At 60.4% G+C, this 57,671-nt stretch carries 48 protein-coding genes, 2 pseudogenes and 1 riboswitch (1 of these 51 only partly in view); of the genes and pseudogenes, 30 read left to right on the forward strand and 20 right to left on the reverse strand.

The features are described 5' to 3' along the window. A protein-coding gene (choV, locus tag PS14A_RS23360) for a choline ABC transporter ATP-binding protein (RefSeq protein ID WP_016772804.1) crosses the window boundary here: on the forward strand, nt 1-104 show its end. It extends 1,075 nt beyond the left edge of the window; 104 of the gene's 1,179 nt are visible here — the last part of the coding sequence; its start codon lies off the left edge, out of view; its stop codon occupies nt 102-104. Nucleotides 105-392: 288 nt separating this feature from the next. Here the strand turns inward: choV and PS14A_RS23365 are convergent, their stop codons facing one another. Continuing rightward, nucleotides 393-2,333, reverse strand: a complete 1,941-nt coding sequence (locus PS14A_RS23365) for a BCCT family transporter (RefSeq protein WP_223630511.1) — start codon at nt 2,331-2,333, stop codon at nt 393-395. A 486-nt stretch (nt 2,334-2,819) separates the two neighbouring features. Here PS14A_RS23365 and betI point away from each other — a divergent pair, with 486 nt between their 5' ends. The 10 genes and pseudogenes from betI (at nt 2,820) to yccS (ending at nt 16,987) form a co-directional block, all read left to right on the forward strand. Then, entirely contained in the window at nt 2,820-3,413 is a 594-nt protein-coding gene (gene betI / locus PS14A_RS23370; protein WP_008085771.1) for a transcriptional regulator BetI, read from the forward strand. Nucleotides 3,414-3,501: 88 nt separating this feature from the next. Then, entirely contained in the window at nt 3,502-4,974 is a 1,473-nt protein-coding gene (gene betB / locus PS14A_RS23375) for a betaine-aldehyde dehydrogenase (RefSeq protein ID WP_212617325.1), read from the forward strand. Between the two features lie 207 nt (nt 4,975-5,181). Further along, complete coding sequence (betA, locus tag PS14A_RS23380; RefSeq protein WP_212617326.1) at nt 5,182-6,885, forward strand: choline dehydrogenase; 1,704 nt, start codon at nt 5,182-5,184, stop codon at nt 6,883-6,885. A 252-nt stretch (nt 6,886-7,137) separates the two neighbouring features. Further along, entirely contained in the window at nt 7,138-8,580 is a 1,443-nt protein-coding gene (locus PS14A_RS23385; RefSeq protein WP_130911670.1) for a TldD/PmbA family protein, read from the forward strand. After that, the gene (locus tag PS14A_RS23390) at nt 8,580-9,917 is read left to right on the forward strand and encodes a TldD/PmbA family protein (RefSeq protein WP_024014611.1); all 1,338 of its coding nucleotides are present in this window, start codon (nt 8,580-8,582) and stop codon (nt 9,915-9,917) included. Before PS14A_RS23385 ends, PS14A_RS23390 begins: the two co-directional genes overlap by 1 nt. A gap of 190 nt (nt 9,918-10,107) precedes the next feature. Continuing rightward, nucleotides 10,108-11,535: a multidrug transporter subunit MdtD gene (mdtD, locus tag PS14A_RS23395; protein ID WP_126367196.1), complete on the forward strand. Its 1,428-nt coding sequence runs from the start codon at nt 10,108-10,110 to the stop codon at nt 11,533-11,535. A 311-nt stretch (nt 11,536-11,846) separates the two neighbouring features. Continuing rightward, nucleotides 11,847-13,232, forward strand: coding sequence for an ATP-dependent RNA helicase DbpA (dbpA, locus tag PS14A_RS23400; protein ID WP_024014613.1), 1,386 nt, complete (start codon nt 11,847-11,849; stop codon nt 13,230-13,232). Between the two features lie 153 nt (nt 13,233-13,385). Continuing rightward, complete coding sequence (locus tag PS14A_RS23405) at nt 13,386-14,564, forward strand: NAD(P)/FAD-dependent oxidoreductase (protein ID WP_212617327.1); 1,179 nt, start codon at nt 13,386-13,388, stop codon at nt 14,562-14,564. Between the two features lie 11 nt (nt 14,565-14,575). Beyond that, a pseudogene (locus PS14A_RS26855) lies at nt 14,576-14,677 on the forward strand (metal ABC transporter ATP-binding protein); the annotation flags it as partial. Between the two features lie 117 nt (nt 14,678-14,794). Next, complete coding sequence (gene yccS, locus PS14A_RS23410) at nt 14,795-16,987, forward strand: YccS family putative transporter (protein WP_110603548.1); 2,193 nt, start codon at nt 14,795-14,797, stop codon at nt 16,985-16,987. Nucleotides 16,988-17,098: 111 nt separating this feature from the next. Here yccS and PS14A_RS23415 read toward each other — a convergent pair whose 3' ends face one another. After that, on the reverse strand, nt 17,099-17,836 hold the full coding sequence (locus PS14A_RS23415; RefSeq protein ID WP_071173870.1) for a transporter substrate-binding domain-containing protein: 738 nt from the start codon (nt 17,834-17,836) through the stop codon (nt 17,099-17,101). Between the two features lie 255 nt (nt 17,837-18,091). Here PS14A_RS23415 and PS14A_RS23420 point away from each other — a divergent pair, with 255 nt between their 5' ends. Next, nucleotides 18,092-18,544: a GNAT family N-acetyltransferase gene (locus PS14A_RS23420; protein ID WP_212617328.1), complete on the forward strand. Its 453-nt coding sequence runs from the start codon at nt 18,092-18,094 to the stop codon at nt 18,542-18,544. A gap of 187 nt (nt 18,545-18,731) precedes the next feature. On the opposite strand, the gene PS14A_RS23425 is transcribed toward PS14A_RS23420, so the two are convergent. The 3 genes from PS14A_RS23425 to PS14A_RS23435 are packed head-to-tail and all read right to left on the reverse strand — an operon-like array spanning nt 18,732 to nt 21,710. Then, nucleotides 18,732-19,028, reverse strand: coding sequence for a winged helix-turn-helix domain-containing protein (locus tag PS14A_RS23425; protein ID WP_137214277.1), 297 nt, complete (start codon nt 19,026-19,028; stop codon nt 18,732-18,734). A gap of 18 nt (nt 19,029-19,046) precedes the next feature. Then, the gene (locus tag PS14A_RS23430; protein ID WP_130911665.1) at nt 19,047-19,541 is read right to left on the reverse strand and encodes a M48 family metallopeptidase; all 495 of its coding nucleotides are present in this window, start codon (nt 19,539-19,541) and stop codon (nt 19,047-19,049) included. Nucleotides 19,542-19,586: 45 nt separating this feature from the next. Then, a complete protein-coding gene (locus PS14A_RS23435; RefSeq protein WP_130911664.1) occupies nt 19,587-21,710 on the reverse strand; it encodes an EAL domain-containing protein in 2,124 nt (707 codons plus the stop codon). 312 nt (nt 21,711-22,022) lie between these two features. Here PS14A_RS23435 and PS14A_RS23440 point away from each other — a divergent pair, with 312 nt between their 5' ends. Together PS14A_RS23440 and PS14A_RS23450 are read left to right on the forward strand one after the other, a co-directional pair. Further along, entirely contained in the window at nt 22,023-22,691 is a 669-nt protein-coding gene (locus tag PS14A_RS23440) for a polysaccharide lyase family 7 protein (protein ID WP_016772792.1), read from the forward strand. Nucleotides 22,692-23,354: 663 nt separating this feature from the next. Further along, entirely contained in the window at nt 23,355-23,702 is a 348-nt protein-coding gene (locus tag PS14A_RS23450) for a hypothetical protein (RefSeq protein ID WP_212617329.1), read from the forward strand. A 213-nt stretch (nt 23,703-23,915) separates the two neighbouring features. Here PS14A_RS23450 and fba read toward each other — a convergent pair whose 3' ends face one another. The 6 genes from fba to tkt form a co-directional block, all read right to left on the reverse strand. Beyond that, nucleotides 23,916-24,980, reverse strand: coding sequence for a class II fructose-bisphosphate aldolase (fba, locus tag PS14A_RS23455; RefSeq protein ID WP_008081027.1), 1,065 nt, complete (start codon nt 24,978-24,980; stop codon nt 23,916-23,918). A gap of 263 nt (nt 24,981-25,243) precedes the next feature. Next, nucleotides 25,244-25,576, reverse strand: a complete 333-nt coding sequence (locus tag PS14A_RS23460) for an MliC family protein (protein ID WP_071173874.1) — start codon at nt 25,574-25,576, stop codon at nt 25,244-25,246. A gap of 57 nt (nt 25,577-25,633) precedes the next feature. Next, nucleotides 25,634-25,855, reverse strand: coding sequence for a hypothetical protein (locus PS14A_RS23465; RefSeq protein ID WP_016772786.1), 222 nt, complete (start codon nt 25,853-25,855; stop codon nt 25,634-25,636). Nucleotides 25,856-25,889: 34 nt separating this feature from the next. Beyond that, nucleotides 25,890-27,053 carry a phosphoglycerate kinase gene (locus PS14A_RS23470; protein ID WP_016772785.1) on the reverse strand — a complete coding sequence of 388 codons (1,164 nt, stop codon included), beginning with the start codon at nt 27,051-27,053 and terminating at the stop codon, nt 25,890-25,892. Nucleotides 27,054-27,065: 12 nt separating this feature from the next. After that, complete coding sequence (epd, locus tag PS14A_RS23475) at nt 27,066-28,118, reverse strand: erythrose-4-phosphate dehydrogenase (RefSeq protein WP_130911661.1); 1,053 nt, start codon at nt 28,116-28,118, stop codon at nt 27,066-27,068. A 151-nt stretch (nt 28,119-28,269) separates the two neighbouring features. Next, entirely contained in the window at nt 28,270-30,267 is a 1,998-nt protein-coding gene (tkt, locus tag PS14A_RS23480; protein ID WP_212617330.1) for a transketolase, read from the reverse strand. Nucleotides 30,268-30,526: 259 nt separating this feature from the next. On the opposite strand from tkt, the gene PS14A_RS23485 reads away from it, so the two are divergent. From PS14A_RS23485 to PS14A_RS23500, 4 genes are all read left to right on the forward strand, one after another. After that, nucleotides 30,527-31,522: a metalloregulator ArsR/SmtB family transcription factor gene (locus PS14A_RS23485; RefSeq protein WP_212617331.1), complete on the forward strand. Its 996-nt coding sequence runs from the start codon at nt 30,527-30,529 to the stop codon at nt 31,520-31,522. A gap of 18 nt (nt 31,523-31,540) precedes the next feature. Further along, complete coding sequence (gene metK / locus PS14A_RS23490) at nt 31,541-32,731, forward strand: methionine adenosyltransferase (protein ID WP_024014624.1); 1,191 nt, start codon at nt 31,541-31,543, stop codon at nt 32,729-32,731. Between the two features lie 221 nt (nt 32,732-32,952). After that, complete coding sequence (ligB, locus tag PS14A_RS23495; RefSeq protein ID WP_212617332.1) at nt 32,953-34,629, forward strand: NAD-dependent DNA ligase LigB; 1,677 nt, start codon at nt 32,953-32,955, stop codon at nt 34,627-34,629. Nucleotides 34,630-34,726: 97 nt separating this feature from the next. Beyond that, a complete protein-coding gene (locus PS14A_RS23500; protein ID WP_016772779.1) occupies nt 34,727-35,122 on the forward strand; it encodes a DUF1090 domain-containing protein in 396 nt (131 codons plus the stop codon). A gap of 119 nt (nt 35,123-35,241) precedes the next feature. On the opposite strand, the gene PS14A_RS23505 is transcribed toward PS14A_RS23500, so the two are convergent. Beyond that, the gene (locus PS14A_RS23505; protein WP_212617333.1) at nt 35,242-35,691 is read right to left on the reverse strand and encodes a cytochrome c; all 450 of its coding nucleotides are present in this window, start codon (nt 35,689-35,691) and stop codon (nt 35,242-35,244) included. Nucleotides 35,692-35,819: 128 nt separating this feature from the next. Here PS14A_RS23505 and PS14A_RS23510 point away from each other — a divergent pair, with 128 nt between their 5' ends. Further along, complete coding sequence (locus PS14A_RS23510; protein ID WP_212617334.1) at nt 35,820-36,992, forward strand: murein transglycosylase A; 1,173 nt, start codon at nt 35,820-35,822, stop codon at nt 36,990-36,992. A gap of 90 nt (nt 36,993-37,082) precedes the next feature. Here PS14A_RS23510 and PS14A_RS23515 read toward each other — a convergent pair whose 3' ends face one another. Further along, nucleotides 37,083-37,466, reverse strand: coding sequence for an MAPEG family protein (locus tag PS14A_RS23515; RefSeq protein ID WP_039757593.1), 384 nt, complete (start codon nt 37,464-37,466; stop codon nt 37,083-37,085). 332 nt (nt 37,467-37,798) lie between these two features. Here PS14A_RS23515 and PS14A_RS23520 point away from each other — a divergent pair, with 332 nt between their 5' ends. Further along, nucleotides 37,799-38,968: an MFS transporter gene (locus PS14A_RS23520; protein ID WP_212617335.1), complete on the forward strand. Its 1,170-nt coding sequence runs from the start codon at nt 37,799-37,801 to the stop codon at nt 38,966-38,968. Between the two features lie 309 nt (nt 38,969-39,277). Continuing rightward, the gene (locus PS14A_RS23525) at nt 39,278-40,543 is read left to right on the forward strand and encodes a sodium:proton antiporter (RefSeq protein WP_016772774.1); all 1,266 of its coding nucleotides are present in this window, start codon (nt 39,278-39,280) and stop codon (nt 40,541-40,543) included. Here PS14A_RS23525 and PS14A_RS23530 read toward each other — a convergent pair whose 3' ends face one another. Then, nucleotides 40,544-41,431 (reverse strand): formate/nitrite transporter family protein, encoded by an 888-nt coding sequence (locus PS14A_RS23530; RefSeq protein WP_212617336.1) that lies wholly within the window; start codon nt 41,429-41,431, stop codon nt 40,544-40,546. 238 nt (nt 41,432-41,669) lie between these two features. Beyond that, nucleotides 41,670-42,074 carry a hotdog domain-containing protein gene (locus PS14A_RS23535; RefSeq protein ID WP_016772772.1) on the reverse strand — a complete coding sequence of 135 codons (405 nt, stop codon included), beginning with the start codon at nt 42,072-42,074 and terminating at the stop codon, nt 41,670-41,672. A gap of 198 nt (nt 42,075-42,272) precedes the next feature. Continuing rightward, a riboswitch (S-adenosyl-L-homocysteine riboswitch) is annotated at nt 42,273-42,371 on the forward strand. Nucleotides 42,372-42,394: 23 nt separating this feature from the next. Between PS14A_RS23535 and ahcY the strand changes: the two genes are divergently transcribed. From ahcY to PS14A_RS23560, 5 genes are all read left to right on the forward strand, one after another. Then, nucleotides 42,395-43,804, forward strand: a complete 1,410-nt coding sequence (gene ahcY, locus PS14A_RS23540; RefSeq protein ID WP_039757587.1) for an adenosylhomocysteinase — start codon at nt 42,395-42,397, stop codon at nt 43,802-43,804. Nucleotides 43,805-43,963: 159 nt separating this feature from the next. Beyond that, nucleotides 43,964-44,809: a methylenetetrahydrofolate reductase [NAD(P)H] gene (metF, locus tag PS14A_RS23545; RefSeq protein WP_056786871.1), complete on the forward strand. Its 846-nt coding sequence runs from the start codon at nt 43,964-43,966 to the stop codon at nt 44,807-44,809. 77 nt (nt 44,810-44,886) lie between these two features. Further along, nucleotides 44,887-45,969 carry a hypothetical protein gene (locus PS14A_RS23550; RefSeq protein WP_212617337.1) on the forward strand — a complete coding sequence of 361 codons (1,083 nt, stop codon included), beginning with the start codon at nt 44,887-44,889 and terminating at the stop codon, nt 45,967-45,969. Between the two features lie 87 nt (nt 45,970-46,056). Continuing rightward, a complete protein-coding gene (locus PS14A_RS23555; protein WP_212617338.1) occupies nt 46,057-46,869 on the forward strand; it encodes a transporter substrate-binding domain-containing protein in 813 nt (270 codons plus the stop codon). 221 nt (nt 46,870-47,090) lie between these two features. Beyond that, nucleotides 47,091-48,959, forward strand: coding sequence for a DEAD/DEAH box helicase (locus PS14A_RS23560; RefSeq protein ID WP_212617339.1), 1,869 nt, complete (start codon nt 47,091-47,093; stop codon nt 48,957-48,959). A gap of 239 nt (nt 48,960-49,198) precedes the next feature. Here the strand turns inward: PS14A_RS23560 and PS14A_RS23565 are convergent, their stop codons facing one another. Together PS14A_RS23565 and PS14A_RS23570 are read right to left on the reverse strand one after the other, a co-directional pair. After that, on the reverse strand, nt 49,199-49,777 hold the full coding sequence (locus PS14A_RS23565; protein WP_039757580.1) for a YceI family protein: 579 nt from the start codon (nt 49,775-49,777) through the stop codon (nt 49,199-49,201). Between the two features lie 31 nt (nt 49,778-49,808). Beyond that, nucleotides 49,809-50,360 carry a cytochrome b gene (locus tag PS14A_RS23570; RefSeq protein WP_212617340.1) on the reverse strand — a complete coding sequence of 184 codons (552 nt, stop codon included), beginning with the start codon at nt 50,358-50,360 and terminating at the stop codon, nt 49,809-49,811. Between the two features lie 286 nt (nt 50,361-50,646). On the opposite strand from PS14A_RS23570, the gene PS14A_RS23575 reads away from it, so the two are divergent. Continuing rightward, a complete protein-coding gene (locus tag PS14A_RS23575; RefSeq protein ID WP_212617341.1) occupies nt 50,647-51,144 on the forward strand; it encodes a hypothetical protein in 498 nt (165 codons plus the stop codon). A 363-nt stretch (nt 51,145-51,507) separates the two neighbouring features. Here the strand turns inward: PS14A_RS23575 and PS14A_RS23580 are convergent, their stop codons facing one another. Further along, nucleotides 51,508-53,277: a flavin monoamine oxidase family protein gene (locus PS14A_RS23580; RefSeq protein WP_212617342.1), complete on the reverse strand. Its 1,770-nt coding sequence runs from the start codon at nt 53,275-53,277 to the stop codon at nt 51,508-51,510. A 223-nt stretch (nt 53,278-53,500) separates the two neighbouring features. Here PS14A_RS23580 and PS14A_RS23585 point away from each other — a divergent pair, with 223 nt between their 5' ends. Beyond that, nucleotides 53,501-54,907 carry an adenosylmethionine--8-amino-7-oxononanoate transaminase gene (locus PS14A_RS23585; RefSeq protein WP_056786442.1) on the forward strand — a complete coding sequence of 469 codons (1,407 nt, stop codon included), beginning with the start codon at nt 53,501-53,503 and terminating at the stop codon, nt 54,905-54,907. Between the two features lie 152 nt (nt 54,908-55,059). After that, on the forward strand, nt 55,060-55,779 hold the full coding sequence (locus tag PS14A_RS23590; RefSeq protein ID WP_212617343.1) for a 16S rRNA (uracil(1498)-N(3))-methyltransferase: 720 nt from the start codon (nt 55,060-55,062) through the stop codon (nt 55,777-55,779). A 74-nt stretch (nt 55,780-55,853) separates the two neighbouring features. Here PS14A_RS23590 and PS14A_RS26860 read toward each other — a convergent pair. After that, nucleotides 55,854-55,949 (reverse strand): annotated as a pseudogene (locus PS14A_RS26860) (metal ABC transporter ATP-binding protein); the annotation flags it as partial. A gap of 5 nt (nt 55,950-55,954) precedes the next feature. Continuing rightward, nucleotides 55,955-56,572, reverse strand: a complete 618-nt coding sequence (locus PS14A_RS23595; protein WP_039757573.1) for a hemolysin III family protein — start codon at nt 56,570-56,572, stop codon at nt 55,955-55,957. Between the two features lie 141 nt (nt 56,573-56,713). Between PS14A_RS23595 and PS14A_RS23600 the strand changes: the two genes are divergently transcribed. Beyond that, nucleotides 56,714-57,634 (forward strand): LysR substrate-binding domain-containing protein, encoded by a 921-nt coding sequence (locus PS14A_RS23600; RefSeq protein ID WP_056786436.1) that lies wholly within the window; start codon nt 56,714-56,716, stop codon nt 57,632-57,634. The last annotated feature ends 37 nt before the right edge of the window (nt 57,635-57,671 follow it).

A 57,671-nucleotide genomic window follows, 5' to 3' on the forward strand; every position in this document is an offset into this window, starting at 1 on the left:
ATCAGACCGGCAACAAGCTGGTGCTGCACGATAACAATCATGTGGTGGGGATTCTCGGCGACAGCGAGTTGTATCACGCGTTGTTGGGCAAGAATCTGGGGTAATGCGCCAGGTGGGATAAAAAAAGGGATCGCGGTGAGCGATCCCTTTTTGTTGGGTCAGGAATAGCCCCTCACCCTAGCCCTCTCCCAGAGGGAGAGGGGACTGACCCAGTTGAACTTTCGAGCTACATCGACCTGAGAAATCGAGTCGAACTCAGGCTTGGAGAAGCTTCCGGTCGGGTTCCAAACCCATAATCGACTCGGTCTTCCAGGTCGGCGTATAGCGCAAGACACCTCGGTCAGCTCCCTCTCCCTCCGGGAGAGGGCTGGGGTGAGGGCAGGCTTTTGACTTTAGCTATAAACCCGCCCCAACAACTGCCGATGGCTTTCAAACTGGTCCAACACATCCCGGGTGATCTGCTCAGGAGTGAAGCCCATCAAGTCGTAATCCTGACTGCCATTGTGCAAATACACCTCAGCACGGTAGTAACGCTGACGCGCTTCATCCGATTGCGCCGATTCGGTCGGGGTCGCCAGATAACCATCCAGGCTCACTTCGTAAACGAAAGGGTTGCCCTCTTCCATCTCGACCCGCACACCCATGCAGCGCTTGGCCTTGCCCAGCAGCGTCTGCACTTCAATGCCCTGATTGCGCAATTGCGCCGCTGCATCTTCCAGCGCCGGGGTGACGTGTTTGTCCATGAAGCGCTGCACCACCGATTGGCTCGGCTGCAGATCCAGTTGCGTCAGGCGCTCGCTGAAACCACGGCGCCCGCGCTCGGCCAGTTGCGCTTGCTCCTGTTCGATCTGCACGTCCTGGCGCATCGCCTTGTGCAGGCCGAACATGAAGCAGATCAGCACCACCGAGAACGGCAGGCCGGCCAACACCACCATGGTCTGCATGGCTTCGAAGTTGCCGGCGAACAGCAGGCCGATGGTCACCAGCGTGATCACCACCGACCAGAAGATCCGCAGCCAGTGCGGCGCGTCTTCGTCGACGTTGCCGCCCTTGCAGGAAAGATTCGCCATCATCACCGCGCCGGAGTCGGCCGGGGTCAGGAACAGCACGAAGCCGACAAAGATCGACACCCCGATGACGACTTTCGACGCCGGGTAATGCTCAAGCAACTGATAGATCGCCATCGACGGCTGTTCCAGCGCCGTCTTGCCCAGCTCCACCGCGCCCTGATTCATCACCAGATCCAGCGCCGAGTTGCCGAAGATCGACAGCCACGCCAAAGTGAAGCCCAGCGGAATCAGCAGCACGCCAGCGACCAGTTCACGCACGCTGCGGCCACGGGAAATCCGTGCGATGAACATGCCCACGAATGGCGCCCAGGAAATCCACCAGGCCCAGTAGAACAGGGTCCACAGGCCCAGCCAGCGATCGGACTTGGCGCTGTCGCCTTCATAGACGTACAGGTCGAAGGTCTTCAGCACCACGCCGTTGAGGTAGTCACCGATGTTCTGCACGAAGCCGTTGAGCAGGTGCAGGGTCGGGCCGAACAGCAGGACGAAAATCAGCAGGCCGCTGAACAGCACGATGTTCAGGTTGGACAGACGACGGATGCCGTTTTCCACACCGGACACTGCGGCGATGGTCGCCACGGTGCTCATGACGATGATAACGATCAGCAGGTTGGTGTTGCTGTGCTCCATGCCGAACAGGTTTTCCAGCCCGGACGACACTTGCAGCGAGCCAATCCCCAGGTTGGTCACCAGACCCAGCAGGGTCACGAACATGCCGAAGCCGTCCACCGCGTGCCCGGCCGCGCCTTTGACCCAACGCTCGCCGACCAGCGGATACAGCGCCGAACGCAGCGCCAGCGGCTGGTTATGCCGATAGGCGAAATACGCCACGGCCAGACCGACCAGTGCGTAGATCGCCCAGCCGTGCAGGCCCCAGTGCAGGAAAGTCAGTTGCACCGCCTGGCGCGCGGCCATGTTTGTGGCCGAGGTGCCTTCCGGCGGATTGAAGTAGTGATCCAGTGGCTCGGACGCGCCGAAGTACAGCAGCGAAATGCCGATGCCCGACGAGAACAGCATCCCCGCCCAGGCGCCGTAACTGAAGTCCGGGGTGTCGTCCTTGCTGCCCAGTTTGAGTTTGCCGTACGAGGAAAACGCCAGACCGACCACGAACACCAGATAAGCGGCGATCACCACCATGTAGTACCAGCCGAAGCTGCGCGACAACCAGGCCTGGGCCATCCCTAACATTCTGCCGGCCTCTTGCGGGGCGATGATCAGAATGGCGGTCAACAACAGAATCAGCGCGGTCGAGGTGTAGAACACCCAACCGTTGACCGTCACCTTCTCGGGCGGGGTCTTTATTAGCGAGGCAGAACTCATGGCACAAATGCTCCAGGCAGTGCGAGAGAAGAACACAAGGCATCACGGAACCCGACCAATCGGTTAGTTGGCAGCCGACCGGCGGGTGATATAAAGACACTCCGAAAAAAGCCCGAACCTGCCGAAATGGCGTTGCGTATTCGCTTTCGTGGCCAGAGGCGACGGACGTTCATCCGAAACCTGGCCCCGAGCGTCTTGCCCTTTCAACACGTCCATCGAATCGCGAACCGCGCCATGCCCCACGCAGGTTTCGAGCCGTTTCAGGTGTCGGTTTTTATCGTCATCACACGTAGGAATTTTCTGTAGGCAGCGACGAATTGTCGCAGATCTTATTCTTTGTTGATTGAACGTTCAATCAAAACAAAATAGACTGGCCCTCAATCCGATCGGCGTCATTCGCCCCTCGGAAGGCCTAAGGAGATGTGCAAGATGCCCAAGGTCGGTATGCAACCCATCCGCCGCCAACAATTGATCGAAGCCACTTTGCAAGCGGTCGATCAGGTCGGAATGGGGGACGCCAGCATTGCGCTGATCGCCCGTTTGGCCGGTGTCTCGAATGGCATCATCAGTCATTACTTTCAGGACAAGAACGGCCTGATCGCCGCCACGATGCGGTACCTGATGACCGCCCTCAGCGAGAGCGTCACCGCGCGCCGTCAGGCGCTGGCAGATGACAGCCCACGGGCGCATCTGCAGGTGATCATCGAAGGCAACTTCGACGCCAGCCAGGTCAATGGCCCGGCAATGAAAACCTGGCTGGCCTTCTGGGCCACCAGCATGCACCAGCCGTCTTTGCACAGGTTGCAGCGGATCAACGATCACCGTCTGTATTCCAACCTGTGCTGCCAGTTCCGCCGCGTGCTGCCGCTCGAAGATGCGCGCAGCGCCGCCCGGGGTCTGGCAGCGTTGATTGACGGCTTGTGGTTGCGCGGCGCGCTGTCCGGAGACGCTTTCGACACCGCTCAGGCGCAACAGATCGCTTACGAATACATGGATTTCCAATTGGCCAAGAAGGTGAGCTAGAGCACAGAGAAAATGCTCGGCCCCTGAACTCCACCGCAGCGTGATCGCGGTGGGCAACGCCAACCACCAATGCACTTGCGAGGACACTATGGCCCGTTTCGAACTGCAAAAACTCTACATCGATGGCGCGTATACTGACGCCGGCAGCGACGCCACCTTCGAAGCCATCAACCCGGCGAACGGTGAAGTCCTCGCACTGGTGCAACGTGCGACCAAGGAAGATGTCGAGCGCGCCGTGGTCAGCGCCGAAAAAGGCCAGAAAGTCTGGGCCGCGATGACCGCCATGGAGCGTTCGCGCATCCTGCGCCGCGCCGTCGACATCCTGCGCGAGCGCAACGATGAGCTGGCCGCACTGGAAACCCTGGACACCGGCAAATCCTTCTCCGAAACCAAGTACGTCGACATCGTCACCGGCGCCGACGTGCTGGAATACTACGCAGGCCTGGTGCCCGCCATCGAAGGCGAGCAGATCCCGCTGCGTGACACCTCGTTCGTTTACACCCGTCGCGAGCCGCTGGGCGTGGTCGCCGGTATCGGCGCGTGGAACTACCCGATCCAGATCGCCCTGTGGAAATCCGCTCCAGCCCTGGCGGCCGGTAACGCGATGATCTTCAAGCCAAGCGAAGTCACCTCGCTGACCACCCTGAAACTGGCTGAGATCTACACCGAAGCCGGCGTACCGAACGGCGTGTTCAACGTCCTGACCGGCAGCGGCCGCGAAGTCGGCACCTGGCTGACCGAGCACCCGCGCATCGAGAAAATCTCCTTCACCGGCGGCACCGACACCGGCAAGAAAGTCATGGCCAGCGCTTCGGCTTCGTCGCTCAAAGACGTGACCATGGAACTGGGCGGCAAGTCGCCGCTGATCATCTGTGACGACGCCGATCTCGATCGCGCCGCCGACACCGCGATGATGGCCAACTTCTACAGCTCCGGTCAGGTCTGCACCAACGGCACCCGCGTGTTCGTACCGGCGCACCTGAAAGCGGCGTTCGAGGCCAAGATCGTTGAGCGCGTTGCCCGCATCCGCGTTGGCAACCCGGAAGACGAAAACACCAACTTCGGCCCGCTGGTCAGCTTCCCGCACATGGAAAGCGTTTTGGGTTACATCGCCAAGGGTAAAGAAGAAGGCGCGCGCGTCCTGTGTGGCGGCGGTCGTCTGACCGACGGCGAATTCGCCAAAGGCGCGTTCGTTGCGCCAACCGTGTTCACCGACTGCACCGACGACATGACCATCGTGCGCGAAGAAATCTTCGGCCCGGTGATGGCGATCCTCTCCTACGAAACCGAAGAAGAAGTGATCCGCCGCGCCAACGACACCGACTTCGGCCTGGCCGCCGGCATCGTCACCCGCGACCTGAACCGCGCGCACCGCGTGATTCATCAGCTGGAAGCCGGTATCTGCTGGATCAACGCCTGGGGCGAGTCCGACGCAAAAATGCCGGTCGGCGGCTACAAGCAGTCGGGCGTGGGCCGTGAGAACGGGATCAGCTCGCTGAACAACTTCACCCGCATCAAATCGGTACAGGTCGAGCTGGGCGATTACGTCTCGGTGTTCTGATCTGGCTCAGAGTCTGGATGGGGCCTTTGTGGCGAGGGGATTTATCCCCGATGGGCTGCAAAGCAGCCCCCCTCCAGACACTGCCATTCTCCAGACAGAACCCAGTCGCTGACTCTGCGACTGCTGCGCAGCCGAACGGGGATAAATCCCCTCGCCACAGGTGCGCGGTCACAGTTGACCTGACCAACTTCAAAGAGGGTGCATTCAATGTCCCAAGAATTCGATTACATCATCATCGGTGCCGGCTCGGCCGGTAACACTCTGGCGACCCGTCTGACTGAAGACGAAGGCGTCACCGTTCTGCTGCTCGAAGCCGGCGGCCCGGACTACCGCCTCGACTTCCGTACCCAGATGCCCGCCGCGCTGGCCTTCCCGCTGCAGGGGCGTCGCTACAACTGGGCCTATGAAACCGATCCAGAGCCGCACATGGACGGCCGCCGGATGGAATGCGGTCGCGGCAAGGGCCTCGGCGGCTCTTCGCTGATCAACGGCATGTGCTACATCCGTGGCAATGCGATGGACTACGACGGCTGGGCGAAACTGCCGGGCCTGGAAGACTGGTCGTACCTCGATTGCCTGCCGTACTTCCGCAAAGCCGAAACCCGTGACATCGGCCCGAACGATTACCACGGTGGCGACGGCCCGGTCAGCGTGACCACGCCGAAAGCCGGCAACAACCCGCTGTTCCACGCCATGGTTGAAGCCGGCGTGCAGGCCGGTTACCCGCGCACCGAAGACCTCAACGGTTACCAGCAGGAAGGCTTCGGCCCGATGGACCGCACCGTGACGCCGAACGGCCGCCGTGCTTCCACTGCCCGTGGCTACCTCGACATCGCCAAGAAGCGTTCGACCCTGACCATCGTCACCCACGCCCTGACCGACAAGATTCTCTTTGAAGGCAAGCGTGCGGTCGGCGTGCGTTACCTGATCGGCGACGCTGAAGAACGTGTTGAAGCCAAGGCGCGCAAGGAAGTCCTGCTGTGCTCCGGCGCCATCGCTTCGCCGCAGATTCTGCAGCGCTCCGGTGTCGGCCCGGCGAAACTGCTGGAAAGCCTCGACATCCCGGTGGTCCACGATCTGCCGGGCGTCGGTGAAAACCTGCAGGATCACCTTGAGCTGTACCTGCAATACGCCTGCACCCAACCGGTTTCGCTGTATCCATCGCTGCTCTGGTACAACCAGCCGGCGATCGGTGCCGAGTGGCTGTTCAACGGCACCGGCATCGGCGCCAGCAACCAGTTCGAGGCCGGCGGTTTCATTCGTTCGCGTCCGGAATTCGAATGGCCGAACATCCAATACCACTTCCTGCCGGTGGCGATTAACTACAACGGCAGCAACGGTGTGAAAGAGCACGGTTTCCAGGCGCACATGGGTTCCATGCGCTCGCCGAGCCGTGGTCGCATCCAGGTCAAATCCAAGGACCCGCGCCAGCACCCGAGCATCCTCTTCAACTACATGGCCACCGAGCAGGACTGGCAGGAATTCCGCGACGGCATCCGCCTGACCCGCGAAATCATGCAGCAGCCGGCCCTCGACGCGTTCCGTGGTCGCGAAATCAGCCCGGGCATCGACGTGCAAACCGATGAGCAGCTCGACAAGTTCATCCGCGAGCACGCCGAAACCGCGTTCCACCCGTCCTGCTCGTGCAAGATGGGCACCGACGAGATGGCCGTGGTCGATGGCGAAGGTCGTGTGCACGGCATGCAGAGCCTGCGCGTGGTCGATGCCTCGATCATGCCGATCATCACCACCGGCAACCTCAACGCGCCGACGATCATGATGGCCGAGAAAATCGCCGACAGGATCCGTGGCCGCAAGCCGCTGCCACGCAGCACCGCTGCGTATTACGTCGCGAACGGCGCGCCGGTGAAGGGCAAGCCGATGCGGGATATCACACCGGTTACGCAGTAAGTCGTAAGACCGAGGCGCGACCTTCGCGAGCAGGCTCGCTCCCACATTGGAATGCATTTCAACTGTGGGAGCGAGCCTGCTCGCGAATGGGCCCTCAAATTCAGCACAAATTCCCCCGCTGCACAGTAAATCCCCCTACACCCCCTCTTCACTTGATCCTACCCCCACGCAGGCCTACTCTAGACCTCGCACAACCGTTTCACCCCTCCCCGCTGTCGCCATGCCGCTACTCCATTACAAGGAGGTTCTCGAATGTTCGATTTCCACCCCCAGCTCAAGCAGCGCTTTGCTGCCTTGCGCACGGGCGCTGAATTTTTTTCCCTGCGGTATGTGCGCGAGTCCGGGCAGTTTCTGTCGGTGCGCAAGAACGTCGCCGAACCGCCGAGCCTGAGCCGCGATGAAGGGGCGATGCTCACCGTGCGCGTCAATGGCGTCGAAGCCTACGCGGCGACCAACGACTTGTCGCAACAAGGCCTGCAAGCCGCGCTTGAACGCGCCGAACTGCAAGCCCGCCGGCTCAAGCCGCACGCCTTGCTCGACCTGCGCGAGCAGACGCTTTCCAGTGACCGCGCTGATTATTTTTCACCCAACCTCGAACAGCCCTTCCCGTCCCTGAGCGAATGCTTCGATCTGCTCGGTGCGGAGTCCGCCTCGGTGCCCAAGGATGAGCGCCTGGTCAATTGGCAGGTGAGCATCGGCATCACCCATGTCGAGCAGATCTACCTGAGCAGCGCCGGCGCCGAATTACGCCAGGCCCAGCGCTTCGTTTATCCGAGCCTCGACGTCACCGCCTACGACGGCAACGACAGCCAGACCCGCAGCCTCGGCCGCGAGAACTTCGGCCAGCAGGGTGGCGCCGATGTCATCAGCCGTTGCGGCCTGGTCGGTGCCGGTCCGCAAGTCGCCGATCAGGCCCTGCAACTGCTGCTCGCGCCGAACACCCCGCAAGGCCCGCGCGACCTGCTGCTGATGCCAGATCAGATGATGCTGCAGATCCACGAATCCATCGGTCACCCGCTGGAGCTTGACCGGATCCTTGGCGATGAGCGCAATTACGCCGGCACCAGTTTCGTCAAGACCAGCGATTTCGGCAGCCTGCAATACGGCTCCAACCTGCTCAACGTGACCTTCGATCCGGGCATTCCCGAAGAACTCGCCAGCTACGGCCATGACGACGACGGCACTGCGGCGAGCAAACAATTCCTGATTCGCGACGGCCTGCTGTTGCGGCCGCTGGGCGGAGCATTGTCGCAATATCGCGCCGGCCTCGACGGTGTTGCCAACAGCCGCGCCTGCGGCTGGAACCGGCCGCCGATCGACCGCATGGCCAACCTGAATATCGAGCCGGGCGATCAGACGCTGGAGCAGATGATCGGTGGTATCGAGCACGGCATCCTGATGAGCACCAATCGCTCGTGGTCGATCGACGATGCGCGCAACAAATTCCAGTTCGGCTGCGAATGGGGCCAGTTGATCGAGCATGGTGAACTTAAAGGCGTGGTGAAAAATCCCAACTACCGGGCCATTTCCGCGCACTTCTGGAAGAGCCTGCGCGCCGTCGGCGATGCCAACACCGTCAAGGTGCTGGGCACGCCGAACTGCGGCAAGGGCGAACCGAACCAGGTGATTCGCGTCGGCCACGCTTCGCCGGCCTGCGTATTCAGCAACATTGATGTGTTTGGGGGAGACGCCTGATGAGCATTTCGAAGCGTCAGTCCGACGCCTTCAAGGTCATGGTCAACTGGCTGCGCGACAGCGTGCGCGAGCCGGAACAGTTCACGCTCAGCTACGCCGCCGAAGCCTCGGCGTTCGTGCGCTTCAATCACGCCAAGGTGCGCCAGGCCGGGCAAGTGCAACAGGCCAACGTCGGCCTGAAACTGATCGACGACGGTCGCCACGCCGACCTGCAGATCACCTTGTCCGGGGATCAGGAAGCCGATCTGCAACGCCTCGCCGAGGGCCTGCAACAACTGCGCGAAACCCTGCCGCTGCTGCCGCAGGATCCGTACCTGCTGCTCAATCACAACAGCTGGCAGAGCACGCACGTACAAGCGCATCCGCTGCCGGATACCGAAGATGTCGTCGGGCAAATCTGCGCCGCCGCTGAAGGTCTGGATCTGGTCGGCTTCTATGCTGCCGGCCCGATCAGCCGCGGTTTCGCCAGCTCCGCCGGCGCGTTCGGCTGGCATGAAGCCAACAGTTTCAACTTCGACTTCAGCCTGTTCCATGAAAACGGCGAAGCGGTGAAGGCCAGCTACGCCGGGCACGACTGGAGCGACGAAGGGTTTGCCCGGCGTTTCGCCCAGGCCCGCGAACAGCTGGAGTTTCTCGGCCGACCGTTACGCACTTTGGCACCGGGACAGTACCGCGCCTATCTGGCACCAGCGGCGCTGGAAGAAATCATGGGCATGCTCAGTTGGGGCGGGTTCTCGGCCCAGTCGATCGCCAGCAAGAGCAGTCCGTTGCAGAAACTCTACGTCGGCGATCAGGCCTTCAGTCCGCTGGTGTCGCTGGATGAGAAAGTCAGCGAATCCCTGAGCCCGGCGTTTTCCGCCGAGGGATATCCGCGCAGCGATCTGCGTCTGATCATCGAAGGCCGGGCCGGTGATCAACTGGTCGGTTCGCGCAGCGCGGCGGAATACGGTCTGGCAGCCAACGGCGCGGGCGGTGGCGAGATGCCCAGTGCATTGAACATGGCCGCCGGTGATCTGTCGCAGCAAGAGATCCTCAAGCAGTTGGGCACCGGGCTGTACATCAGCAATCTGTGGTACCTGAACTACTCGGATCAACCGGCGGCGCGCATGACCGGCATGACCCGCTTCGCGACTTTCTGGGTGGAGAACGGCGAAATCCAGGCGCCGGTCAGCACCATGCGTTTCGACGACAGCGCCTACAACCTGCTCGGTTCGCAGCTGGAAGCGTTGACCACCGAGCGTGAATTGCTGCTGTCGGCGAGTACCTACAGCCAGCGCAATACCTCGTCATCGCTGTTGCCGGGGGCGCTGGTCAGCCGGTTGACCCTAACGCTGTAAAACAAAGATCCCCGGCACACAGGGGATCACCTGTTGGAATAGAAACTGTGGCGAGGGGATTTATCCCCGATGGACTGCGCAGCAGTCCCGCTTTTTTGGGGCCGCTGCGCGACCCAGCGGGGATAAATCCCCTCGCCACAGGGTTTCATGTTTGAACAAAAATCTGGATCAACCACCCACAAGAGGTTCCATGCCCAACCGCCCGCCTCTCGACGCCATCACCGCCCGCTGGTTGCCGTGGGTCGTCGCCATCGCATTCTTCATGCAGTCCCTCGACGGGACCATCCTCAACACCGCGCTGCCGGCCATGGCCAGCGATCTGGCCGAAGACCCGTTGCGCATGCAGGGTGTGATCATCGCCTACATGCTCACCGTGGCCCTGCTGATCCCGGCCTCCGGATGGATCGCCGACCGCTTCGGCACCAAGAAAATCTTCTTCGGCGCGATTCTGCTGTTCAGTTTCGGCTCGCTGCTCTGCGCCTTGTCCAGCAGCCTGAGCATGCTTATCGGTGCGCGGGTGATTCAGGGCCTCGGCGGTGCGCTGATGTTGCCGGTCGGGCGACTGGTGGTGCTGCGTGCCTACCCGCGCTCGGAACTGGTGCGGATCATGGGTTTCATCACCATTCCCGGCCTGCTCGGCCCGCTGATCGGCCCGACCATGGGCGGCTGGATGGTGGAATACGTGACGTGGCACTGGATCTTCCTGATCAATCTGCCGGTCGGGGTGATCGGCTGTTATGCGGTGTGGAAGTTCATTCCCGACCTGCGCGGCACGGAGCGCACGCGCTTCGATAGCCTCGGTTTTCTGCTGTTCGGCGCGGCGATGATCCTCATCACCATCGCCATGGAAGGTCTTGGCGAACTGCACCTGCCGCACCTGCGGGTGATGTTGCTGTTGTTCGCCGGCATGGCCTGTCTGGCGGCGTACTGGCTGCGCGCCGGGCACATCGACAATCCGTTGTTCGCGCCGTCATTGTTCAAGACCCGCACTTTCGCCGTCGGCATCCTCGGTAACCTGTTCGCGCGACTGGGCAGCGGCGCCCTGCCGTTTCTGGTACCGCTACTGCTGCAAGTGGCCTTGGGTTACTCGCCGTCGCAAGCCGGGATGAGCATGTTGCCGCTGGCCGCTGCGGCGATGATCGCCAAGTGGGTCGCGCGGCCGCTGATCGAACGCCTCGGCTATCGCATCGTGCTCACCGGCAACACGCTGGCGCTGGGGATCATGCTGGCGAGCATGGGTCTGGTCAGCGAGCAGACGCCGTACTGGCTGCTGCTGTGCCTGCTAGCCGTGCTGGGTGCTATCAACTCGCTGCAATTCACCGCGATGAATACGGTGACGCTGATCGACCTCGACGATGCCAGCGCCAGCAGCGGCAACAGTCTGCTGTCGGTGGTCGCGCAGTTGTCGCTGAGCCTCGGCGTGGCCTGCGCCGGTGCGCTGCTTGGTGGCTTCACTGCGAAGGTCGGCAACGATGGCGTGGAAACCGTACTCGGCGCGTTTCAGCTGACCTTCGTCACGGTCGGAGTGATGGCGATGCTGGCGGCGACGATCTTCTCGCAGCTGTCCAAGGAAGACGGCCGCCGGGCGAAACGGCCGCAGGAGCACATCGAACACTGATTGTGCTGAAGGACATCTGTGGCTGCTGAAAAACTTCCGTGGCGAGGGGATTTATCCCCGCTGGGTTGCGCAGCAGCCCCAAAAAGGTTGGATGCGGTCAGCCTGATGAATTGAGGTGGCAGGTATTGGGGGGTGCTGCGCACCCCAGCGGGGATAAATCCCCTCGCCACAGATACATCCGCCCGCCACGGGTCATCTTTGGACAGGAACCGCTCGCGGACATCGATTGAGTCGCTGTTCGTCCAGAACTGTCGAGGAAACTGGCAAGGGGCTGCTACACTGCGCGACATTTTGTTTTGCAGGCCAGTCCCGTGACCACCATCGCCACCGCTTTTAATACTCTGCCGCTGTCCGCCGCCATGCTGGCTAACCTCGAATCACTCGGTTATGCCCAGATGACGCCGATCCAGGCGCAGAGCTTGCCGGTGATCCTCAAGGGGATGGACCTTATCGCCCAGGCCAAGACCGGCAGCGGCAAGACCGCCGCATTCGGCATCGGCCTGCTCAACCCGATCAACCCGCGCTACTTCGGTTGCCAGGCGCTGGTGATCTGCCCGACCCGCGAGCTGGCCGACCAGGTGGCCAAGGAAGTCCGCCGTCTGGCCCGCGCCGAAGACAACATCAAGGTCCTGACCCTGTGCGGCGGCGTGTCGTTCGGCCCGCAGATCGCTTCGCTGGAACACGGCGCACACATCATCGTCGGCACCCCGGGGCGCATTCAGCAGCACTTGCGCAAGGGTTCGCTGGTGCTCGATGGCCTGAACACGCTGATCCTCGACGAAGCCGACCGCATGCTCGACATGGGTTTCTACGACGCCATCGAAGACATCATCATCAAGACCCCGGAGCGCCGCCAGACTCTGCTGTTCTCCGCGACCTACCCGGTGGGCATCAAGCAACTGGCCTCGAAATTCATGCGCGATCCGCAGACCGTCAAGGCTGAAGCCTTCCACGACGACACGCAGATCGAGCAGCGCTTCTACGAGATTTCCCCGGAAGAGCGCATGAGCGCGGTGACCAAAGTCCTGCACCACTTCCGTCCGGCGTCCTGCGTGGCGTTCTGCTTCACCAAGCAGCAGGTTCAGGAAACCGTCGATCACCTGACCGCCAAAGGTATTTCCGCCGTTGGACTGCACGGCGATCTGGAACAGCGTGACCGCGATCAGGTCCTGGCGATGTTCGCTAACCGCAGCACCTCGGTGCTGGTCGCCACCGACGTCGCCGCCCGTGGTCTGGACATCGATGCGCTGGACATGGTGATCAATGTCGAGCTGGCGCGCGATTCGGAAATCCACATCCACCGCGTCGGCCGTACCGGTCGCGCGGGCGAGAAAGGCATCGCCATCAGCCTGGTCGCGCCGTCCGAAGCTCATCGTGCGCAAGCCATCGAACAACTGCAGAAAGCGCCGCTGAACTGGGATCAGATCGACAACCTCAAGTCCCAGGGCCTGGCGCCGCTGCAACCGCCGATGACTACCCTGTGCATCGGCGCTGGCCGCAAAGACAAAGTGCGCCCTGGCGACATTCTTGGCGCACTGACCGGCGAAGCGGGCATTCCCGGTGCGCAGGTCGGCAAGATCGCGATCTTCGATTTCCAGGCCTACGTCGCTGTCGAGCGCACCGTGGCCATGCAGGCCTTGCAGCGCCTGAACGACGGCAAGATCAAGGGCCGCTCGTTGCGCGTACGTATTCTGTAAGCGATCTTCCATCCAGAGGAGATCCCCTGTGGGAGCGAGCCTGCTCGCGAATGCAATCTGTCAGTCGACATCATTGTTGAATGACACAACGCTTTCGCGAGCAGGCTCGCTCCCACAGTTTGTTTTGTAGCGACCCACCAAGAGGACACCGTTTTGCGCTCTACCGAAGTCGTGATCATTGGCGCTGGCGCCGCCGGCTTGATGTGTGCCCTGACCGCCGCCGGGCGCGGGCGTCAGGTGTTGCTGCTCGACCACGCGAACAAGGCCGGCAAGAAAATTCTCATGTCCGGCGGCGGTCGCTGCAATTTCACCAACATGTATACCGAACCGAGCAATTTCCTTTCGCAGAACCCGCATTTCTGCAAATCGGCGCTGGCGCGTTACACCCAGTGGGATTTCATCGGTCTGGTCGGCAAACATGGCGTGCCGTACCACGAGAAGAAACTCGGCCAGCTGTTCTGCGATAACAAATCCAGCGACATCCTCGGCATGCTCCTTGATGAATGCGATCAGGCCGGCGTCGAGCTGCACCTGGACACTTCGATCCAGACCATCGAAAAAACCGACAGCGGTTATCTGCTCGACACCACACTTGGTCAGGTTCAGTGCCAGTCTCTGGTGATCGCCACCGGCGGGCTGTCGATTCCGACCCTGGGCGCTACCGGATTCGGTTATCAAGTCGCCAAACAGTTCGGCCATGAGCTGCTGCCGACCCGCGCCGGGCTGGTGCCGTTCACCATTACCGACCAGCTCAAGGAGTTGTGCACAGAGCTGTCCGGCACCTCGGTGGATTGTCTGGTCAGCTGCAATGACCAGAGCTTTCGCGAGAACATCCTGTTCACTCACCGTGGCCTCAGCGGCCCGGCGATTCTGCAGATTTCTTCGTTCTGGGAGCCCGGCGACACGGTGGAAATCAACCTGCTGCCGGATCACGACGCGGCGAGCTGGCTGCAAGAGCAAGTCGCCGAGCGTCCGAACAGCGAGCTGAAGACTTTGCTTGGCGAGATCTTCACCAAGAAAATGGCCAATCTGCTGGCGGACAACTGGTTCGTTTCCAAACCAATGAAGCAGTACACCCACGCCGAACTCGGGGAGATTGCCGAGAAGCTCGGCAGCTGGAAAGTCGTGCCGGCGGGGACTGAGGGCTATCGCACGGCTGAGGTGACTCTGGGTGGCGTCGATACCCGCGAGGTGTCGTCCAAGACCATGGAATCGCTGAAAAGCCCCGGCCTGTACTTCATTGGTGAAGTGCTCGACGTCACCGGGCACCTGGGCGGCTTCAATTTCCAATGGGCCTGGGCCTCGGGTTACGCTGCGGCGCAGTACGCTTAACTCAAGGCTAAATACAAAACCCTGTGGGAGCGAGCCTGCTCGCGAATGCGGTGTACCAGTCGACATCAATGTTGAATGACACTCCGCTTTCGCGAGCAGGCTCGCTCCCACAATGGTTTGTGGTGTAAGTAAAAGGAACACTTTTTGCTGTCAGATGTGCTCGGCGCCATTGCGTCGGCGTCATTACTGGCTCAATTTAGCGGCATCGCCTCGGAAGGCCTTCGCACTTCATGTCCTCGACCTCGTTTCGTCAGTCTTTGCGGCGCCTGTGGGCGCTGGATAAATTCAGCTACAGCGTGCGGGTGTTCATCGCCCTGACCGGCAGCATGGCGCTGTGTTGGTATCAGGATGAAATGGGCCTGCTGATCCCGTTGTTCCTCGGCATCATCGCCAGCGCCCTGGCCGAGACCGACGACAGTTGGCAGGGCCGCCTCAACGCCCTCGCCGTGACGCTGGTGTGTTTCAGCATCGCCGCGCTGTCGGTGGAATTGCTTTTTCCCTACCCGATCATTTTTGCCGTAGCCCTGGCGCTGGCCAGTTTCGGCCTGACCATGCTCGGCGCACTGGGCGAGCGTTACGGCGCGATCGCCTCGGCGACGCTGATTCTCTCCGTGTACACGATGATCGGCGTCGATCAGCGCGGCGGCGCGGTTACCGATTTCTGGCATGAACCGATGCTGCTGGTCGCCGGCGCGGCGTGGTACGGCCTGCTCTCGGTCCTATGGCAGGCGCTGTTTTCCAATCAACCGGTGCAGCAAAGTCTGGCGCGGCTGTTCCGTGAACTGGGTCTTTACCTGAAGCTGAAATCCTCGCTGTTCGAGCCGATCCGGCAGATGGACGTCGAAGCCCGCCGCCTCGAACTGGCGCAGCAGAATGGCCGCGTGGTCGCCGCCCTGAACACGGCCAAGGAAATCATCCTGCACCGTGTCGGTAACGGCCGGCCCGGCTCGAAAGTCAGCCGTTATCTGAAGCTGTATTTCCTCGCTCAAGACATCCACGAACGCGCCAGCTCTTCGCACTACCCTTACAACGCGCTGGCCGAGGCGTTCTTCCACAGCGACGTGCTGTTCCGCTGCCAGCGCCTGCTGCGCCAGCAAGGCAAGGCCTGCCGGGCCTTGGCCGAGTCAATCCAGATGCGCCAGCCATTCATCTACGACGCCAGTTTCGCCGAAGCCCTGAACGACCTCCACGCCTCCCTCGAACACTTGCGCATCCAGAGCAACCCGGCATGGCGCGGCCTGCTGCGCTCGCTACGCGCACTGGCGGCCAACCTCGGCACCCTCGACCGGTTGCTCAGCGATGCCAGCAATCCTGACGCCTTGGCTGATGCTACCGACAGCAGCCTGCTCGACCGTTCACCGCGCAATCTCAAGGACGTGTGGATTCGCCTGCGCACGCAACTGACGCCGACTTCGCTGCTGTTCCGTCATGCCCTGCGCCTGCCGCTGGCACTGAGCATCGGCTACGGCATGGTGCACCTGATTCACCCGTCGCAAGGCTACTGGATCATTCTCACCACGCTGTTCGTCTGCCAGCCGAATTACGGCGCCACCCGGCGCAAACTCGGCCAGCGGATCATCGGCACGGCCATTGGCCTGACGGTGGCCTGGGCGCTGTTCGATCTGTTCCCCAACCCTGTGGTGCAATCGTGCTTCGCCATCGCTGCCGGTGTGGTGTTCTTTACCAATCGCACCACCCGCTACACCCTGGCGACGGCGGCGATCACCATCATGGTGCTGTTCTGCTTCAATCAGGTCGGCGATGGCTACGGGCTGTTTCTGCCACGGCTGTTCGATACGCTGTTGGGCAGCCTGATTGCCGGGCTGGCGGTGTTCCTGTTCCTGCCGGACTGGCAGGGTCGGCGCCTGAACAAAGTGCTGGCCAACACCCTGACCTGCAACAGCATCTACCTGCGCCAGATCATGCAGCAATACGCCGCCGGCAAGAGCGACGACCTCGCCTATCGACTCGCCCGACGCAACGCCCATAACGCCGATGCCGCACTGTCGACGACACTGGCGAACATGCTTATGGAGCCGGGGCATTTCCGTAAGGAGGCGGATGTCGGCTTCCGCTTCCTGGTGCTGTCGCACACCCTTCTCAGCTATTTGTCGGGGCTCGGCGCGCACCGTGAAACACAGTTGCCAGCGGAGGTGCGCGAGCATCTGATCGAAGGCGCCGGGGTGAAACTGGCGACCAGCATCGACGAAATCGCTCAAGGCCTTGCGAGCAAGCAGCCAATCGCGATTCAGAGTGATGAAGAAGAAGCGCTGGCCAATGAGCTGGAACAAATGCCGGATGAAATCGATGAAGGGCAGCGGTTGGTGCAGACGCAGCTGGCGCTGATTTGCCGGCAGTTAGGGCCGCTTCGGACATTGGCGGCGCATTTGATCAAGGACACTGCCGAAATCAGCGGCGCCTGAGACGACGCGTTCGCGAGCAGGCTCGCTCCCACAGGGTATGCATTTCAAATTGTGGGAGCGAGCCTGCTCGCGAAGAGGTCATTAGCCACAAAGAAAATGCCGGATCACCCTTCACATTCCATGCCGCCGCAATAACTTCTCATAAGTCCCGTCAGCCTTCATCGCTGCAATCGCCCGGTCAAACCCGGCGACGATCTGCTCATGCTGCGGGTTCTTCAGGCTGACCAGAATATGCAGGCTGTTCTCACTCAACGGCTTGGGTAGGAACTCCACCGAATTGCGCACCTTGGCCGATTCCCGCGCCAGGTAATACTTCGCTACGTACTCATCCTCAAGCGTCAGCTTGACCCGATCCGCCGCGAGCATGCGCACGCCCATGGCGAAGTTGTGCACAGGGACTTTCTGCATCGCCGTGTCGGCATCGAACGGTGCGGAATAGGCGTACCCGCGCACCACTGCAATCGGATAGGTGTGCAGTTGCTCGAGGCTGTTGTATTCAATAGGTGCGTCTTTACGCTTGAGGAAGCGGATGCGGTTGATCAGGTACTCACCGGAAAACTGGCCGATCTGCGTGCGCTCGTCGTTGTACCAGGCGTTGACCAGAACGTCGTAACGCCCCTCGCCAATTCCCAGCAATGCGCGCGCCCATGGCACTTGCTCGTAACCGCTGGCATAACCGGCGCGAGCCAGTGCGGTGCTGACAATGTCAGTGGCCAGGCCACCGTTGACCAGTGCATCGTCGGTAAATGGCGGCCAATTATCGAACGCCAGCCGCAGCTTCTGCGCCGCAGCATCCTGGCCGAGCACCAGCAGTCCGATCAAAGCAACGGCTTGAAGCAATCGCAGCATGCTTGAACATCCTCAGCGGGCAACCGCCCGACGTGGTTTCACGTCAAAACCCAAGGCCCCTTACCGGCAAAACCCAAGCATTGAACATTAGCTCATGGGAGCCAGTGGACAGTGCTCTGGAGCAGATTACACAAAGTCGCAGCCAGCGCGAGAAAGGAATAGTGGCATTTTGACCTTTATCACAGACTGTTGCGCCATACAGACATACGGCGCTGCTGCGCTTAGTATCGGGCGACATCGTCAAGGAATCGCAAAATGACAATCGAGTGGATCTGCAAACATCACAGCGATCTGGGCAAAGAGCAGTTGTACGCATTATTGAAGCTGCGCTCGGATGTGTTCGTGGTCGAACAGAAATGCGCCTATCCGGACCTCGACGGCCAGGATCTGGAGGGCGATACCCATCATCTGATGGGTTGGGAAGATGATCAGTTGATGGCATACCTGCGCCTGCTGGACCCGGAATCCCAAGGCGGCGACGTGGTGATTGGCCGGGTGATCACCGCCCCTGCCGGGCGTGGCAAGGGGCTGGGGCACGAGATGATGGAACAGGCACTGAAACAGGCCGAGAAGCACTGGCCGCAGGTTCCGATCTATCTGTCGGCGCAGGCGCATCTGCAGGGGTATTACGGTCGCTACGGGTTTGTCGTGGCGGGTGAAGAATATCTGGAGGATGGCATTCCTCACATCGGGATGCGTCGCGCCTGAACAGCCCCTCACCCTAACCCTCTCCCAGAGGGAGAGGGGACTAACCTTGGTGTCTTGGGCCATGCGGCGACCTGAAAAACAGTGTCGATTATGGATTCAACAGCATTCGCTCACGTCGGTGAAATTTTACAATTTCCCCCGATCGGCTCCCTCTCCCTCTGGGAGAGGGCTGGGGTGAGGGGCTTTTTCAGGGATACTCAAGAACAGCCTTGATCTGCCGCAAATTGCGTTCGATCCACCCGCGATCAATCGCTCCCCAATCGCGAATCCGATAGCGCCCGGCATGATTGCGCGCGCCCTCCTCCTGCTCGAATTCACAAACGATATCCAGATCGGCCAGCGCAGCAATCGTGTCCTGCGCCGTGCGTCGGGGCATGCCGGTGACTTCGGTCAGCGTCGGCACACTCGGCGCCAGGCCGCTATCGATCAGATAAGCCACGTACAAACGGCGATAGAAACTGCTTTTGGTCTTGCTGACGTCCATCCACACCTTCCTGATTGGTCAAGCCTGCATATCCCGCCACGTCAGGTACACGCGCAGATCGAACTCGATCTGGTGATACCCCGGCAGCATGTGCTCGCACAGTTTATAGAACGCCTTGTTGTGATCCGATTCCTTGAAGTGCGCCAGCTCGTGCACCACGATCATCTTCAGAAAATCCGGCGCGGCGTCCTTGAACAGCGCGGCGATGCGGATTTCCTTGTTGGCCTTGAGCTTGCCGCCCTGCACCCGCGAGACTGTGCTGTGCAGGCCGAGCGCGCGGTGGGTCAGGTCGAGGCGGTTGTCGAACAGCACTTTGTCGATGGCCGGCGCATTGCGCATGTACTGCTGCTTGAGCTCCAGCGCGTAGCTGTACAAGGCCTTGTCGCTTTGCACGTCATGCCGCCCCGAATAGCGTTGATCGAGGTAATCACCCAGTCGCCCTTCGGCAATCAGTTGGCGCACCTGATCCTGCAAACGCTCGGGGTAGGCCTGGAGGTACTTCAACACAGTCATGGACGGGCAGCACGGTTCGAAAAAAGGTGCGCCAGTGTAGCGAATTCAGCCAGGCAGCGCGCTCCAGTCGAACGGCTCGGCGAAGCGCACGGCGTCTTCGGCGATCAACGGCCGCGCGACGAGGAAGCCCTGCACGTATTCGCAGCCATGGGCTTGCAGCCACTGATATTGCTCGAGGGTTTCCACTCCTTCGGCAATCACCAGCAACCCGTATTGCTTGCACAGGTCGAGCACCATGCTCACCAGCGCCGCATCGCGTGGCGAGTCCGGCAGGCGCGCGATCAGGTGGCGGTCGAGCTTCAGCGTGTCCAGTTCCAGATCGCGCAGATGCGTCAGCGAGCAAGGCCCGGAACCGAAATCATCCAGTGCCACACGCACCCCGAGATGACGCAGCAAGCGTAGTTGCTTGCGGGTTTCGTCGGGGTTTTGCATCAACGCTTCTTCGGTGACCTCGACTTCCAGTTGCTGCGGTTGCAGCGCATGGCGTTCCATGACCTGACGCAATTCGGTGACCAGATTCGGCAGGCCGAACTGGGTGTTGCTCAGGCTCACGCCGAGCACCAGATCATCGGCAAACAGCGCTTCCCAGGCTTTGCGCTGGCCGGCGCCACGGTGGTAGATCCAGCTGCCGAGGCGACTGATCAGGCGCGCCTCTTCCAGCAACGGCAGAAACAACCCCGGCGGCACATCGCCGACGCTCGGGTGCTGCCAGCGCAGCAGCGCTTCGAACCCGCGAATCTGCCCGCTGCCGATCGCCACCTGCGGCTGATAGACCAGATTGAAATCACGATTCTCGATAGCCTCGCGTACGCTGTCTTCAAGCATCAGACGCGAACGTGCGCGGCCGTTCATTTCATGATCGTAGAAGCGATATTGCTGACGCCCGGCACGCTTGGCTTCGTACATGGCAATGTCCGAAGCGCGCAGCAAGCCGTCGAGGTTACGGCCACAGTCGGGATAAGTAGCGATGCCGATACTGGCGCCAAGGACGATATCCAGGCCTTCGATCTGCTGACAGACCGATACCCGTTCGATGAGTTTTTCGGCAATCTTCGCCGCTTGCTCGGGGAACTCCAGATCCAGCAGCGCGGTAAATTCATCGCCGCCCATGCGCGCGAGAATATCGAACGGCCGCAGGCACGCCTTCAATTGTTCGGAGACCCAACGCAACACGCGGTCGCCGGCGTCATGGCCGAGGGAATCATTGACCCGTTTGAAGCCATCGAGATCGAGGTAGAGCAGCACCCAGCTGCTGTCGCTGCGTTCGCCGCGCAACAACAGGTTTTCCACGGTCTGGTAGAACCCGCGCCGGTTGAGCAGGCCGGTCAGCGGATCGGTCACCGCCTGAAATTCCAATTGCTGGTGCAAATGACGCACCACCGACATGTCCAGCACCGTCACCACCATCGCGTGCTGCTCCGAGGGCAGCGGCGCGCAGGACAATGCCACCGGCACTTGCTGCCCCGGCGCAGTACGCAACAACGCATCATGCAGGCGCAGGGTTTCACCGCGCAGGTAACCGGCGTAGAACTCGGAATCGGCCCACAGGGGAATGTGTGGCTTCTGCAGGAAATCGAGAAACTCCTTGCCTTCCAGATCCTTCACCGGCGCATTGAGCAGTCGCGAAATCGCCGGGTTGGCAAAGCGGATCACGCCGTCCTCGCTCAATACCAGAATGCCTTCGGCGGCGTTGTCCAGCACCGAGGCATTGAAGGCGCGCGCCACTTCCAGGTCATGACTCAGGCGTTGCAAGGCACGGCGATTGCGCTGGTGCTCGAGCAGCGCCTGGACCTTGGGCTTGAGGATTTGCGGATCGAATGGCTTGAACAGGTAATCCACCGCGCCGCTGGCATAGCCCTTGATCACGGCGTCCTGGGATTGCTCGTTGGCGGTGAGGAAAATGATCGGCGTCAGCCGCGTGCGCTGGCTGCCGCGCATCAAGCGCGCGACCTCGAAACCGTCCATGCCGGGCATCTGCACATCGAGCAGGACCAGGTCGATGTCGTGTTCGAGCAAAAGGTTCAGCGCCTCGAAACCGGAGGCAGCGGTCATCACGTGCCAATCCTGACGCTGCAGCAACGCGCGCATGCTGATCAGGTTTTCGGGGTAATCATCGACGATCAAAAGGACCGAGCTGCCTTCACCTGGCTGGGGTTGCGCGCATTCCATGCTGCTTCTCTTATCGGGACCGGTTGCCGGCAAAACCATAGACGTACTGAGCCTTCACTCTAGTCGCGGATGCCGCAAAGCAGAAGCTGTCGTCACGCCATCATTTGGCCAATGTTCCGTCGAGCCGACTAACGGTCACCGCCACAGCCCCCGAAAACCGGGCGGGATGGCATTTCGACAGGACTTTGACGTCAACTAATCGCCGGACGGGCATTAACAAAAAATGCCGCTACGCTTATAAAGACGCCCGAAAACGCGCGGGCTAGAGCTTCTGGCACCGGCGTTCCGGATGAATTGATTGGAAGAACCGTCATGATCGACCTCGCAACCTGGAACCTCAGCGTTCCTGTTGGCAGCCCGCCGTACACCGTCGAAACCTCAAAACTGGTGGATGGCTTCAAGGATCAGTACTTCCATTCCGACACCGGAACCCTGTTCTTCTGGTCCCCGGTGACCGGCTCGAAAACCGAAAACGCCATCTACCCTCGTACCGAATTGCGCGAAACCTACAGCAACGGCACCCTGCGCAACTGGTACTACCCGGACGCCGACAACCTGCTGCGCGCCACCCTCGCGGTGAACAAAGTGCCGAGCTCGGGCAAGATCGTCATCGGCCAGATCCACGCGTATGAGAGCCAGCGGCCGATGGTCAAGCTCGAATACCAGTACAAGGAAAAAACCCAGACCGGCAATCTGGTGATCAAGGTGCGTATGCGCCCGGACGACGCCGAAAGCCGCGTCATCACCCTCGCCACCGGCGTCAAGCTCGATCGCGAATTCAACTACCTCATCCACTTGAGCCCCGGCGGTGCCCTGGGCGTGAGTGCGGCGGGGTATCAGTGGGACTCCCAAATCAGCGCGACCTGGCGCGACAAGCCGTTGTACTTCAAGGCTGGGGTTTATGTGCAGGACAACACTGGCTACACCAGTGAAGGTGGGCAGGTGACGTTTACCAAACTGGATATTGATCACGACAAATAGCTTACGTCCTCCTGTAAGAGCCACTGCGGGCTACGATCTTTTGATTGTTTTGGATGCTGAAAAGACAAATCGAAAGATCGCACCTCAGCGAGATCGGATTGACCTTCAAAATCCTTTCTGCATCACCGGACGTTCAATAACCGGATCTACAGCTCGGCGATCACAAAAAAAATAATACAGCGGAAGCCGTGATTACCGTTCTACCATCTAAGGACCAAGTCAAGAACTGCTCCTTTTTTTCTTGTAGTCAGACAATGCTCGACCATCGTCGAGCTGTTTGCCAGCAAAAATCAGGCGTTGCTGATCGGGTGAAATACCCTCTTTATCTTGAATTTTTGCTTTTACGTTTTCTATGGTGTCCAACGGCTCAGCATGCACCAGACCTATTGAATAATGTTAAATAGCATCTATGACCTTCATCGACAAAGGGACCGATAAAGGGGACACGCCGATACATCGAACTCCTCCAGTAACCCCGCAGATTATTTCACTGGCTCATCTCACAGATCAAAAAATTAAGTCCGCATGCATCATCCATAGCTAAAGATTATAAACAACTGTCATTTATATCAGGTTACCTGCGAGCCTTTCTTGCCTAACCTCATGAACGCAACAGGAGACAACCTATTTGACTTTAATACTCGAATGCAGAAGGTGAACATTATGAACACTTACAATGGCTTCGTATTCAACGCTAGTGAGCAACATGCCGCCACACTCAAATTTGACGATCTAGGCCAGCAAAACGGCAATATAAGTAAAGGCTACATGGACTATTGCGGACTCGATTTTATCGTCACTGGCACCTATACAAAACCCACCAGGTCTTTTAATCTTCAAGCGAAATCAGATGCCACGAAAAGAGATGAGCTTAACCATGGCCCAAGCTCTCTCTCGATCAAGATGAAATCGTCTGACGGGACCGACAGCTACTTGGAAGGTACGGTTAAAGTTGAATCAGGTGGGCCGAATGTCGGCCAGACCTACGGAATCAAATTCACAAGAAGCTGACTTTTTTATTACCGACAAAAATGGATAAATCAGTTAACCTCAACGTTTATCTCATCCTTCCGATGACGCGGATAGATCGCCTCCAGCGAGATCTGCTGAGTCTTCGAAGCATTATAAATTGCTCTTACTTTAAATCACTTCGTCAGGCGTAATATTTGCCGACAAAAAACCCGCCTATCGGCGGGTTTCTTTTAATCAGCTCAACACTCAGGCTTAGTTGACCTTCGCGTTCAACTCACCCTTCAGATAACGCTGGTACATCGCTTCCAGGGAGATCGGTTTGATCTTCGAAGCATTACCGGCAGTACCGAACGCCTCATAACGAGCGATACACACATCGCGCATTGCGGTCACAGTGGCGCCGAAGAATTTACGTGGGTCGAATTCGCTCGGGTTGGTGGCCATCAGGCGGCGCATGGCGCCGGTGGAGGCCAGGCGCAGGTCGGTGTCGATGTTGACCTTGCGCACGCCGTGCTTGATGCCTTCGACGATTTCTTCAACCGGTACGCCGTAGGTTTCTTTGATGTCGCCGCCGTACTGGTTGATGATCGCCAGCCACTCTTGTGGCACGGAGGACGAACCGTGCATCACCAGGTGAGTGTTCGGGATGCGCTTGTGGATTTCCTTGATGCGGTCGATCGCCAGCACGTCGCCGGTGGGTGGCTTGGTGAACTTGTAGGCGCCGTGGCTGGTGCCGATGGCGATGGCCAGGGCGTCGACCTGGGTGCGCTTGACGAAGTCAGCGGCTTCTTCCGGGTCGGTCAGCATCTGGCTGTGATCCAGAACGCCTTCGGCGCCGATGCCGTCTTCTTCACCGGCCATACCGGTTTCCAGCGAACCCAAGCAGCCCAGCTCGCCCTCTACCGAAACGCCGCAGGCGTGGGCCATGGCCACGGTTTGTTGGGTAACGCGGACGTTGTAGTCGTAGTCGGTCGGGGTCTTGCCGTCTTCGCCCAGCGAGCCGTCCATCATCACCGAGCTGAAGCCCAGTTGAATCGAACGCTGGCAGACGTCAGGGCTGGTGCCGTGGTCCTGGTGCATGCACACCGGGATGTGCGGGAATTCTTCGATCGCGGCCAGGATCAGGTGACGCAGGAATGGCGCGCCGGCGTATTTGCGGGCGCCGGCCGAAGCCTGGACGATCACCGGGGAGTCAGTCTTGTCAGCGGCTTCCATGATGGCGCGCATCTGCTCAAGGTTGTTGACGTTGAAGGCTGGAACGCCGTAGCCGAACTCGGCTGCGTGGTCCAGCATCTGGCGCATGCTGATAAGTGCCATTGTGTGTGTCTCTCCCGGTTGAGGGTCGTTGATCGTGCCAGCCTGCCGGAGCGGCGGCGGCTATTCAAGTTAATGCAGATCGGGGGTTGAGGCCCGGTCTGGTGATTCGGTGTTACCAAAACTGTGTGAACAACAGAGAACCCCTGTGGGAGCGAGCCTGCTCGCGAAAGCGGTCTGACAGACACTGCATCATCGACGGCAAGATTGCTTTCGCGAGCAGGCTCGCTCCCACATTTGGATCTTTGTACATCAATTCAATCGTGTTACTCGGCCTTGCAACCACGGCCAATCAGGTCATTGGTGGCGACCCAGTACACCAGGCCTTCGTCACCCTTGACGTGAAACGCCAGCATGCCATCGCTGTACAGCGTGCCCGAGGCGCCCGGCTCTTCTTTCAGGCGATAGACCTGATCACCGCCGCCGAGGCGAACGTCGACTTCCTTCTGGCCGGCATCGGCGTAACGCCACAACACCTTGGCCTGGCTGTCGCAGGTCCAGGTCGTCCAGTTGTCTGCCGGGGCCGACGACTGAAACAGGTTCAACTGCGCGCAACCACCCAACAATGCCAACGCCGCAACGGCGATCAAGCCTTTCATCCGTGTTCCTCGACTGACGACGCACGCCGCCAGCCCTGAGTTAAAGAGTCAGACCCGTCAAGGACAACCATGTTCCTTGACCGGGGTTTGCGTCTCGTATTTGTCCAGGCCGTCCGGGCCCGAGCGCTTGTTCAGCACCGGGTTGGTTTCGGCCTGCCAGTCGGCCTGATAACAGCCCTTCTGCGGCTCGCTCGGTGCTGGCGTCGCGTCAGCCTTCGGGGTGCTCCCGCAGGCCGCCAGCGTACCGGTCAGCAACAACAGCGCTAACGACTTGACCATGTGAACACTCCTTTGCCTGGCCAAACGGGCGGCCTCAGGCCTTGGCCCGGCTTTCCAGGACTTCAACGGCAGGCAGCACCTTGCCTTCGACGAATTCGAGGAACGCGCCACCACCGGTGGAAATGTAGGAGATCTGCTCAGCCACGCCATATTTATCGATCGCCGCCAGGGTGTCGCCACCGCCGGCAATGGAGAATGCCGAGCTTTCAGCGATAGCCTGGGCCAGCACTTTGGTGCCGTTACCGAACTGATCGAACTCGAACACGCCAACCGGGCCGTTCCACAGAATGGTTTTCGACGACTTCAGCAGCTCGGCGAAGTTGGCTGCGGTTTGTGGGCCGATGTCGAGAATCATGTCGTCAGCCGCAACATCAGCGATCAGCTTCACAGTCGCTTCAGCGCTTTCGGCAAATTCCTTGGCGACCACGACGTCAACCGGCAACGGCACGCTGACTTTCGCCGCGATTTCACGGGCGGTGTCGAGCAGGTCCGGTTCGTACAGCGATTTGCCAACCGGGTGGCCGGCGGCAGCGAGGAAGGTGTTGGCGATGCCGCCGCCGACGATCAGTTGATCGCAGATCTGGCTCAGGCTGTTGAGTACGTCGAGCTTGGTCGAGACCTTGGAGCCGGCAACAATGGCCGCCATTGGCTTGGCCGGTGCGCCCAGGGCTTTGCCCAGTGCGTCCAGTTCAGCGGCCAGCAACGGGCCAGCGGCAGCGACTTTGGCGAACTTGGCTACACCATGGGTCGAACCTTCGGCGCGGTGAGCAGTGCCGAAAGCGTCCATCACGAACACGTCGCACAGGGCCGCGTATTGCTGGGCCAGGTCGTCGGCGTTCTTTTTCTCGCCCTTGTTGAAGCGCACGTTTTCGAACAGCACGATGTCGCCAGCCTTGACCTCGACACCGCCGAGGTAGTCAGCCACCAGCGGCACTTCGCGGCCGAGCGCCTTGCTCAGGTAGTCGGCAACAGGTTTCAGGCTGTTCTCGGCGGAGAATTCGCCTTCGGTAGGACGGCCCAAGTGCGAGCAGACCATCACTGCCGCGCCTTTTTCCAGGGCCAGCTTGATGGTCGGCAGCGAAGCCAGGATGCGCGCGTCGCTGGTGACAACACCGTCCTTGACGGGGACGTTGAGGTCTTCGCGGATCAATACGCGCTTACCTTGCAGATCGAGGTCGGACATCTTCAACACGGTCATGGGTCGCACTTCCTACGGTTTTTTTGAAGTTGCTGTTTGCAGATAGTGGTCTGCAACGTCCAGCATTCGGTTGGCAAAACCCCATTCGTTGTCGAACCAGGCCAGGATGTTCACCAGTTTGGGGCCGGAGACACGGGTCTGACTGGCATCGACGATGGCCGAATGTGGGTCATGGTTGAAATCACAGCTGGCGTGCGGCAACTCGGTGTAGGCCAAAAGGCCTTTGAGCGGGCCGCTGGTGGCGGCTTCGCGCAGGATCCGGTTGACCTCATTGGCGTCAGTCGCGGTGGCGGTCTGCATCGTGATGTCGAGGCAGGACACGTTGACTGTCGGCACGCGCACGGCTTTGGCCTGAATTCGCCCGGCAAGTTCCGGCAGCAGGCGCTCGATACCGCGTGCCAGACCAGTGGACACCGGGATCACCGACTGGAACGCCGAACGCGTGCGGCGCAGGTCTTCGTGGTGATAAGCGTCGATCACTGGCTGATCGTTCATTGCCGAGTGAATCGTGGTGATCGACACGTAATCCAGACCGATCGCCTGATCGAGCAGACGCAGCAGCGGCACGCCGCAGTTGGTGGTGCAGGAGGCGTTGGACACCAGCAGTTCATCGCCGGTCAGGCAGTCCTGATTGACGCCGTAGACGATGGTGGCGTCGACATCCGCTTCGCTGGCCATCGGCTGCGAGAACAGCACGCGCGGTGCGCCGGCGTCGAGAAACCGCTGGCCATCGGCACGGGTGTGGTAAGCGCCAGAGCACTCAAGCACCAGATCGACGCCCAGCGACGCCCAATCGATGCCTTCAGGGGTGGCACTGCGCAAGACCTTCACGCAGTCGCCATTGATATGCAGACAATCGCCCTCAACCCGCACTTCGCCGGGAAAGCGGCCGTGGGTGGAGTCGAAGCGTGTCAGGTATTCGATGCTGGCCATGTCGGCCAGATCGTTGATCGCGACAATTTCAAACCCGGCCTGCGCGCCGCGCTCGAACAACGCCCGCAAGACGCAACGACCAATGCGGCCGTAGCCGTTGAGTGCAACTTTGTAGGGACGCGGTTGAGGCATGGGGTTCTCGATTACCGTGGTGAATCATGCAGTGCGATATTGCCTGAACCAGCGCTTTCGCGAGCAGGCTCGCTCCCACATTGGAATGCATTTCCCTGTGGGAGCGAGCCTGCTCGCGAAGGCGTCAGCCCGGACAACATAACTGTCAGATTTAATCTTCCAGCAGCTCTTCAGCCTGACCGAGGATGTTTTCCAGGGTAAAACCGAACTCTTCGAACAATGCCGAAGCCGGCGCCGACTCACCGTAGGTGGTCATGCCGATCACGCGACCTTCCAGACCCACGTACTTGAACCAGAAGTCGGCATGGGCGGCTTCGATGGCGATACGTGCGCTGACCTGCAACGGCAGAACCGACTGCTTGTACTCCGCATCCTGAGCATCGAACGCGCTGGTGCACGGCATGGACACCACGCGAACCTTGCGGCCCTGCTCGGTCAGTTTGTCGAAGGCTTGAACCGCCAGACCGACTTCCGAACCGGTGGCGATCAGGATCAGCTCAGGCTCGCCTGCGCAATCCTTGAGCACATAACCGCCACGGCTGATGTTGGCAATCTGCCCAGCGTCGCGTTCCTGATGTTGCAGGTTCTGCCGCGAGAAGATCAGCGCCGACGGGCCGTCCTTGCGCTCCAGAGCGTTTTTCCAGGCCACTGCCGATTCCACGGCATCGGCTGGACGCCAGGTGTCGAGGTTCGGCGTGCTGCGCAGGCTGGTCAGTTGCTCGATCGGCTGGTGCGTCGGGCCGTCTTCGCCCAGACCGATGGAGTCGTGGGTGTAGACGTGGATCACGCGCTTCTTCATCAAAGCCGACATACGTACGGCGTTGCGTGCGTATTCCATGAACATCAGGAACGTCGCGCCGTAAGGCACCAGACCGCCGTGCAGGGCGACGCCGTTCATGATCGCGGTCATGCCGAACTCGCGCACGCCGTAGTACATGTAGTTGCCGCTGGCATCTTCAGCGCTGACGCCTTTGCAGCCTTTCCACAGGGTCAGGTTGGAGCCGGCGAGGTCAGCCGAACCGCCGAGCATTTCCGGCAGCAGTGGGCCGAAGGCGTTGAGGGTGTTCTGGCTGGCTTTGCGGCTGGCGATGGTTTCGCCCTTGGCCGCGACTTCGGCGATGTAGGCCGAGGCTTTTTCCGAGAAGTCGGCCGGCAGCTCGCCGCTCAGACGGCGGATCAGCTCGTTGGCTTCAGTCGGGAATGCAGCGGAGTAAGCGGCGAAACGCTGATCCCACTCGGCTTCGACCGCGCGGCCAGCTTCCTTGGCGTCCCACTCGGCATAGATCTCGGCCGGGATTTCGAACGGGCCGTGGTTCCAGTTCAGCGCCTGACGGGTCAGGGCGATTTCCGCGTCACCCAGTGGGGCGCCGTGGCAGTCTTCCTTGCCCTGCTTGTTCGGCGAACCGAAACCGATGGTGGTCTTGCAGCAGATCAGGGTCGGCTGGGCGCTCTTGCGCGCGGTTTCGATGGCGGTCTTGATCTCTTCCGGATCGTGGCCGTCGACGTTGCGGATCACCTGCCAGTTGTAGGCTTCGAAACGCTTCGGCGTGTCATCGGTGAACCAGCCTTCGACTTCGCCGTCGATGGAAATGCCGTTGTCATCGTAGAAGGCGATCAGCTTGCCCAGGCCCAGCGTGCCGGCCAGAGAGGCGACTTCGTGGGAAATGCCTTCCATCATGCAGCCATCACCGAGGAACACATAGGTGTGGTGGTCAACGATGTTGTGGCCGGGACGGTTGAACTGCGCCGCCATGACTTTTTCCGCCAAGGCGAAACCGACGGCGTTGGCCAGGCCCTGACCCAGCGGACCAGTGGTGGTTTCAACGCCCGGGGTGTAACCGAATTCCGGGTGGCCTGGAGTGCGGCTGTGCAGTTGACGGAACTGCTTGAGGTCGTCGATCGACAGGTCGTAGCCGGTCAGGTGCAGCAGCGAGTAGATCAACATCGAGCCGTGGCCGTTGGACAGCACGAAGCGGTCACGGTCGGCGAACGACGGGTTGCTCGGGTTGTGCTTGAGGTAGTCGCGCCACAGCACTTCGGCAATATCTGCCATACCCATAGGGGCACCGGGATGGCCGCTGTTGGCTTTTTGCACGGCATCCATGCTGAGGGCACGAATGGCGTTGGCACGCTCACGACGGCTAGGCATCGCTGATCTCCTGGGTGTGAATAGACTGAAACGGAAAAAAGGAGGGCATTTTCCCTCACCCATGCGCCTCGGGGCAATGACAGATAGTCATCGGCAGGCGTTTTTCCAATCGATAGCACAGGTTTCGCTTGGTGAAACCTTTCCGCTATTCGTTTGTAGAGACTGCCGTGCGCTGAGAAGTGCCATTTATCGAGCAATATCAAAACTTTTTGATATTGACCTTGCAGTGCTTTGCCCCCGTCTCTAGACTGCCAGCCCTATGAACTTACGCGTGCCTTCCATTCGCCATGACGATTGCGACGAGCTGGCGGCCCTGTGCAAGGCCGGCGGCGATCCGCTGCGGCTGAATGTATTGCGCGCGCTGGCCAACGATTCGTTTGGCGTGCTGGAGCTGGCGCAGATTTTCGGCATCGGCCAGTCGGGCATGAGCCACCACCTCAAGGTGCTGGCGCAAGCCGATCTGGTGGCGACACGCCGTGAGGGCAACGCGATTTTCTATCGTCGCGCCCTGCCCCACAGCGAATTGCTCGGCGGCAAGCTGCACGCGGCATTGCTGGAAGAAGTCGACAATCTGCATCTGCCTGATGATGTGCAAGCACGCATCGAGCAGGTTCATGGTCAGCGTGCCGCCGCCAGCCGGGACTTTTTCGCCCGGGTCGCGGAAAAATTCCGTGCCCAGCAGGATTTGATCGCAGGCCTGCCGCAGTACCGTGACAGCGTGCTGGCCCTGCTCGACAAACTGAACTTCGATGGTGCAGCCACGGCCATTGAAGTCGGCCCCGGCGATGGTGCTTTTCTGCCGGAACTGGCCCGTCGCTTCGGCACCGTAACCGCGCTGGACAACAGCCCGGCGATGCTCGAACTGGCGCGTCAGGTGTGTGAACGTGAACAGCTGGCTAACGTCAGCCTGCAATTGGCCGATGCATTGAACGGCACAAGCCTTCAAGCCGATTGCGTGGTGTTGAACATGGTCCTGCACCATTTCGCCGCCCCGGCCGATGCGCTCAGGCACATGGCCGACTTGCTGCAACCGGGCGGTAGCCTGCTCGTGACAGAGTTATGTAGCCACAACCAGAGTTGGGCCAGGGAGGCCTGCGGTGATCTCTGGTTGGGGTTTGAACAGGACGATCTGGCCCGTTGGGCCACCGCTGCGGGACTCGTTCCCGGGGAAAGCCTCTATGTAGGCTTACGTAATGGTTTCCAGATCCAGGTTCGCCACTTTCAGCGACCGGCTGGCGACACTCACCATCGGTAAATTCAGGAAAACATCGAGATGAGCGAATACTCCCTCTTCACCTCCGAGTCCGTGTCTGAAGGACATCCGGACAAAATCGCCGACCAGATTTCCGATGCGGTGCTGGACGCCATTATTGCCCAGGACAAACACGCTCGCGTGGCCGTGGAAACCCTGGTCAAGACCGGCGTGGCCATCGTTGCCGGTGAAGTGACCACCAGCGCCTGGGTCGACCTGGAGCAGATCGTTCGTGACGTGATCTGCGACATCGGCTACACCAGCTCCGAAGTCGGCTTCGACGGCGCGACCTGCGGCGTGATGAACATCATCGGCAAGCAGTCCCCTGACATCAACCAGGGTGTTGACCGCGCCAAGCCTGAAGATCAGGGCGCCGGCGACCAGGGCCTGATGTTCGGCTACGCCAGCAACGAAACCGACGTTTTGATGCCAGCGCCGATCACCTTCTCGCACCAGCTGGTGCAGCGTCAGGCTGAAGCACGCAAGTCGGGCCTGCTGCCTTGGCTGCGTCCGGATGCCAAGTCGCAAGTGACCTGCCGTTACGAAGGCGGCAAGGTTGTCGGCATCGACGCTGTTGTTCTGTCGACCCAGCACAACCCGGAAGTGTCGTACAAAGACCTGCGCGAAGGCGTGATGGAGCTGATCGTCAAGCACGTACTGCCTGCCGAACTGCTGAGCAAGGACACCCAGTTTCACATCAACCCGACCGGCCAGTTCATCATTGGCGGCCCGGTAGGTGACTGCGGTCTGACCGGTCGCAAGATCATCGTCGACAGCTACGGCGGCATGGCCCGTCACGGCGGCGGCGCGTTCTCCGGCAAGGATCCATCGAAGGTTGACCGTTCGGCTGCCTACGCTGGCCGTTACGTGGCGAAGAACATCGTTGCGGCCGGCCTGGCCGAGCGTTGCGAGATCCAGGTTTCCTACGCGATCGGTGTGGCCCAGCCTACGTCGATCTCGCTGAACACCTTCGGCACTGGCAAGATCAGCGATGACAAGATCATCAAACTGGTGCGTGAAGTGTTCGACCTGCGTCCATACGCGATCACCACCATGCTCGACCTGCTGCACCCGATGTATCAGGAAACCGCAGCCTACGGCCACTTCGGCCGTGCGCCGCAGACCAAGACCGTTGGCGAAGACAGCTTCACCACGTTCACCTGGGAAAAAACCGACCGCGCCGACGCCCTGCGTTCTGCCGCTGGCCTGTAACCCCCTGGCTGCATGAAAGCCCCGCACGGTTCCCGCCGTGCGGGGCTTTTTCATGCCTGAAACATTTTTGAGATCCCTGTGGGAGCGAGCCTGCTCACGAAGGCGCCCGCCCGTGCAACGTCAATTCAGAATCCGGAAACACCTCGAAAAACACCCTCGGTAACGCATTTCGAATCCTCACCTACCCTTCAAGCATCACCCCCGAGCAAGGACGCTCAACGATGCTCTTCACACTGCGCCTGTTGCTGGCCTTCCTGCTGGCACTCATTACCCTCGTCAGCCAAGCAAATTGCCCCGACTGGCCCTTATCCCAAGCCCAACGCGAAATCACGCTGCTGCAAAACCGGATCGACCAATGGGACGAAGCCTATCATCGCGAAGGCCGCTCATTGATCAGCGACGAACTCTATGACCAGTCCCAGCTACGGCTGAAAGAATGGCAAGCCTGTTTCAACCAACCCTCATCCCCGCAGCCGTTGCGCACCGCGTCCGGCCCGGTCACCCACCCCATCGCCCACACCGGCCTGGACAAGCTGCACAAAGCCGAAGACGTCGCCCACTGGTTGCGCGATCGCCAGAACGTCTGGGTGCAGCCCAAGGTCGACGGCGTGGCTGTCACGCTGATCTACCGCCAGGGAATATTGCAGCAGGCCATCAGTCGCGGTGATGGGGTCAACGGCCAGGACTGGACAGCCTCCGCGCGCAGGATTGCAGCCATTCCGCAACGTTTGAGGCAGCCACGGGATCTGCTGGTACAGGGCGAACTCTATTGGCGCCTGAGCGCGCATGTTCAATCACAGTCCGGCAGCGTCAATGCCCGCGCCACCGTCGCCGGGCTGATGGGACGTAAAACACTCGATGTTGAACAGGCCGCCGGGATCGGCCTGTTTGTCTGGGACTGGCCGCAAGGTCCTGTGCGGCTGCCGGAAAGATTGTCCGAACTTCAGACATTGGGGTTCGCCACAACCGAGCCCTATACCCAGCCCGTCAGCCGATTCGAAGACGCGCAAAAATGGCGCGAGCACTGGTATCGCTCGCCACTGCCCTTTGCCAGCGACGGCGTGGTGCTGCGTCAGAGCCAACGGCCACCTGCCGAACGCTGGCAGGCTCGCGCGCCGTATTGGGCGATCGCCTGGAAATACCCTTTCGCCCAGGCATTGGCCGAAGTGCGCAAGGTCAATTTCAAGATCGGCCGCACCGGGCGGATCACGCCGGTGCTGGAACTGCTGCCGGTCAGACTCGATGACCGCGAAATCAAACGGGTCAGCGTCAGCTCACTCAAGCGCTGGCAAACCCTCGACATCCGTCCCGGCGATCAGGTGGCAATCAGTCTGGCCGGGCTGACCATTCCGCGCCTCGACAGTGTCGTGCTGCGCACCAACGAACGGGCGGACATCAACATCCCCGATGCTGGCGACTACCACGCCCTGAGCTGCTGGCAACCGACGCCGGGGTGTGAAAGCCAATTTCTCGCGCGTCTGACCTGGCTCAGTGGCAAGCAGGGCCTGGCCATGCAGCATGTCGGTCGCGGCACCTGGGAGAAACTTTTGGAAACAGGCCGTCTGAAACACCTGCTGGATTGGCTGACCCTCGATGCGTCAGAGCTTGCTAACATTGCCGGCCTCGGCGAGCGCAGCAGCGCACGCCTGATCCAGGGTTTTCACGGCGCGCGGCAACAGCCGCTTGCTCGATGGTTGAAAGCGCTGGGCATGCCGCCGACCGGACAGGCACAACTGGACGATTCGTGGCAGGCCTTGGCACAACGCGACACTGAACAATGGCAGGCAGAAGCCGGCATCGGCCCGGGACGCGCGGCGCAACTGAGCGCATTCTTTCGCGACCCGCAGGTACTGGCTTTGAGTGAAACCTTGAAAGCCGCCGGAATCGACGGCTTCTGAACCTGCAATCCCCGCCCGGCGGGAACCCAACGGCCGGCCAGACGCTCCAACAGCGCAGTGCCCTCCCACCCCGATTGCCTTTGCACATGGAGCTTTTATGAAATTTCTCGCACCGCTCGCCCTGCTTACTCTTTGTGGCGTCATGGCCGCCCCGGTCATGGCCGAAGAAGACGGCCCGGGCCTGACCGGTTGCGCTGCCAAGAAGCAGGGCATCATCAATCAGATCGAACAGGCCAAGTCGCGCGGCAACATGGAGCAGCAGGCAGGCCTGGAAACCGCACTGCGTGAAGTGAACGAACATTGCACCGACGCCGGGCTGAAGAAAGAACGTGAGAACAAAGTGCTTGAGGCCAAGCATGAGGTGAGCCAGCGTCAGGCGGACCTCGACAAGGCCATGAAGAAAGGCGATCCGGAGAAGATCAACAAGCGCAAGGAGAAGCTCGCCGAATCGCGCAAGGAACTGCAGGAAGCGCTGGACGAAATCGATAAGTAAGAGATTAGTCTGGAGGGGAATGGCAGACCGCTTTCGCGAGCAGGCTCGCTCCCACATTGGAATGCATATCCCCTGTGGGAGCGAGCCTGCTCGCGAAGGTTCAGCTCAAGCGACACAAATCAATGATCGCGAAACTCTTTATGGCAAGCACTGCAGGCATCTTCAACTTTCTGCACTGCCGGCCCAAGATTGCTGGCCTTGTACGGCTGAACCTGACTGGCGACCACCAGCTCACCGGTAGCCGCCTCGAGGGCGCGGGCCAGTTCCTGAAAACGCGCCTGTTTCTGCCAGACATCATCTTTGGCGCTGGTGTGATCTTCCTCGCGCACCTGCGGAAAATGCTTCCACGGCTCATGGGCCAACGCATCAAGTCTGACCGCGCCCTCGGCAAATTTCGGCCCGTCGAAGGCAATGCGCCCGCGCAACATGCCGCCGAGGTCTTCGCTGGTCTTGAGCATCTGCTTGAAGATCGCCTTGCGTTGACCCAGCGGCGAATTCGGGTCGACACCGCCACAGGCGGACAAAGCCAGGCAGGCCAGCAATACAACAGCAATGGGTTTCAGAGTCATGGTGGCTTCAGGTCGCGGAAATCGGCGGCCAGTATCCTCGGCTCACCGCCAAACACCAATAGCCCTATTAAAAATACGGGTTGGTCGAGCGCATAGAGCTCTCGGCCAACCGGCACAGGAATCACTCCATGAACAGCCGCTTCACGGCCTGGCGTCACCCGCTTATCGTCACCCTTCCACTGCTCGCCATCCTCGCCGGTTGCACAGGCGGCGACAGCGCCAAACCAAAAACCCATGCGCTGGCCACCTATTCCAGCGCGACCTGGGAAGCGTTGCCAGCGGTTTCCGATAGCGATCTGGTCGCCGGTTTCGGCTCCTGGCGCAGCGCCTGCACACGACTCAAAGCCGACACAGTCTGGGGGCCGACCTGCGCTGCGGCGGTGAATGTGCCGCAAAGCGCCGCCGAGATTCGTGCATTTCTCAAGCAGAATCTCGATGTCTACGGCCTGCGCGCCGAGAATGACAACCCCAATGGTCTGATCACCGGCTACTACGAACCGGTGTACCCCGGCAGCCTGACGCCCACCGCAACGGCGAACGTGCCAGTGTATGGCGTGCCGGAAGACATGATCATCGTCTCGCTCGACAGCATCTACCCGGAATTGAAAGGCAAGCGCCTGCGCGGCCGTCTCGAAGGTCGCGTGCTCAAGCCTTACGACGACGCGGCGACCATTGAATCCAAAGGCGTGAAAGCGCCAGTGGTCGCCTATCTGACTGATCCGATGAATCTGCAATTCCTGCAGATTCAGGGCTCGGGCCGGATTCAGACCGAGGACGGCAAACAATTGCGCATCGCCTACGCCGATCAGAACGGCCACCCGTATCGCCCGATCGGTCGCTGGCTCGTCGAGCAAGGCGAGCTGAAGAAAGAAGACGTGACCATGACCGCAATCAGCGACTGGGCCAAGGCCAACCCGACGCGCATCCCGGAACTGCTGGCCAGCAACCCGAGCTACGTGTTCTTCACCCGCAACCCGGACAGCAACGAAGGCCCGCGAGGCTCGCTGAACGTACCGCTGACAGCCGGCTACAGCGCGGCGGTGGATCGCAAGGTGATTCCGTTGGGCAGTCTGTTATGGCTGTCGACCACCAAACCGGATGGCACCCCACTGGTGCGCCCGGTCGCGGCGCAGGATACCGGCGGCGCTATTGCCGGTGAGGTGCGCGCGGATCTGTTCTGGGGCACGGGTGATGCGGCCGGGCAACTGGCCGGGGACATGAAGCAGCAGGGGCAGATCTGGATGCTCTGGCCTAAAGGACAAGAGTTGCCGCAAGTGCCGCAGGTGGCTGACAAACCCTAAAGGCAAAAGATCGCAGCCTTCGGCAGCTCCTACAGGAGTATGCATTCCTCTGTAGGAGCTGCCGCAGGCTGCGATCTTTTGACCTTGCTTTTAAATGGACACAAAGAAAAACGAAGCAATCAGCCCCATCCCGATAAACCACACCACCGAACGCAGTGCTGCCCAGTCAGCCAGGTAGCAGATGATGTACAGCAGGCGACTGGTGATAAACAGCACGGCCAGCACATTGACCGTCACCAGCTGCGCAGTGCCGACCAGGTGGGCAACGATCACCGCAGCGGCAAACGCAGGCGTTACTTCAAAGCTGTTCAGTTGCGCGGCGTGGGCGCGACGGGCGACGCCATCGACGCTGTCGAGAAAGTCCCGTGGATCGTAATTGTCCTTGAGGCGGAAACCGCCGGTGGCCTTCGCCACGATCGTGCACACGTACGGCAGGAAAATCGCGATCAACACACACCACAGAGCCACTGTCATAACGTCGTCCTTTTTTCGATTGGAGAAATTGGCGAGCGATCAGAAATTCATCACCAGCATGCCGATCAGCACCTGCCCACAGGCTAAGAGCCGCGCCCGGCAGAAAGGTTCTTTCAGCTGGATATAACACGGCACTTCCAGCGCGCCGTCGATTAGTCAGATTATTGATTCGCCATGTGTCAGCAGCTGTTTATACTGCAACCCACCACGCCGTACTCAGCTGCACACCAAAAAAATCCAATAAAAGCTGCCTGCTCCGCTTTCTTCGAAAACGGTCGCTGGCACGCGTATGCCTGATCAAAGCGTCAAGACTACCGACAGAGACCTTGCGCATGCCCCTCGCTTTGCTTGCACTCGCCGTTGCCGCGTTCGGCATCGGCACCACCGAATTCGTCATCATGGGCCTGCTGCCCGACGTCGCCCGCGATCTGGCGGTGAGCATTCCTCACGCCGGGCTGCTGATCACCGGTTACGCCCTGGGCGTGGTGTTCGGCGCACCGATCCTGGCGATCGGCACCGCCAATATGCCGCGCAAAGCGACATTGCTGGGCATGACGCTGATGTTCATCCTCGGCAACGTGCTCTGCGCGCTCGCGCCGAACTACGCGACGCTGATGGCGGCGCGGGTGGTTACAGCGCTGTGTCACGGGGCGTTTTTCGGCATTGGCTCGGTGGTTGCCGCCGGCCTGGTTGCGCCGAACAAACGCGCGCAAGCCATTGCAATGATGTTCACCGGCCTGACCCTGGCCAACGTCCTCGGCGTGCCATTGGGCACAGCGCTGGGCCAATACGCTGGCTGGCGCTCGACCTTCTGGGCGGTGTCGGTGATCGGCATTGTCGCCGCGCTGGCGCAGTGGTTGTGGCTGCCGAAACACATCGCGATGGACAAGGCCAATCTCGCCAGCGAATTCAAGGTGCTGGGCAAGGCCAACGTCTTGTTGGCGCTGGGCATGAGCGTGCTGGCCTCGACCAGCCTGTTCAGCGTGTTCACCTATATCGCGCCGATTCTGCAAGACATCACTGGCGTCAGCCCCCACGGCGTGACAGTGATGCTGCTGTTGTTCGGCGTCGGCCTGACAGCGGGCAGCATGCTCGGCGGGCGTCTGGCCGACAGCCACTTGCTGCCATCGCTGGTCGGCGTTGCGCTGGCAGTCGTGGTGATTCTCGCGGCGTTCAGCCAGACCAGCCGCGCGGTGATTCCGGCGGCGATCACCCTGGTGCTGTGGGGAATTTTCGCCTTTGCGCTGTGCCCGATTCTGCAGCTGTTGATCATCGATCAGGCGCACGAAGCGCCGAATCTGGGTTCGACGCTGAACCAAAGCGCGTTCAATCTGGGCAACGCAGCAGGTGCCTGGATTGGCGGGCTGGTGGTTGCCAGCGGTGCGGATTTGGCGGACCTGCCGTGGACCGGGGCGCTGGTTGGCGTGCTGACGGTGCTGACGGCGCTGTTGTTCATTTACCTGCAACGTCGGCGGGCGAGTGCGGTCAATGTGTCTGGCTGATCGTGGTGTGTCGGATAGAGCCCTCACCCTAGCCCTCTCCCAGAGGGAGAGGGGACTGATCGGGGGATGCTCGATACCCACGCCGACTTGAACGTGCATTGCTGAATCCATAATCGACCCGATCGTCCAGGTCGATGCACCTCGCCAGACACCTCGGTCGGCTCCCTCTCCCTCTGGGAGAGGGCTGGGGTGAGGGGCTGCTGGGCGTGACGCGCAATTCGAATGTGCCCTCAGTCAACCCCGCCCCATCAAACCCCTGCGTCCAGACTCCGGTCGCGCTCCATTCACTCTCCATCCAAAGGACCCCGGATGCTTGAACTCGTCGCCGCTTTCATCTGCCTCACCACCCTCCTGACCTTCGTCAATTTCCGCTTTATCGGCCTGCCGCCGACCATCGGCGTGATGGTTACCGCCCTGCTGTTCTCACTGCTCCTGCAAGGCCTCAGCGTCCTCGGCTTCCCCGGTCTGGAAGACCGCGTGCAACAACTGATCGGCCAGATCGACTTCGGCGATCTGCTGATGAACTGGATGCTCTCGTTCCTGCTGTTCGCCGGCGCCCTGCACGTCAACTTGAATGACTTGCGCAGCTACCGTTGGCCGATCGGCCTGTTGGCGACCTTCGGCGTGTTGATCGCCACCGTGGTGATCGGCAGCCTCGCCTTCTACATTTTTGCCCTGTTCGGCTGGCACGTCAGTTTCCTCTACTGCCTGTTGTTCGGTGCGCTGATCTCTCCGACCGACCCGATTGCCGTGCTCGGCGTGTTGCGTACCGCCAACGCTTCGAAACCACTGAAAACCACCATCGTCGGCGAATCACTGTTCAACGACGGCACGGCGGTGGTGGTCTTCACTGTGCTGCTGGGCATCGCGCAACTGGGCGAAACCCCGACCGTCAGCGCCACGGCCATGCTCTTCGTCCACGAAGCGATTGGTGGTGTGTTGTTCGGCGGGCTGATCGGTTATCTGGTCTATCGCATGATCAAAAGCGTCGAGCAGCACCAGATCACCGTGATGCTGACCCTGGCCCTGGTGATCGGCGGTTCGGCGATGTCCACCGAACTGCACGTCTCGGCGCCGATTGCGATGGTGGTGGCCGGTCTGATCATCGGTAACCTCGGGCGCAATCTGGCGATGAACGACATGACCCGTCGCTATCTGGACGGTTTCTGGGAGTTGCTCGATGACATGCTCAACGCGCTGCTGTTTGCGCTGATCGGCATGGAGCTGTTGCTGCTGCCGTTCAACTGGCTGCACATGGCCGCTGCAGGTCTGCTGGCGGTGGCGATTCTGCTGTCGCGCCTGCTTACCGTGGCCCCGGCGATCCTCTTGCTGCGTCGCTGGCGCTCAGTGCCGGCTGGCACCATCCGCATCCTCACCTGGGGCGGTTTGCGCGGTGGTGTGTCGGTGGCACTGGCGCTGGCCCTGCCGCTGGGCCCGGAACGCGATCTGCTGCTGAGCATCACCTACATCGTGGTGCTGTCGTCGATCCTGCTGCAGGGCCTGACCATCGGCAAACTGGTCAAGCACGCGACGCGTAATGAGCCGGCCAGCGTGCCTGAGCCAGCCCACCACTGATCATTTCTTGATCGACTGCGGATCGGGCTCAACAGCCTGATCCGCAGATTCCTTCGGCGCACCGCTTTCACTGCGAATCTGCGCATGGCTGATCAGCGCGAAGATAAAGCTGCCGCCGATGATATTTCCTGCCAGCGTCGGCGCAGCGAACACCGCCCAGAAATCACTCCACGGCAACTCGCCGGCAAACACCAGATAGGACACTTCCGCCGATCCGACGACGATGTGGGTGAAATCGCCCAGTGCCATGAAGTAGGTGATGAGGATGATGATCCACATCTTCGCGCTCTCCATGGACGGGATCATCCAGACCATGGTGGCGATCATCCAGCCGGAAACAATGCCCTTGGCGAACATCTGACTGGCGCTGTGCTCCATGACCTTGCGGCCGATTTCGAGGAAGGCGACGTCGGTCTTGCTGTCGAAAATCGGCAGCTCCAGCATCACGTACGCCACCAGAATCGTCCCGCAGAGGTTGCCGACCAATACCACTGTCCACAGACGAATCAGGCGCAGGAAATTCTTCAGCGTCGGCCTGGTCATCACCGGCAGCACGGCGGTCAGGGTGTTTTCGGTGAACAATTGCTGGCGCGCGAGGATGACCGCGAGGAAACCGGCGCAGTAGCCGAAACTGGCGATCACCTTGAATTCGTCGCCGTCGGGCAGGCGCGAATTGAGCAATCCCATGCCCATCAGCGACAGGCCCATGGTCAACCCTGCCGCCAGCGCCGACCACCACAGCGCGGCAATGCTGCGCTCCAGTTCCTGATCGCCCTGAGTGCGGATGATTTCATGCAGAACGGCCGCGCGCGGCGGCTGGCTCTTCTCGACTTCGTGCTGCTCCTTGGCCGAGAGGTCGGGGGTCTTGTCGCTGGTGGGGGTGGTCATGGCGTGGCAACCGGTGGGGGGCGATGTAGCTACGACCGTTGCGCTTGGGAATACGTTCTGTAGGCGCGGCGCAAATCTCTGGATGCACACGAATCCAGGGTAGGAGCTGCCGAAGGCTGCGATCTTTTGATCTTGATTTTCAGAAGCAAGATCAAAAGATCGCAGCCTTCGGCAGCTCCTACAGGCACAGGTGATTCCTGTGGGAACGAGCCTGCTCGCGAAGAATGCGCCGCCGATCTTATTGAACGGCCTCGTCATCCTTGAACTGGTCTTTCACATATTTGATCTCGGTCCGCCCGTGCGGCGCCGGCAGGCCGTCTTCGCCGAGGTTGACGAACACCATTTTCTCGACGGTCAGGATGCTCTTGCGGGTGATCTTGTTGCGCACTTCGCAGGTCAGAGTGATCGAGGTGCGACCGAATTCGGTGGCAGTGATGCCCAGTTCGATGATGTCGCCCTGGCGCGAGGCGCTGACGAAGTTGATTTCCGAGATGTACTTGGTCACCACACGCTGGTTGCCCAGTTGCACGATGGCATAGATCGCCGCTTCTTCATCGATCCAGCGCAGCAGGCTGCCGCCAAACAGAGTGCCGTTGGGGTTGAGGTCTTCGGGTTTAACCCATTTGCGGGTGTGGAAATTCATGTTCACTCCTGAGCGCTTGCCGAAAGATGCGCCCATCTTGGCAGACTGATCAGTCGGGCTCCAGGCAGCTGCGACTATGGTCGCCATTGGCGATCTTCATCCAGCCGACAGAAACCCTTTGGAAGATCAGCCCGGGCGGCTATAATCGCCCCCGCTTCAAAAAACGGTAACGTTCGCTTGCTACCGTTTTCCCGCCACCTGTCCGAGGGGCGCTGCAGCAGGTTCGACCTGTCAGGCTCGGATGGGGCGTTGACCGGCCTGCGCCGGACACTAAACGCACAACGGCGCCCATTCGCATACATTACGAATGGAGGCTCTTCATGAGCGCTGTCAACACGCCTGCCGATTTTACCGATTACAAAGTTGCCGACATGTCCCTGGCTGCCTGGGGCCGTCGCGAAACCATCATCGCCGAATCGGAAATGCCTGCCCTGATGGGTCTGCGCCGCAAATACGCTTCCGAGCAGCCGCTCAAGGGCGCAAAAATCCTCGGCTGCATCCACATGACCATTCAGACCGCCGTGCTGATCGAAACCCTGGTTGCCCTGGGTGCCGAAGTACGCTGGTCGTCCTGCAACATTTTCTCCACTCAGGATCAGGCCGCTGCCGCTATCGCTGCTGCCGGTATCCCGGTGTTCGCCTGGAAAGGCGAGACTGAAGAAGAGTACGAGTGGTGCCTGGAGCAGACCATCCTCAAGGATGGCCAGCCATGGGACGCCAACATGATCCTCGACGACGGCGGCGACTTGACCGAGCTGCTGCACAAGAAATACCCGCAAGTGCTGGATCGCGTTCACGGCGTGACCGAAGAAACCACCACTGGCGTACACCGTCTGCTGGACATGCTGGCCAAGGGCGAGCTGAAGATCCCGGCGATCAACGTCAACGACTCGGTAACCAAGTCCAAGAACGACAACAAGTACGGCTGCCGTCACAGCCTGAACGATGCGATCAAGCGCGGCACTGACCACCTGCTGTCCGGCAAGCAAGCGCTGGTCATCGGTTACGGTGACGTCGGCAAGGGCTCGGCCCAGTCGCTGCGTCAGGAAGGCATGATCGTCAAAGTGTCGGAAGTTGACCCGATCTGCGCCATGCAAGCCTGCATGGACGGTTTCGAACTGGTTTCGCCGTTCATCGACGGTATCAACGACGGTTCCGAAGCGAGCATCGACAAAGCGCTGCTGGGCAAGATCGACCTGATCGTGACCACCACCGGTAACGTCAATGTTTGCGACGCGAACATGCTCAAAGCCCTGAAGAAGCGCGCCGTTGTCTGCAACATCGGCCACTTCGACAACGAAATCGACACCGCTTTCATGCGCAAGAACTGGGCATGGGAAGAAGTGAAGCCACAGGTGCACAAGGTTCACCGCACCGGCGCTGGCAGCTTCGATCCACAGAACGACGACTACCTGATCCTGCTGGCCGAAGGCCGTCTGGTGAACCTGGGCAACGCCACCGGTCACCCGAGCCGCATCATGGACGGTTCGTTCGCCAACCAGGTTCTGGCACAGATCTTCCTGTTCGGCCAGAAATACGCCGACCTGTCGCCAGCACAGAAAGCCGAGCGTCTGACCGTTGAAGTACTGCCGAAGAAACTCGACGAAGAAGTGGCCCTGGAAATGGTCCGCGGCTTCGGCGGCGTGGTCACTCAACTGACCAAGCAACAGGCTGACTACATCGGCGTCACCGTCGAAGGCCCGTTCAAGCCGCACGCCTACCGCTACTAACAGGCGCTGAAAGCTCGCTCTCCCTGTAGGAGCGAGCTTGCTCGCGAAGGCGGCCTATCATTCAACATCCGTGTTGTCTGACCCAGCGCTTTCGCGAGCAGGCTCGCTCCCACACGGGATTGCAGCGTCTCGAAGGTACTTGTTTCCAAGGGTATGACCATGTCCCAAGACCGTCGCTACAGCTTCGAGTTTTTCCCGACCAAGACCGATGCCGGGCAAGAAAAGCTGCTTGCCACTGCCCGTCAGTTGGCCACCTACAACCCGGATTTCTTTTCCTGCACCTACGGCGCTGGCGGTTCGACCCGTGATCGCACGCTCAACACCGTGCTGCAGCTGGAAAGCGAAGTCAAAGTTCCCGCCGCTCCGCACCTGTCGTGCGTTGGTGACAGCAAGGACGACCTGCGCGGCCTGCTGAACGAATACAAGGCTGCCGGCATCAAGCGCATCGTTGCCCTGCGTGGCGACCTGCCGTCCGGCATGGGCATGACCAGCGGTGAGCTGCGTCACGCCAATGAACTGGTGGAGTTCATTCGTGAAGAAACCGCCGATCATTTCCACATCGAAGTCGCCGCTTACCCGGAGATGCATCCGCAAGCGCGCAACTACGAAGACGATCTCGCCAACTTCGTGCGCAAGGCCAAGGCCGGTGCCGACAGCGCGATCACCCAGTACTTCTTCAACGCCGACAGCTACTTCTACTTCGTCGACCGTTTGCAGGCGCTGGGCGTGGATCTGCCGATCGTGCCGGGGATCATGCCAATCACCAACTACAGCAAACTCGCGCGCTTCTCCGATGCCTGCGGTGCGGAAATTCCGCGCTGGATCCGCAAGCAATTGGAAGCCTACGGCGATGACACGCGAAGCATTCAAAGCTTTGGCGAACAAGTCGTCAGCGAAATGTGCGAACGCCTGCTGCAGGGCGGCGCACCGGGGCTGCACTTCTACTCGATGAACCAGGCCGAACCTAGCCTGGCGATCTGGAACAACCTCAAGCTGCCGCGCTGAAGGTTTTTCATGCGGTATAAAAAAAGGCCCTTACCGGGCCTTTTCAATGAAAAGCACCAAATGGAATGTTGTCGTCAATGATCTGCGCGCAAACAAAAACACGCCCTCAACTGGTCTATCTGGTTTTCGGTGCCGAGACCTACCATCAGGAAGCTGTTTTCAGCATCGCCAGTGCTCTGGCGTGGTTGCGCGAGACTCCGGATGCCGCGATCGATATCCAGGTCTTCAGCGACAATCCGCAACCCTACGAGCATCTCCCCGTACGCATTCGCCCGCTGGGCGCCGAAACGCGCCAGAAATGGAGCGAGCCCCACGGTTATCATTTCCGCATCAAACATGTCGCGTTGCGCTCGGTACTTGAAGAGCATGAAACGGCGCTGCTGATCGACACCGATACGTTTTTCCACTGCTCGCCGCTGAAACTGTTCGAGCGGGTTCAGCCCGGCACGCTGCTGTGCAACGACTATTACGCCCGCTATGGCGACAACAAGATGAGCCTGCTCTACCGCACGCTGTCGGCAACCCTGCTGGACAAAGGCCTGACTGACGATCACATGCGCCTGCTCAACTCCGGCGTCATTGGCTTGCACCGGCAGGACGCACACGTGCTCGACCGCTCCATCGCCTTGATCGATGAGCTGTTTCCGTCGGCACAGGGCGCCTACACCCTTGAAGAGTTCTGCCTGTCGGTGGCCGCCTATCGCACGGTAAACGTCAACAAGTGCCCGGATCTGATTCACCATTACTGGAGCCGCAAACATCTGTTCAGGGCCAAGGTTCAGGCCTGGGTCGCCAAACATGGCGGCAACCCGACGGGCGAAGCTGCGCTGGACGACACCCGGCGTGTGTCACCACAACTGCCTCGACCGCCGCGACTGCAGCGAATGTTCTACAAGCTCATCACGCTGCTGCTGCCGGCACATCTGCGTCAGTTCATTCGCGAAATCCTTTACGGTTGCTATGACCACCCCAACGAGTTCGATCAGGCGTGTGCACCGGTCTGGTGGGACAAGGCGCTGGAAAACCAGCAGCAACGCATCGGCAAGCCGGTCTGCAAGCACTTGCTCAGGGACTGGTTCAGTCGTGGTCTGGTCAAGCGGATTCTCGGTGCGCGCCACGCCAAGGTTCATAAACACCTGCTGAAAACCTCGAGCAAATAAGACCATGGCGGCCATTGCGCCTGGGGTCTGCGCGAAACATGCATGCCAGAGCTTCTCATCAGGCGTTTCGCGTACTAACCTCAGGCCATGCCCCTTATTGCCCAACTGCTGAGCGTTATTCTTCTGACTTGCCTGAGCGTCGGCGCCCGGGGGGAGAAGTTACGTATTGTCACCGAGCCGTGGGCACCGTACGTGTACGAACAGGGCGGGCAGAATCTCGGGCTGGACTACGAAACCACGGCCATCGTGTTCAAGCGTCTGGGCATTGAAGTGCAATGGCAATTCCTGCCGTGGAAGCGCTGCCTGTCGATGCTCGAGACCGGTCAGGCCGACGGTGCGCTGGACATCTTTCACAGCGCCGAGCGCGACGCCACCCTGCTTTACCCCAGCGAGCCGCTGTCCGACGTCGAATTCGTAATGTTCTACGCCAATGACCGGCCGCACCCTTTCACCACCCTCGAACAACTCAAAGGCCTGACCATCGGTACCTCGCCGGGCTATCTGTACAGCCCTGACTTCAGCCAGTCGCAGCTGTTTACCCGTGAGCCTGCGCCGACCCATGAAGCCAACTTCGGCAAACTGGTGCGCGGGCGTATCGATCTGCTGATTACCGATCGCCGCGTCGGCCAGCATTTGCTCGATGAATTGAACATCCGCGATCTGATCACCGAAAACCCGACGGTTATCAGCCGCCAGAGCCAGTTTCTTGCGGTTCGGCGCAATGCCGGCATGGACTTGCTGGTGCAGCGCTTTGGTGCCGAGCTCAAGCGTTTCAAGCGCGAACCGGCCTACGCCGAGCTCAGCGCACGTTACGGTGCTGCGCCGGTTGATAGCGCGTCACTGCGTGACGCCACGGTTGGCGGCAAAACCGTTGAGCAGCAGGAAAGCAGCGCGCAGTGATTGCTCTGTTATACTCCGGCGTTCCCGCCAGGCTCACGCCCGGACGCCCGGAACCGTAACAGGCCTCTCGACCCGCTACAGCGCAGCTTCCAGCCCGCGCGAGCGCTCCTGACGTGCCTTCGGAACCGCCGCTGGACCGGACGGGATTGCGTCCTCTTAAACGTGATTCGCGCCAGGCAAGACTCCCATTGGGCCAAGCCCTAACTAAAACAGGATTACTCATGTCCTTTGCTTCCCTCGGTCTCTCCGAGGCTTTAGTCCGTGCCATCGAAGATGCGGGCTATACCGAGCCTACTCCGGTGCAACAGCGGGCCATTCCCGCCGTGTTGCAAGGTCGCGACCTGATGGTGGCGGCTCAGACAGGTACCGGTAAAACCGGCGGCTTCGCCCTCCCGATTCTGGAGCGGTTGTTCCCTAACGGTCACCCGGACAAATCCCAGCGTCACGGCCCGCGCCAACCGCGCGTGCTGGTCCTGACCCCAACCCGCGAACTCGCGGCCCAGGTGCACGAGAGCTTCAAGATCTACGCCCGTGACCTGAAATTCGTCAGCGCCTGCATCTTCGGCGGCGTCGGCATGAACCCGCAGGTCCAGGCCATGTCCCGTGGCGTCGACGTCCTCGTCGCCTGCCCGGGTCGCTTGCTTGACCTCGCCGGCCAGGGCAGCGTCGATCTGTCCCACGTGGAAATTCTCGTCCTCGACGAAGCCGACCGCATGCTCGACATGGGTTTTGTCCACGACGTGAAGAAAGTCCTCGCACGTCTGCCGGCCAAGCGTCAGAACCTGCTGTTCTCGGCGACTTTCTCCAAAGACATCACCGACCTCGCCGGCAAGCTGCTGCACAATCCGGAACGCATCGAAGTGACGCCGCCGAACACCACGGTCGAGCGCATCGAACAACGCGTGTTCCGCCTGCCGGCCAGCCACAAGCGCGCACTGCTGGCGCACCTGATCACCGCCGGCGCGTGGGAACAGGTGCTGGTGTTCACCCGCACCAAGCACGGCGCCAACCGTCTCGCGGAATACCTGGACAAACACGGCCTGCCGGCGGTGGCGATCCACGGTAACAAGAGCCAGAACGCCCGCACCAAAGCCCTGGCCGACTTCAAGGCCGGTGATGTGCGCATTCTGGTTGCCACCGACATCGCCGCCCGTGGTCTGGACATCGATCAGTTGCCGCATGTGGTCAACTTCGAACTGCCGAACGTTGACGAAGATTACGTGCACCGTATCGGCCGTACTGGCCGCGCCGGTCGCTCCGGCGAGGCGATCTCGCTGGTCGCGCCGGACGAAGAGAAGCTGCTCAAAAGCATCGAGCGCATGACCAAGCAGAAGATTGCCGACGGCGATCTGATGGGCTTCGACTCCAGCACCATCGAAGCCGAGAAGCCGGAAGCCCGCGAGCGTCCGGACATCCGCAACCCGCGCAATTCCCGTGGCCCACGTGGCGACGGCCCGAATGGCGGCGGCGGTGGCGGCGGTCGCAAGGACAAGGGCAAAGACAAGGGCAAGGAAAAGCCGGCCGGTGAACGTGGCGAGCGCCCTGCCCGTCAGCAAAAACCGCGCGAAGGCACCCCGAGCCGCGACCAGCGCCCAAGCCAGCCACCGCGTGCAGCGGCTGACCGTGCCCCGGACGAATTCCTCGACGACGATGTGGATAACTTCGGTAACCGCGTTGACTACGTGCCGAAGGCTGCTCCGGCCGGCGGCCGTGGCCGTCGTCCTGGCGCTCCGGCGCAAGGCGCCGGCACTGGCGCACCACGCGGCGGTCAGCCTCAGGGTCGCCAGAACGGTCCGCGCAACAGCAACGGTTCGAGCACCGGCACGCCACCGGCCAAACGCAGCGGCCCGCGCAATGGCGCACCGCGTGACGGTCAGGGTCGTCGTGACGAATCCGCGCCGCGCAACCGCCGTCCGGCCCGTGACGATCAGCCACGCAGCGAACCGGCCGTGCAGAATCCGCGCAGCAATGGTCCGAAGATCATGCACAAGGAATCGAAAGCCGACCGCTTCCCGACGCCTGAGCAGCTCGATCAACTGCCAAGCCGCCCGCGTGGCGAGAAACCAGCCTTGCTGACCCGCAATCGCTGAGTTTCAAGCCGCAATGAAAAATGCCCCGACTCGAAAGAGCCGGGGCATTTTTTTGAGCGCTGCAAATCGCTTTGTGTAGGAGCTGCCGAAGGCTGCGATCTTTTGATCCCGATCTTGATCTTCAAAAATCAAGATCAAAAGATCGCAGCCTTCGGCAGCTCCTACAGGGGATCTGTGTTGTGGCAATAAAAAACGCCCCCGGCCTTGCGACCGGGGGCGTTTTCATGTGGCGGCGAAATTTATTTCGCTTTCACACCTTCGAACGAAACATACAGCTCGACCGCGTCGGACTTCGGACCGAGGTCTTTCTGCTTGCCGAAATCGGAACGCTTGATGGTGGTGGTGCCTTCGAAGCCGGCACGGTAGCCGCCCCATGGATCCTTGCCTTCGCCCAGGAAAGTTGCCTTGACGACAACTGGCTTGGTCACGCCCAGCAGGGTCAGGTCGCCGGTCACGTCAGCGGTATTGGCACCAGTGGACTTGACGCTGGTGGACACGAAGGTGGCCTTGCCGAATTTGCTGGCGTTGAGGAAGTCAGCGCTGGCGATGTGCTTGTCGCGTTCGGCGTGGTTGGTGAACACGCTGGCAGTGTTGACGTTGAACTCAATCTTGCTGTCTTCAGGCTTGGCAGCATCGAAGCTGAACTTGCCGTCGATGTCCTTGAAGGTACCGGTGATGTAGCTGTAGCCCAAGTGGCTGATCTTGAAGTCGACGAAGGCGTGCTGGCCTTCCTTGTCTACCACATAGTCAGCAGCCATTACGTTGGCGGACAGTACGGCCGAACCGATTGCCAGAGCGGCCAGAGTCTTTTTCAACATGCTTTCTTTTCCTTTGAGTCGAGGTTGAATTTCAGGCTTTGCGACCGAGCATTCGAGTGAGGGTCGCATCACGATCGATAAAGTGGTGCTTCAATGCTGCCAACGCATGGAGACCGGAAAAAATTACCAGTGCCCACGCCAGCCAGAGATGAATCACCCCAGCGGTATCTGCCTGATCCGGTAGTCCGGAGAGCAGAGCAGGAACTTCAAACAGGCCAAACACCGGGATCCCGACACCGTCTGCGGTGGAAATCAGGTAACCGGCAATCATCACAGCGAACAGCGCCACATACAGAAACCCGTGGCCGAATTTAGCGCCGATACGGGTCATGCGACTGTAGCTTTGCAGCGTTGGCGGCGGCGGGCTGATGAAGCGCCACAGCACTCGCAACAGCATCACCGCGAGCAGCACCAGACCGATGCTCTTGTGCAGGTCCGGCGCGTCTTTGCGCCAGGTGCTGTAGTAATCCAGCCCGACCATCCACAGACCCAGCGCAAACAGCCCGAAGACCGCCAACGCCACGACCCAATGCATGAAGATGCTGACCCAACCATAGCGCGAAGAAGAGTTACGTAGCTGCATTGCCCAAATCCTGTGAGAACTGCGAACCAAGACTAGCGAGTTATCTATCGAATTAAAGCGGAAAATTTTGCTTTGAAATATCGAGAAATACGATCAAGAGTCTGCGAGCGGGGTGTTAAGGAAGGATTAAAGGCGAATTCGCTGTGAGGTGCTTGTACAAATGACTGATGCCGCGTTTCAACGACAAAGGCACAGGACTGCGAAGCCGATAACCCTGTACCGCTGATGCGGCTTTTGAACCTGTTCGAATGATGTCTCCATTCTCATTACAGACAGGTGCAAAAACATGGCTCTGCGATATACGCCCTTTCAAGCAAGCGGTTCTTCTGTACTGCCGCCCAATCAAACGATGTCTCCCGGCCAATTCCTGCAATCCGAGAACGGTCGATTTCGTCTGATGCTGCAAAGCGACGGAAACCTCGTGCTCAAGGACGGTGAGGCGATCATCTGGATCGCCGACGCCAATCAACCTTACAGCGCAACTTTGCACCCGAAGAAGATGCGCGAGCCGCTGCAGTTCGTGATCAGCAACAGCGGCTTTCTGTATGACCCTTCCAGGCGACGGTTATGGATCGCGGAAAGCACGCACAGCGCCGACAAGGCGCTTTGGTACAACACATACATGACTGTGCAGGACGATGGAAACCTGGTGATTTACGACCAGCGCACGGGCAATCTGCGCTGGGCGCGTTTCGGTTTCATTCCCGGGCGCCTGCGCAAACCCAAGCAAAAGTGGCTGAGGAAACTGCCGAACGGGACAGAGTTCTTCAAGTGGGAGTTCTGACCGATTCAGACGGTGTGACTGGCTAGTTGTGAAGTACTGCGGGCGGTTGCAGGCACTCGGCATTGTAAGGATCTATCTGGCATTTATGCGCTAGTTCCGAACCATAACCGCCGGGAAAGAATTGCCCGTTGCTACAACCGGGAAGTGCAATCAGCAACAGTATCAGCGTGAGTGTTTTCATCAGAGAGCTCCAATTTTTCCCAGCATAAAATTGGTCGACGGGCAGCCGCTATCACCTGATTCCGAGCGTCTTGTGGGAAGCCTCCGGTACGCAGGTCAGCCATGGAACCGGTCCGCGAAGGACACAAACGCAGGGCAAAAAAAACGCGACCCGAGGGCCGCGTTTTTCACATGAACCAAGGTTTACTGCGCCTTGGTCTCGGTAGTTGCAGCAGGCTTGGCCGCTGGCTTCTTCGCCGGCTCAGCCTTCTTCGCTGCCGGTTTGGCCGCAGGCTTTTTGGTTTCGGTTTTGGCCGCGGGCTTCTTCGCCGCAGGCTTGGCCGCTGCTTTCTTCGCCGGCTCGGCTTTCACCGGGGCCGCTGGTTTCGGTGCTTCCACCGGCGCTGGCACAGGTGTCGGGGTCGGTGCAGGCGCTGGAGCAACAGGTGCTGGCGCAGGCTCGGGTGCCTTCACAGGCTCAGGCTTCTTCTCGTCATCCGAGCCGCCGAACAGGTTAGTGAAGAAGTTGCCCTTCTTCGCCGCCAAGGCGCCCGCCGCGCCTGCCGCTGCTGCAGCCGGAACCACTTTGGCCGGTTCAAAGGACTTGCCTGCCGCCAGATCTTCAACCTGGCTGGCCGCGCGCTGGCCGGTGCGCAGTGCGCCTTCCAGGGTGCCCGGGTACAAGGTGTCGGTGTGTTCGCCGGCGAACGCTACGCGTTGCAGCGGACGTTCCCACAGGCGCCAGAACTTGCTGATCTGCCCCGGGCCGTAAGCCAGGTAGGCGCCGCCCATCGACGGGTCAGTGCTGTATCGGCGGATCTCATAACCGGTGAACGAGCCACGGGCCTGTGGATAAAACGCGTGCAGACGGATCAGCACCTGATCGACCATCTGCTTGTCGCCGAACGCCTGCATCACCCGAGCGTTGTCGCCGGACAAGTTGATCACCACGTTGGCGCCACCCTTCAGCGCCGGTTCGATCCAGAGCATGCCCAGACCGGTATTGCTGTAGATCTCGCCGGACATGCGCGATTTGCTTTCCCACACTGGCGTCTTGAACTTCAGCATGATCTGGTCGCGCCAGCCGTAGTTGGTGCCTTTGATCGCTGCCAGATGCTGAGCATCCAGCGCCGGGGTCAGCGAGATCTTGTTCAGCGCGCGCAAAGGCACCGCCAGCACCACATAGTCAGCCTGATAGCCGACGCTGCCGACTTTGACGGTCACGCCGTCCTTGTCCTGGATGATGGCCGAGACCGGCGAGCTGGTCTTGATGGTCTTGATCTGTTTGACGAAGGCCTGGGCCAGCACCTGGCTGCCACCGACCAGACGCGAGGCGCGCAGGTCGCGGTCGGAGACGCCGCGATAGACGCGGTTCTGCTGAGCGAAATACAGCAGCGACAGACGCGAAGGTTCGTCGTAGTGGGTGCGGATGTCCTGGTTGATCAGCTGACGTGCAGTGGCCGGCAGGTTCTGCTTGTCGAGCCAGCTCGATACGGTGATCTGGTCCAGTGCATGCAGGGTGGCGGTCGCCGCCGGGTTCTGCGGGTCGTCGATCGAGCGCGCCAGATCGTCGAGGGTTTTCTGGTAGCGCTTGAGCGCATCGGCGGTGGCTGGCTGCTTGGTGGCCAGATCAGCGGCGGAGAAATAATCACCGTCGATCAGATAACCTGGCGTACGCACGAATTCCGGCGCCGGCGTGGTACCGAGCTTGAACGTCGACACGTACTTGTTCAGTACCGGCTGGGTCTTGTCGTTGCCGATCCACTCGCTGGTGGCCATGCCCGAGCGGCCGCCCAGACTCGGTTTGGCTTCCAGCAGGGTGACCTGCCAGCCTTTGTTCTGCAGTTCGTAAGCGGCGGTCAGACCCGACAGGCCACCGCCAATCACGATTGCGGTTTTATCCTTGGCCAGCGCCGTAACGCTGAACAGCCCCAACATCACCAGCGCACAGGCGCGCAGCCAACCGACAGACATTCAGCGAACTCCGGAATAACATGTGGGAAAAAGCAGTTTTGCGAGTCAGATGACTCAAAGAACCGCGAAGAATACGTTAGCCATCAAAACGCCGCCAGCGACGTCTATCGGCTCAGACAAAGTAGCTCAATCGACACAATGGGTTGTTCCCGCGCGATGCATTGCATAGGCTTGCGCGATTGTTCGCCCGCGCCTGACGCGAGCCGCCTCGAGGAGACTGTAAATGGGCCTGAATAACCAGTGGATGCAACGCGATCTCGCGGTGTTGTGGCATCCCTGCACCCAGATGAAAGACCACGAACAGCTGCCGCTGATCCCGATCAAGCGCGGCGAAGGCGTCTGGCTCGAAGACTTCGAAGGCAAGCGCTACCTCGACGCGGTCAGTTCCTGGTGGGTCAACGTGTTCGGCCACGCCAACCCGCGCATCAACCAGCGCATCAAGGATCAGGTCGATCAACTCGAGCACGTGATCCTTGCCGGTTTCAGCCATCAGCCGGTGATCGAGCTGTCCGAGCGTCTGGTGAAGATGACGCCGCAAGGTCTGAATCGGGTGTTCTACGCCGATAACGGTTCGTCGTGCATCGAAGTCGCGCTGAAGATGAGCTTTCACTACTGGCTCAATCGCGGCCAACCGAACAAGAAGCGCTTCGTCACCCTGACCAACAGCTACCACGGCGAAACCATGGCGGCGATGGCAGTCGGCGACGTGCCGCTGTTCACCGAGACCTACAAAGCCCTGCTGATGGACACCATCAAGGTGCCGAGCCCGGATTGCTACGGGCGCCCCGACGGCATGAGCTGGGAAGAACATTCACGCAACATGTTTGCCGCCATGGAACAGACCCTGGCAGAGAATCATGACAGCGTCGCGGCAGTCATCGTCGAGCCGCTGATTCAAGGCGCCGGCGGTATGCGCATGTATCACCCGGTGTACCTCAAGCTGTTGCGCGAGGCCTGCGACCGCTACGGCGTGCACCTGATCCACGACGAAATTGCCGTCGGCTTCGGCCGCACCGGGACGATGTTCGCCTGCGAACAGGCCGGCATCCGCCCGGACTTCCTTTGCCTGTCGAAAGCCCTGACCGGCGGCTACCTGCCGCTGGCCGCGTGCCTGACCACCGACGAGGTCTACAGCGCCTTCTACGACGACTACCCGACCCTGCGCGCCTTCCTGCATTCGCACAGCTACACCGGCAACCCGCTGGCCTGCGCTGCGGCACTGGCGACCCTGGATATCTTCGAGCAGGACAACGTCATCGAGAACAACCAGGCGCTGGCTCAGCGCATGGCCTCGGCGACCGCGCATCTGGTCGATCACCCGAACGTCTCCGAAGTGCGCCAGACCGGCATGGTCCTGGCCATCGAGATGGTCAAGGATAAAGCCACGAAAGAGGCCTACCCTTGGCAGGAGCGTCGTGGCTTGAAGGTGTTCCAGCATGCGCTGGAACGTGGTGCGTTGTTGCGGCCGCTGGGCAGCGTGGTGTATTTCCTGCCGCCGTATGTAATCACCCCGGAGCAGATCGACTTCTTGGCCGAAGTGGCCAGTGAAGGTATTGATATTGCTACGCGTGACAGCGTCAGCGTGGCGGTGCCGAAAGACTTCCATCCGGGATTCCGCGACCCGGGCTGATTCGCCTTGCTTGAGATTTGCGGTGGCTGGACTACCGCTTTCGCGAGCAGGCTCGCTCCCACAGGGGAATGCATTTCAAGTGTGGGAGCGAGCCTGCTCGCGAATGAAGTCGACACCGATCCAACTGATTCATATCTTTCCAGAGACCCGAAATGAGACTGTCCCGCTTCTTTATCGACGCCCCGCTGAGCACTGGCGAACACGAACTGCCAGAAGCCCAGGCGCATTACATCAGCCGCGTACTGCGCATGGCCGAAGGCGATGCGGTGCAGTTGTTCGACGGTTCCGGCCATGAATTTCGCGGGTCCTTGCTGGACGTCGGCAAGAAACGCGTGGTCGTGCAGCTCGACGAGCAATTCGCCGGGCAAGTCGAATCGCCGCTGCGGATCCACCTTGGCCAAGGCCTGTCCCGAGGCGAGCGCATGGACTGGGCGATTCAGAAAGCCACTGAACTGGGCGTGACGCAAATCACGCCGATCTTCAGCGAACGCTGCGAAGTGCGCCTCAAGGATGAACGCGCCGACAAGCGCTTGCTACATTGGCGCCAAGTGGCGATCAGCGCCTGCGAACAGTGCGGGCGTTCACGGGTGCCGGTGATTCATCCGCCGGTGTTGCTGGCAGACTGGCTCAAGCAGACCGAAGCCGAATTGAAACTGGTGCTGCACCCGGTCGCAGAACCGCTGGTGAGTCATGCCAAACCGGAGACGCTGGCGTTCCTGATCGGGCCGGAAGGTGGCCTGACGGACGGCGAAGTCGAGCAGGCCAAAGGCAATGGCTTCCACGCCGCCCGCCTCGGCCCACGGGTGCTGCGCACCGAGACCGCGCCGGTGGTGGCGTTGGCGGTGGCCCAGCAACTGTGGGGGGACTTCTAAGGCCCCTTCGCGAGCAGGCTCGCTCCCACATTGGATCTAGGGTGTTCACAACACCAGAGTTCACTGAAGATTTATTGTGGGAGCGAGCTTGCTCGCGAATGCGGTGTGTCATTCAGCAGAAATGTTGATTGACCTGACGCCTTCGCGAGCAGGCTCGCTCCCACAGGGATTGCATTTACAGGACGTAAAACAGAATCGCGACAAAATGCAGCAAACTCCCGGCAATCACGAACAGATGCCAGATGCCATGGGCATGCCGCAGGCGGTGATCGAGGGCGAAAAAGATAATCCCCACCGTATATAGCACGCCGCCCGACGCCAGCCAGGCAAACCCCGCCGTGCCCAGCGCGGCAATCAGCGGCTTGACCGCGACCAGCACGATCCAGCCCATCACCGCATAAATCACGATCGACAGAATCCGTGCCTCGGAGCGCGGTTTGATCTCTTGCAGGATGCCGATCAGCGCCAGCCCCCAGACAATCCCGAACAGCGTCCAGCCCCACGGCCCGCGTAACGTCACCAGGCAGAACGGCGTGTAGCTGCCGGCGATCAGCAGGTAGATCGAAAAGTGATCGACCTTCTTCATGATCGCTTTCTTGCGCCCGCGCACGCTGTGGTACACGGTCGAAGCGCTGTAGAGCACCAGCAAGGTGAAGGCGTAGATCGCCACGCTGACAATCTTCCATGGACTGCCGTCGAGGCTGGCAATCACCAGCATCCACACGCCGCCGATAAACGCGGCGATGGCTCCGACCAGATGGGTCCAGGCGTTGAGTTTTTCCCCGTGATACATGTGTCGCATACCTCGTAGTCACAACCGCAAGCGCGCAAGGCTCGGGCCTTGAGCGTAAAAGCGCAATGTTTCTGTTCAACCTCGCCTGCGCGGCACGCGGGAATTGGGCACAATCGGCCGATACCAAAAAGAGTCCGCGCCATGCTGATCGACGAAGAATTGACCCTGAAAAAACTCGAGGTGTTCCTCGCCTTCATGCGCACCGGCAACCTCGCCCGCGCCGCCGCCGAATTGCAGACCAGCAACGTCAGCGTGCACCGCGCCATTCACTCTTTGGAAAACGCCCTGCGCTGCCCGCTGTTCAAACACGAAGGGCGCAATCTGACGCCACTGGAAAGCGCCTATGTGCTGGAAGAACGTGCGCAGAAGCTGATCAACGACGTCGTCGACAGCGTGCGCCTGACCCGCGAAGCCGCCGGGTTCTCCGCCGAGCGTTTCAAGCTCGGCTCGTTGTATTCGCTGACGGTGAAGACCGTGCCGCAGCTGATCATGGGCCTGAAGATCCGCCGCAGCGAACTCAACATCGACCTGATCCTCGGCTCGAACATCGACCTGCTCTACAAGCTGAAAAACATGGAAGTCGACGCGATTCTGGTGTCGCTGGACGACAGCATCAACGATCCGGACTGCGAACAGATTGCGCTGTTTTCCGACGACATCTTCCTCGCCACCCCGGCGGATTCAAAATTCGCTCAGCGCAGTGAAGTCGATCTGGCGGAAGTGCGTGATGAAACCTTCATCACCCTGACCCAGGGCTTCGCCACGCATCAGGACGGTGTGCGGGTATTCAAGCAAGCGGGATTCGAGCCGAAGGTGGCGATGCAGGTCAATGACATCTTCACTTTGCTGAGCATGGTCAGCTCAGGGGTGGGCTACGCCTTGTTGCCGGGGCGGATTGCGGCGGTGTACGAGAACCGGGTGAAGCTCATCCCGTTGCAGGAGAAGTACCGCTTGCAGCAGCACATTGGCGTGGTGTTTCTCAAGGCCAAGGAGCGCGATCCGAATCTGCTGGCGTTGCTGGCGGAGTGTCGGATGTATGCCAATCGGCAGGCTGGGGTTTAGATCAAGATCAAAAATCAAGAGCTACCCCCTCACCCCT

This window comes from Pseudomonas sp. 14A, from assembly GCF_018132745.1.
In the GTDB taxonomy this organism is placed as follows: Bacteria; Pseudomonadota; Gammaproteobacteria; order Pseudomonadales; family Pseudomonadaceae; genus Aquipseudomonas; species Aquipseudomonas mercuritolerans.

What these genes read in the sequence shown, in the direction of transcription:
- PS14A_RS23460 (WP_071173874.1), bottom strand. Translation starts at nt 25,576, where the DNA reads ATGAAAGGCTTGATCGCCGTTGCGGCGTTGGCATTGTTGGGTGGTTGC.
- tkt (WP_212617330.1), bottom strand. Translation starts at nt 30,267, where the DNA reads ATGCCTAGCCGTCGTGAGCGTGCCAACGCCATTCGTGCCCTCAGCATG.
- PS14A_RS23425 (WP_137214277.1), bottom strand. Translation starts at nt 19,028, where the DNA reads ATGGACGTCAGCAAGACCAAAAGCAGTTTCTATCGCCGTTTGTACGTG.
- PS14A_RS23535 (WP_016772772.1), bottom strand. Translation starts at nt 42,074, where the DNA reads ATGAATTTCCACACCCGCAAATGGGTTAAACCCGAAGACCTCAACCCC.
- mdtD (WP_126367196.1), top strand. Translation starts at nt 10,108, where the DNA reads ATGCCCAACCGCCCGCCTCTCGACGCCATCACCGCCCGCTGGTTGCCG.
- PS14A_RS23580 (WP_212617342.1), bottom strand. Translation starts at nt 53,277, where the DNA reads ATGTCTGTCGGTTGGCTGCGCGCCTGTGCGCTGGTGATGTTGGGGCTG.
- yccS (WP_110603548.1), top strand. Translation starts at nt 14,795, where the DNA reads ATGTCCTCGACCTCGTTTCGTCAGTCTTTGCGGCGCCTGTGGGCGCTG.
- PS14A_RS23550 (WP_212617337.1), top strand. Translation starts at nt 44,887, where the DNA reads ATGATCTGCGCGCAAACAAAAACACGCCCTCAACTGGTCTATCTGGTT.
- PS14A_RS23565 (WP_039757580.1), bottom strand. Translation starts at nt 49,777, where the DNA reads ATGTTGAAAAAGACTCTGGCCGCTCTGGCAATCGGTTCGGCCGTACTG.
- betI (WP_008085771.1), top strand. Translation starts at nt 2,820, where the DNA reads ATGCCCAAGGTCGGTATGCAACCCATCCGCCGCCAACAATTGATCGAA.
- PS14A_RS23560 (WP_212617339.1), top strand. Translation starts at nt 47,091, where the DNA reads ATGTCCTTTGCTTCCCTCGGTCTCTCCGAGGCTTTAGTCCGTGCCATC.
- PS14A_RS23520 (WP_212617335.1), top strand. Translation starts at nt 37,799, where the DNA reads ATGCCCCTCGCTTTGCTTGCACTCGCCGTTGCCGCGTTCGGCATCGGC.
- PS14A_RS23595 (WP_039757573.1), bottom strand. Translation starts at nt 56,572, where the DNA reads ATGTATCACGGGGAAAAACTCAACGCCTGGACCCATCTGGTCGGAGCC.
- epd (WP_130911661.1), bottom strand. Translation starts at nt 28,118, where the DNA reads ATGCCTCAACCGCGTCCCTACAAAGTTGCACTCAACGGCTACGGCCGC.
- betA (WP_212617326.1), top strand. Translation starts at nt 5,182, where the DNA reads ATGTCCCAAGAATTCGATTACATCATCATCGGTGCCGGCTCGGCCGGT.
- ahcY (WP_039757587.1), top strand. Translation starts at nt 42,395, where the DNA reads ATGAGCGCTGTCAACACGCCTGCCGATTTTACCGATTACAAAGTTGCC.
- PS14A_RS23485 (WP_212617331.1), top strand. Translation starts at nt 30,527, where the DNA reads ATGAACTTACGCGTGCCTTCCATTCGCCATGACGATTGCGACGAGCTG.
- PS14A_RS23570 (WP_212617340.1), bottom strand. Translation starts at nt 50,360, where the DNA reads ATGCAGCTACGTAACTCTTCTTCGCGCTATGGTTGGGTCAGCATCTTC.
- PS14A_RS23590 (WP_212617343.1), top strand. Translation starts at nt 55,060, where the DNA reads ATGAGACTGTCCCGCTTCTTTATCGACGCCCCGCTGAGCACTGGCGAA.
- PS14A_RS23600 (WP_056786436.1), top strand. Translation starts at nt 56,714, where the DNA reads ATGCTGATCGACGAAGAATTGACCCTGAAAAAACTCGAGGTGTTCCTC.
- PS14A_RS23505 (WP_212617333.1), bottom strand. Translation starts at nt 35,691, where the DNA reads ATGACTCTGAAACCCATTGCTGTTGTATTGCTGGCCTGCCTGGCTTTG.
- PS14A_RS23555 (WP_212617338.1), top strand. Translation starts at nt 46,057, where the DNA reads ATGCCCCTTATTGCCCAACTGCTGAGCGTTATTCTTCTGACTTGCCTG.
- PS14A_RS23415 (WP_071173870.1), bottom strand. Translation starts at nt 17,836, where the DNA reads ATGCTGCGATTGCTTCAAGCCGTTGCTTTGATCGGACTGCTGGTGCTC.
- PS14A_RS23470 (WP_016772785.1), bottom strand. Translation starts at nt 27,053, where the DNA reads ATGACCGTGTTGAAGATGTCCGACCTCGATCTGCAAGGTAAGCGCGTA.
- PS14A_RS23430 (WP_130911665.1), bottom strand. Translation starts at nt 19,541, where the DNA reads ATGACTGTGTTGAAGTACCTCCAGGCCTACCCCGAGCGTTTGCAGGAT.
- PS14A_RS23385 (WP_130911670.1), top strand. Translation starts at nt 7,138, where the DNA reads ATGTTCGATTTCCACCCCCAGCTCAAGCAGCGCTTTGCTGCCTTGCGC.
- ligB (WP_212617332.1), top strand. Translation starts at nt 32,953, where the DNA reads ATGCTCTTCACACTGCGCCTGTTGCTGGCCTTCCTGCTGGCACTCATT.
- fba (WP_008081027.1), bottom strand. Translation starts at nt 24,980, where the DNA reads ATGGCACTTATCAGCATGCGCCAGATGCTGGACCACGCAGCCGAGTTC.
- metF (WP_056786871.1), top strand. Translation starts at nt 43,964, where the DNA reads ATGTCCCAAGACCGTCGCTACAGCTTCGAGTTTTTCCCGACCAAGACC.
- PS14A_RS23435 (WP_130911664.1), bottom strand. Translation starts at nt 21,710, where the DNA reads ATGGAATGCGCGCAACCCCAGCCAGGTGAAGGCAGCTCGGTCCTTTTG.
- betB (WP_212617325.1), top strand. Translation starts at nt 3,502, where the DNA reads ATGGCCCGTTTCGAACTGCAAAAACTCTACATCGATGGCGCGTATACT.
- PS14A_RS23515 (WP_039757593.1), bottom strand. Translation starts at nt 37,466, where the DNA reads ATGACAGTGGCTCTGTGGTGTGTGTTGATCGCGATTTTCCTGCCGTAC.
- PS14A_RS23450 (WP_212617329.1), top strand. Translation starts at nt 23,355, where the DNA reads ATGAACACTTACAATGGCTTCGTATTCAACGCTAGTGAGCAACATGCC.
- PS14A_RS23500 (WP_016772779.1), top strand. Translation starts at nt 34,727, where the DNA reads ATGAAATTTCTCGCACCGCTCGCCCTGCTTACTCTTTGTGGCGTCATG.
- PS14A_RS23510 (WP_212617334.1), top strand. Translation starts at nt 35,820, where the DNA reads ATGAACAGCCGCTTCACGGCCTGGCGTCACCCGCTTATCGTCACCCTT.
- PS14A_RS23440 (WP_016772792.1), top strand. Translation starts at nt 22,023, where the DNA reads ATGATCGACCTCGCAACCTGGAACCTCAGCGTTCCTGTTGGCAGCCCG.
- PS14A_RS23585 (WP_056786442.1), top strand. Translation starts at nt 53,501, where the DNA reads ATGGGCCTGAATAACCAGTGGATGCAACGCGATCTCGCGGTGTTGTGG.
- metK (WP_024014624.1), top strand. Translation starts at nt 31,541, where the DNA reads ATGAGCGAATACTCCCTCTTCACCTCCGAGTCCGTGTCTGAAGGACAT.
- PS14A_RS23420 (WP_212617328.1), top strand. Translation starts at nt 18,092, where the DNA reads ATGACAATCGAGTGGATCTGCAAACATCACAGCGATCTGGGCAAAGAG.
- PS14A_RS23575 (WP_212617341.1), top strand. Translation starts at nt 50,647, where the DNA reads ATGGCTCTGCGATATACGCCCTTTCAAGCAAGCGGTTCTTCTGTACTG.
- PS14A_RS23530 (WP_212617336.1), bottom strand. Translation starts at nt 41,431, where the DNA reads ATGACCACCCCCACCAGCGACAAGACCCCCGACCTCTCGGCCAAGGAG.
- PS14A_RS23465 (WP_016772786.1), bottom strand. Translation starts at nt 25,855, where the DNA reads ATGGTCAAGTCGTTAGCGCTGTTGTTGCTGACCGGTACGCTGGCGGCC.
- PS14A_RS23390 (WP_024014611.1), top strand. Translation starts at nt 8,580, where the DNA reads ATGAGCATTTCGAAGCGTCAGTCCGACGCCTTCAAGGTCATGGTCAAC.
- PS14A_RS23525 (WP_016772774.1), top strand. Translation starts at nt 39,278, where the DNA reads ATGCTTGAACTCGTCGCCGCTTTCATCTGCCTCACCACCCTCCTGACC.